Annotated in this window: 49 protein-coding genes and 2 tRNA genes; 33 read left to right on the forward strand and 18 right to left on the reverse strand. The window is 71.4% G+C overall.

What is annotated here, in order from left to right; translation table 11 throughout:
* Positions 1 to 147: 147 nt before the first annotated feature.
* Positions 148 to 681, reverse strand: a complete 534-nt coding sequence (locus ABZ671_RS26355; protein ID WP_357862933.1) for a YbhB/YbcL family Raf kinase inhibitor-like protein — start codon at positions 679 to 681, stop codon at positions 148 to 150.
* 367 nt (positions 682 to 1,048) lie between these two features.
* Positions 1,049 to 1,303, reverse strand: a complete 255-nt coding sequence (locus tag ABZ671_RS26360; RefSeq protein WP_357862935.1) for a hypothetical protein — start codon at positions 1,301 to 1,303, stop codon at positions 1,049 to 1,051.
* 422 nt (positions 1,304 to 1,725) lie between these two features.
* Here ABZ671_RS26360 and ABZ671_RS26365 point away from each other — a divergent pair, with 422 nt between their 5' ends.
* Positions 1,726 to 1,950: a winged helix-turn-helix domain-containing protein gene (locus ABZ671_RS26365; RefSeq protein ID WP_357862937.1), complete on the forward strand. Its 225-nt coding sequence runs from the start codon at positions 1,726 to 1,728 to the stop codon at positions 1,948 to 1,950.
* 144 nt (positions 1,951 to 2,094) lie between these two features.
* Here ABZ671_RS26365 and ABZ671_RS26370 read toward each other — a convergent pair.
* The 3 genes from ABZ671_RS26370 to ABZ671_RS26380 all read right to left on the reverse strand — a co-directional run bounded on the left by ABZ671_RS26370 (position 2,095) and on the right by ABZ671_RS26380 (position 3,581).
* A tRNA-OTHER gene (locus ABZ671_RS26370) sits at positions 2,095 to 2,169 on the reverse strand.
* Between the two features lie 124 nt (positions 2,170 to 2,293).
* Entirely contained in the window at positions 2,294 to 2,836 is a 543-nt protein-coding gene (locus ABZ671_RS26375) for a GNAT family N-acetyltransferase (protein WP_357862939.1), read from the reverse strand.
* A complete protein-coding gene (locus ABZ671_RS26380) occupies positions 2,799 to 3,581 on the reverse strand; it encodes a GntR family transcriptional regulator (protein ID WP_357862941.1) in 783 nt (260 codons plus the stop codon). The genes ABZ671_RS26375 and ABZ671_RS26380 overlap by 38 nt, the downstream gene beginning before the upstream one ends.
* A 416-nt stretch (positions 3,582 to 3,997) precedes the next feature.
* On the opposite strand from ABZ671_RS26380, the gene ABZ671_RS26385 reads away from it, so the two are divergent.
* The 13 genes from ABZ671_RS26385 to ABZ671_RS26445 all read left to right on the forward strand — a co-directional run bounded on the left by ABZ671_RS26385 (position 3,998) and on the right by ABZ671_RS26445 (position 13,834).
* Positions 3,998 to 4,246, forward strand: a complete 249-nt coding sequence (locus ABZ671_RS26385; RefSeq protein WP_357862943.1) for a DUF6284 family protein — start codon at positions 3,998 to 4,000, stop codon at positions 4,244 to 4,246.
* Positions 4,246 to 4,620 (forward strand): RRQRL motif-containing zinc-binding protein, encoded by a 375-nt coding sequence (locus ABZ671_RS26390; RefSeq protein ID WP_357862945.1) that lies wholly within the window; start codon positions 4,246 to 4,248, stop codon positions 4,618 to 4,620. The genes ABZ671_RS26385 and ABZ671_RS26390 overlap by 1 nt, the downstream gene beginning before the upstream one ends.
* Positions 4,620 to 4,826, forward strand: a complete 207-nt coding sequence (locus ABZ671_RS26395; RefSeq protein WP_357862948.1) for a hypothetical protein — start codon at positions 4,620 to 4,622, stop codon at positions 4,824 to 4,826. Before ABZ671_RS26390 ends, ABZ671_RS26395 begins: the two co-directional genes overlap by 1 nt.
* Positions 4,823 to 5,674 carry an ABC transporter permease gene (locus tag ABZ671_RS26400; RefSeq protein WP_357862950.1) on the forward strand — a complete coding sequence of 284 codons (852 nt, stop codon included), beginning with the start codon at positions 4,823 to 4,825 and terminating at the stop codon, positions 5,672 to 5,674. Before ABZ671_RS26395 ends, ABZ671_RS26400 begins: the two co-directional genes overlap by 4 nt.
* A gap of 92 nt (positions 5,675 to 5,766) precedes the next feature.
* Complete coding sequence (locus tag ABZ671_RS26405) at positions 5,767 to 7,977, forward strand: cell division protein FtsK (RefSeq protein WP_357862952.1); 2,211 nt, start codon at positions 5,767 to 5,769, stop codon at positions 7,975 to 7,977.
* A gap of 142 nt (positions 7,978 to 8,119) precedes the next feature.
* Entirely contained in the window at positions 8,120 to 8,368 is a 249-nt protein-coding gene (locus tag ABZ671_RS26410; protein ID WP_357862954.1) for a hypothetical protein, read from the forward strand.
* Positions 8,365 to 8,661 (forward strand): hypothetical protein, encoded by a 297-nt coding sequence (locus tag ABZ671_RS26415; protein ID WP_357862956.1) that lies wholly within the window; start codon positions 8,365 to 8,367, stop codon positions 8,659 to 8,661. Before ABZ671_RS26410 ends, ABZ671_RS26415 begins: the two co-directional genes overlap by 4 nt.
* Before the next feature lie 20 nt (positions 8,662 to 8,681).
* Positions 8,682 to 8,987: a MazG-like family protein gene (locus ABZ671_RS26420; protein ID WP_357862958.1), complete on the forward strand. Its 306-nt coding sequence runs from the start codon at positions 8,682 to 8,684 to the stop codon at positions 8,985 to 8,987.
* A gap of 185 nt (positions 8,988 to 9,172) precedes the next feature.
* Positions 9,173 to 10,099 (forward strand): bifunctional DNA primase/polymerase, encoded by a 927-nt coding sequence (locus ABZ671_RS26425; RefSeq protein ID WP_357862960.1) that lies wholly within the window; start codon positions 9,173 to 9,175, stop codon positions 10,097 to 10,099.
* The gene (locus ABZ671_RS26430; protein ID WP_357862962.1) at positions 10,096 to 11,694 is read left to right on the forward strand and encodes a YfjI family protein; all 1,599 of its coding nucleotides are present in this window, start codon (positions 10,096 to 10,098) and stop codon (positions 11,692 to 11,694) included. Before ABZ671_RS26425 ends, ABZ671_RS26430 begins: the two co-directional genes overlap by 4 nt.
* A gap of 369 nt (positions 11,695 to 12,063) precedes the next feature.
* Entirely contained in the window at positions 12,064 to 12,231 is a 168-nt protein-coding gene (locus tag ABZ671_RS26435; protein WP_357862964.1) for a hypothetical protein, read from the forward strand.
* Complete coding sequence (locus tag ABZ671_RS26440) at positions 12,228 to 12,437, forward strand: helix-turn-helix domain-containing protein (RefSeq protein ID WP_357862966.1); 210 nt, start codon at positions 12,228 to 12,230, stop codon at positions 12,435 to 12,437. The genes ABZ671_RS26435 and ABZ671_RS26440 overlap by 4 nt, the downstream gene beginning before the upstream one ends.
* Complete coding sequence (locus tag ABZ671_RS26445) at positions 12,434 to 13,834, forward strand: integrase (RefSeq protein WP_357862968.1); 1,401 nt, start codon at positions 12,434 to 12,436, stop codon at positions 13,832 to 13,834. Before ABZ671_RS26440 ends, ABZ671_RS26445 begins: the two co-directional genes overlap by 4 nt.
* Positions 13,835 to 14,013: 179 nt before the next feature.
* On the opposite strand, the gene ABZ671_RS26450 is transcribed toward ABZ671_RS26445, so the two are convergent.
* Positions 14,014 to 14,100, reverse strand: a tRNA-Ser gene (locus ABZ671_RS26450).
* Between the two features lie 161 nt (positions 14,101 to 14,261).
* Here ABZ671_RS26450 and ABZ671_RS26455 point away from each other — a divergent pair.
* Positions 14,262 to 15,236 (forward strand): NAD(P)H-quinone oxidoreductase, encoded by a 975-nt coding sequence (locus tag ABZ671_RS26455; RefSeq protein ID WP_357862970.1) that lies wholly within the window; start codon positions 14,262 to 14,264, stop codon positions 15,234 to 15,236.
* A 4-nt stretch (positions 15,237 to 15,240) separates the two neighbouring features.
* Here the strand turns inward: ABZ671_RS26455 and soxR are convergent, their stop codons facing one another.
* On the reverse strand, positions 15,241 to 15,702 hold the full coding sequence (gene soxR / locus ABZ671_RS26460) for a redox-sensitive transcriptional activator SoxR (protein ID WP_357862972.1): 462 nt from the start codon (positions 15,700 to 15,702) through the stop codon (positions 15,241 to 15,243).
* Positions 15,703 to 15,748: 46 nt separating this feature from the next.
* On the opposite strand from soxR, the gene ABZ671_RS26465 reads away from it, so the two are divergent.
* Together ABZ671_RS26465 and ABZ671_RS26470 are read left to right on the forward strand one after the other, a co-directional pair.
* Positions 15,749 to 16,441: a transketolase gene (locus ABZ671_RS26465; RefSeq protein ID WP_357862974.1), complete on the forward strand. Its 693-nt coding sequence runs from the start codon at positions 15,749 to 15,751 to the stop codon at positions 16,439 to 16,441.
* Positions 16,442 to 16,443: 2 nt separating this feature from the next.
* A complete protein-coding gene (locus tag ABZ671_RS26470; RefSeq protein WP_357862976.1) occupies positions 16,444 to 17,337 on the forward strand; it encodes a transketolase in 894 nt (297 codons plus the stop codon).
* A gap of 76 nt (positions 17,338 to 17,413) precedes the next feature.
* Here the strand turns inward: ABZ671_RS26470 and ABZ671_RS26475 are convergent, their stop codons facing one another.
* On the reverse strand, positions 17,414 to 18,112 hold the full coding sequence (locus tag ABZ671_RS26475) for a glycosyltransferase family 2 protein (protein WP_357862978.1): 699 nt from the start codon (positions 18,110 to 18,112) through the stop codon (positions 17,414 to 17,416).
* Positions 18,113 to 18,378: 266 nt separating this feature from the next.
* Here ABZ671_RS26475 and ABZ671_RS26480 point away from each other — a divergent pair, with 266 nt between their 5' ends.
* A complete protein-coding gene (locus ABZ671_RS26480) occupies positions 18,379 to 19,977 on the forward strand; it encodes a ricin-type beta-trefoil lectin domain protein (RefSeq protein ID WP_357862981.1) in 1,599 nt (532 codons plus the stop codon).
* Positions 19,978 to 20,000: 23 nt separating this feature from the next.
* Here the strand turns inward: ABZ671_RS26480 and ABZ671_RS26485 are convergent, their stop codons facing one another.
* Together ABZ671_RS26485 and ABZ671_RS26490 are read right to left on the reverse strand one after the other, a co-directional pair.
* Positions 20,001 to 20,522 (reverse strand): hypothetical protein, encoded by a 522-nt coding sequence (locus ABZ671_RS26485; protein ID WP_357863030.1) that lies wholly within the window; start codon positions 20,520 to 20,522, stop codon positions 20,001 to 20,003.
* A gap of 304 nt (positions 20,523 to 20,826) precedes the next feature.
* Positions 20,827 to 21,999, reverse strand: coding sequence for an acetyl-CoA C-acyltransferase (locus ABZ671_RS26490; protein WP_357862983.1), 1,173 nt, complete (start codon positions 21,997 to 21,999; stop codon positions 20,827 to 20,829).
* Positions 22,000 to 22,115: 116 nt separating this feature from the next.
* Between ABZ671_RS26490 and ABZ671_RS26495 the strand changes: the two genes are divergently transcribed.
* Positions 22,116 to 22,550, forward strand: a complete 435-nt coding sequence (locus ABZ671_RS26495; RefSeq protein ID WP_357862985.1) for a PH domain-containing protein — start codon at positions 22,116 to 22,118, stop codon at positions 22,548 to 22,550.
* A gap of 72 nt (positions 22,551 to 22,622) precedes the next feature.
* Here the strand turns inward: ABZ671_RS26495 and ABZ671_RS26500 are convergent, their stop codons facing one another.
* Both ABZ671_RS26500 and ABZ671_RS26505 read right to left on the reverse strand, forming a co-directional pair.
* On the reverse strand, positions 22,623 to 23,567 hold the full coding sequence (locus tag ABZ671_RS26500) for a rhomboid family intramembrane serine protease (protein ID WP_357862987.1): 945 nt from the start codon (positions 23,565 to 23,567) through the stop codon (positions 22,623 to 22,625).
* Positions 23,568 to 23,610: 43 nt separating this feature from the next.
* The gene (locus ABZ671_RS26505) at positions 23,611 to 24,141 is read right to left on the reverse strand and encodes a peptidylprolyl isomerase (RefSeq protein WP_357862989.1); all 531 of its coding nucleotides are present in this window, start codon (positions 24,139 to 24,141) and stop codon (positions 23,611 to 23,613) included.
* 84 nt (positions 24,142 to 24,225) lie between these two features.
* Here ABZ671_RS26505 and ABZ671_RS26510 point away from each other — a divergent pair, with 84 nt between their 5' ends.
* The gene (locus ABZ671_RS26510; protein ID WP_357862991.1) at positions 24,226 to 25,026 is read left to right on the forward strand and encodes a hypothetical protein; all 801 of its coding nucleotides are present in this window, start codon (positions 24,226 to 24,228) and stop codon (positions 25,024 to 25,026) included.
* 79 nt (positions 25,027 to 25,105) lie between these two features.
* On the opposite strand, the gene corA is transcribed toward ABZ671_RS26510, so the two are convergent.
* On the reverse strand, positions 25,106 to 26,254 hold the full coding sequence (gene corA / locus ABZ671_RS26515) for a magnesium/cobalt transporter CorA (RefSeq protein ID WP_357862993.1): 1,149 nt from the start codon (positions 26,252 to 26,254) through the stop codon (positions 25,106 to 25,108).
* Between the two features lie 366 nt (positions 26,255 to 26,620).
* Complete coding sequence (locus tag ABZ671_RS26520; RefSeq protein ID WP_357862995.1) at positions 26,621 to 27,715, reverse strand: PLP-dependent aminotransferase family protein; 1,095 nt, start codon at positions 27,713 to 27,715, stop codon at positions 26,621 to 26,623.
* Positions 27,716 to 28,067: 352 nt separating this feature from the next.
* Here ABZ671_RS26520 and ABZ671_RS26525 point away from each other — a divergent pair, with 352 nt between their 5' ends.
* Positions 28,068 to 29,363: a hypothetical protein gene (locus ABZ671_RS26525; protein WP_357862997.1), complete on the forward strand. Its 1,296-nt coding sequence runs from the start codon at positions 28,068 to 28,070 to the stop codon at positions 29,361 to 29,363.
* 55 nt (positions 29,364 to 29,418) lie between these two features.
* Here ABZ671_RS26525 and ABZ671_RS26530 read toward each other — a convergent pair whose 3' ends face one another.
* From ABZ671_RS26530 to ABZ671_RS26545, 4 genes are read right to left on the reverse strand one after another with little or no spacing between them, the layout of a single operon-like run.
* The gene (locus ABZ671_RS26530; RefSeq protein WP_357863032.1) at positions 29,419 to 30,357 is read right to left on the reverse strand and encodes a glycosyltransferase family 2 protein; all 939 of its coding nucleotides are present in this window, start codon (positions 30,355 to 30,357) and stop codon (positions 29,419 to 29,421) included.
* Complete coding sequence (locus ABZ671_RS26535; protein WP_357863000.1) at positions 30,330 to 31,337, reverse strand: sulfotransferase; 1,008 nt, start codon at positions 31,335 to 31,337, stop codon at positions 30,330 to 30,332. Before ABZ671_RS26535 ends, ABZ671_RS26530 begins: the two co-directional genes overlap by 28 nt.
* On the reverse strand, positions 31,334 to 31,900 hold the full coding sequence (locus ABZ671_RS26540) for a glycosyltransferase (protein ID WP_357863002.1): 567 nt from the start codon (positions 31,898 to 31,900) through the stop codon (positions 31,334 to 31,336). Before ABZ671_RS26540 ends, ABZ671_RS26535 begins: the two co-directional genes overlap by 4 nt.
* The gene (locus ABZ671_RS26545; protein WP_357863004.1) at positions 31,897 to 32,373 is read right to left on the reverse strand and encodes a UDP-N-acetylglucosamine--LPS N-acetylglucosamine transferase; all 477 of its coding nucleotides are present in this window, start codon (positions 32,371 to 32,373) and stop codon (positions 31,897 to 31,899) included. The genes ABZ671_RS26540 and ABZ671_RS26545 overlap by 4 nt, the downstream gene beginning before the upstream one ends.
* Before the next feature lie 386 nt (positions 32,374 to 32,759).
* Here ABZ671_RS26545 and ABZ671_RS26550 point away from each other — a divergent pair, with 386 nt between their 5' ends.
* From ABZ671_RS26550 to ABZ671_RS26605, 12 genes are all read left to right on the forward strand, one after another.
* On the forward strand, positions 32,760 to 34,532 hold the full coding sequence (locus ABZ671_RS26550) for a Wzz/FepE/Etk N-terminal domain-containing protein (protein WP_357863006.1): 1,773 nt from the start codon (positions 32,760 to 32,762) through the stop codon (positions 34,530 to 34,532).
* A complete protein-coding gene (locus tag ABZ671_RS26555; protein ID WP_357863009.1) occupies positions 34,529 to 35,533 on the forward strand; it encodes a DUF3048 domain-containing protein in 1,005 nt (334 codons plus the stop codon). The genes ABZ671_RS26550 and ABZ671_RS26555 overlap by 4 nt, the downstream gene beginning before the upstream one ends.
* Complete coding sequence (locus ABZ671_RS26560; RefSeq protein WP_357863011.1) at positions 35,530 to 36,996, forward strand: O-antigen ligase family protein; 1,467 nt, start codon at positions 35,530 to 35,532, stop codon at positions 36,994 to 36,996. The genes ABZ671_RS26555 and ABZ671_RS26560 overlap by 4 nt, the downstream gene beginning before the upstream one ends.
* Entirely contained in the window at positions 36,996 to 38,207 is a 1,212-nt protein-coding gene (locus tag ABZ671_RS26565) for a hypothetical protein (RefSeq protein ID WP_357863035.1), read from the forward strand. The genes ABZ671_RS26560 and ABZ671_RS26565 overlap by 1 nt, the downstream gene beginning before the upstream one ends.
* A 10-nt stretch (positions 38,208 to 38,217) precedes the next feature.
* Positions 38,218 to 39,081, forward strand: coding sequence for a sulfotransferase domain-containing protein (locus tag ABZ671_RS26570; RefSeq protein ID WP_357863013.1), 864 nt, complete (start codon positions 38,218 to 38,220; stop codon positions 39,079 to 39,081).
* Positions 39,051 to 41,597, forward strand: coding sequence for a sulfotransferase (locus tag ABZ671_RS26575; protein WP_357863015.1), 2,547 nt, complete (start codon positions 39,051 to 39,053; stop codon positions 41,595 to 41,597). The genes ABZ671_RS26570 and ABZ671_RS26575 overlap by 31 nt, the downstream gene beginning before the upstream one ends.
* 222 nt (positions 41,598 to 41,819) lie before the next feature.
* Positions 41,820 to 43,865 (forward strand): hypothetical protein, encoded by a 2,046-nt coding sequence (locus ABZ671_RS26580; RefSeq protein WP_357863017.1) that lies wholly within the window; start codon positions 41,820 to 41,822, stop codon positions 43,863 to 43,865.
* 112 nt (positions 43,866 to 43,977) lie between these two features.
* On the forward strand, positions 43,978 to 44,127 hold the full coding sequence (locus tag ABZ671_RS26585; protein ID WP_357863019.1) for a hypothetical protein: 150 nt from the start codon (positions 43,978 to 43,980) through the stop codon (positions 44,125 to 44,127).
* Positions 44,124 to 44,936 (forward strand): hypothetical protein, encoded by an 813-nt coding sequence (locus tag ABZ671_RS26590; protein ID WP_357863021.1) that lies wholly within the window; start codon positions 44,124 to 44,126, stop codon positions 44,934 to 44,936. The genes ABZ671_RS26585 and ABZ671_RS26590 overlap by 4 nt, the downstream gene beginning before the upstream one ends.
* 78 nt (positions 44,937 to 45,014) lie before the next feature.
* The gene (locus ABZ671_RS26595; protein WP_357863023.1) at positions 45,015 to 45,746 is read left to right on the forward strand and encodes a phosphocholine cytidylyltransferase family protein; all 732 of its coding nucleotides are present in this window, start codon (positions 45,015 to 45,017) and stop codon (positions 45,744 to 45,746) included.
* Positions 45,734 to 46,801: an iron-containing alcohol dehydrogenase family protein gene (locus ABZ671_RS26600; RefSeq protein ID WP_357863026.1), complete on the forward strand. Its 1,068-nt coding sequence runs from the start codon at positions 45,734 to 45,736 to the stop codon at positions 46,799 to 46,801. The genes ABZ671_RS26595 and ABZ671_RS26600 overlap by 13 nt, the downstream gene beginning before the upstream one ends.
* The gene (locus ABZ671_RS26605; protein WP_357863028.1) at positions 46,776 to 47,501 is read left to right on the forward strand and encodes a CDP-alcohol phosphatidyltransferase family protein; all 726 of its coding nucleotides are present in this window, start codon (positions 46,776 to 46,778) and stop codon (positions 47,499 to 47,501) included. Before ABZ671_RS26600 ends, ABZ671_RS26605 begins: the two co-directional genes overlap by 26 nt.
* Positions 47,502 to 47,693 lie beyond the last annotated feature (192 nt).

Consider the following 47,693-nt stretch of genomic DNA (forward strand, 5'->3'; position numbering starts at 1 on the left):
ATCAGGACTCAAGATCCAGGAGGGACGAGTGCTCACCCACCGGCGGCTACCACCGGACGAGTCTGCCTGAGGCCGACCCGCAACACTCATTAGGAAGGGCCCCCTGTTAACGCCTCCGGTAGAGCAGGGGCCCCCTATTAACACTGATCAACCGGAGATCTGGTACGTCGGGCGGATGACCGCCCGGGCCAGGGTGTGGAACGCCAGGTTGAAGCCGACGTAGGCCGGGCTGGCGCCGGGGCCGACGCCGAGGCGGTCCACGTCCAGCGCGTGCACCGCGAAGAGATAGCGGTGCGGGCGGTCGCCGGGCGGCGGGGCAGCCCCGCCGTAGCCGGTGTCGCCGTAGTCGTTGCGGATGCTGAAGGCGCCGCCGAGGTCGCTTTCCCGCACCCCGGCGGGCAGGTCGGTCACCAGGGCTGGCACGTTCACCAGCACCCAGTGCCAGAAGCCGCTGCCGGTCGGGGCATCCGGGTCGAAGCAGGTCACCACGAAGCCCCTGGTCTCGTCCGGGAAACCGGACCAGGACAGCTGCGGGGAGACGTTCCCGCCGCCGGCGCTGCCGTGCGCGTACCGGGCGTCCATCGGCTCGCCGTCAAACACGTCGTCGCTGGTCAGCGTGAACGACGGCACCGTCGGCAGCAGCTCGTACGGGTCCGGGGCGATCGGTCGTTCCAGGGTCATCGAGACGGTTCCTTCCGAGTACGCGAATTCCTGCGCCCTTCATACCCCTTCAACGGTCGGGATCGCACCGAAAGCGCCCCGTGTCCGAACGCGCCCGCCCTGGACCGGCCGCTGGTGGCTGGTCCAGGGAGCCTCTTGAGACGCGTGCTAGGTCGTTGGCCAACAAGGCCGGCCAGCCCGACCAGTAGCCGCAGACGCTCCAAGCACCGGGGAACGGCTTCGTTGTGTGTCAGCAGGAGGGCCTGCCGCGTCGCCGCCGATGCAGTAGTGGGTGGTGACGGTGATGCCCGGGACGCAGCCCATGCAGCGGCTGATCTGTCCGGGTGGAACCGGCCACGGCTCGGGCGTTGGCGCCTCGGTGGAACGCTCAGCTCTCGCCATCACGGATCCCCTTTCCGTCGGCCGGCTGGTCCGGCCGGTCGGCCGTGCGGGGTGGCCCGAGGTCGGTGGGTGGTCCGAGGTGGTAGAGGCCGTGGGCCACCAAGTTGCCGCGCGCCGACGCCCACGCCCAGCAGCGGCGTACCCGGCAGATCGGGCACGGCTGCCCCGGACCCGGCGGCCGGTGGGTGATGAGGGTGCGCCACCAGTTGCGAACCGTAGCGGGGGCAACGGCCGCGCTCACCGGAGCACCTTGGCGAAGATCACGGCCAGAGCGATGACGGCGGCGCAGGCGAGCACCGTGTAGTGAAGCCGGCGGTCTGGTGGGGCTTGTGGGCAGTGCGGCACCGGCACACGGTCCCCGTCGACCAGTCGACCGGTGCCGTGACGCAGGCTGACGGGCTCGGTTGGACCGATTTTCGCGCTCGACCATGCGCTTGCTCCTCTGACCGGGGAGTACGGGGTGGGTGCCGAGGTGCCCGGGCGTCACGGGGGACCGTCCAGGCACCTCGGCCGGCGCGGGTAACGCCCGCCGCCAAGCAGGGCTACCCACTAAGCCAACGTAAAGCACTATGTACTCTCAGTCAACGCATGGCACACCATGTGCTTGATGTGCCTTACGGGACGTGATCTCATGGGTGCGCCGCCAAGCAGGGAGCGCCCGCCATGCCTATCGAGCCGATCTACACCCGCATCGTCGCCGACATCAAGGGCCTCATCGCCTCCGGCGAGCTGAAGCCCGGGGACAAGCTGCCGTCGGTCGCCGAGCTGCGCGCCCAGTACGACGCAAGCAACACCGCCATTCGCAATGCCATGCTGGTGCTGCGCAGCGAGGGCCTGGTCCAGGGGCACCAGGGCAAGGGCGTCTACGTCCGCCAACCGACGACCTGACCGCCCGGCGTTCCACTGACGGGTTCGCTTGGGCAGCGCGGGCGGCCGGCGGGATGCTGTGACCGGTTAACTGGCTCGCCATCCATAGACACGCCCCTGACCGGCGTTTGCGCTGGTCATGGGCGATTCTGCTGCTCAACAGAGCGGAGGGTGTGGGATTCGAACCCACGAAGACATCGCTGCCTTACCGGTTTTCAAGACCATCCGCCGTAAGCCCTCGACCAGCACAAACACAGTGCCGGCCCTCAAGGTTGCCGCCCATTTGCCGCCGCAAGCTTCAGCGCGACCCCCTACCGCCGGTCATGATCGGCGAAGTAGCCCGACCGGCGAGGGGTGCACCTCCCTAGCGGCCGATGAGACGCTGAAAGAGCGCGCCCGATCCTCTGTGCGCTAGCTCAACGACGCGAACGGGAGTAAACCCCTGCCGCTCGTAGTAGTGGCGCAGGGCTTCATTGGTTCGCCAGGCGTCAAGCCTTAGCCATCGGCAGCCCTTTGATGCGGCGACCCTGGCCGCCCAATCCAAGAGCGCGCCGCCAATGTTCCTGCCAGCACGGGAGCGGTCTACGATCATTCGATGCACATATAGCGCAGTTTCGGGCCGGTCATCCGGCTGCCAGAATTCCGGGTCGGCGTAGTCATCAACCGTAACCGTGCCCACTAGCATGCCGTCATCCTCTGCTACATAGCATGCGCCTTGTTCTATAGAACGCATGAACCTGGGGCGCATCGTGTCTCGACTGTTGTTCGCCCACTGATCGCTACCCTGATCCAAGAGCCATCGCTGGGTAGCTGCGTATAGGTCCAACAACCCGTGCACGTCGTTCGCGGTGGCATGCCGAATTCGTAGCTCATTCATGGTCTTTCGCCGGCATTCCGTCCCGCTCATAAACAATGACGTGCCGGTCGCCCGGCAAGATGTTCACCACGACGCGGACGGGCGTGCCGTCGGGACAGAGGCCGGTGCAAACGTGACAGGCAACTGGGGTGCCGGGAGCGAGTTCAAGTCGTCGCACCTCATCGGGGCTGGGCATCCGAACGTAGATCTCATCCAGCGCCCGCACTTGCGCATAGCCATGTTCAGCTAGAACTTGATTCGCGCCCCTGGCTATGTCGACGGGACGCATGATCTCCGTGTCCTGAACCAAGCGCAGTGGGAAGTAACTGTCATTGGTGTTGAATGGCTCACCGTCGAGGTGGCGCACCCGACGGCGAACCACCGCCAATTCTCCTTCTTGAAGCTTCAAACGCTGCATTACATCAGGTGGCGGGGCCACAATCGCTACGTCAATCGACTGCCAAGGCTCTCGGCCATCAGCCGAATGATCCGCCATGAAGCGGTCCATTTCCGGGGTCTTCGGCTGCGGTCGAAACTCTGTCTGCGGGCGATAGAAGAGCGGCTTGCGGTGCCTGACAAAGTATCCGCGCGGCGCGCGCGGGACGATCAAGCCTTCGTTTACCAGTGCTGTTAGCGCCTGCCGAACCGTCGCACGAGCCACCCCGTACTGGGCCGTCAGGTCGGCCTCCGTGGGTAGCTGAGCATCGGCGACCAAGGTGCCATCCGCGATCTTGGACCTTAGATCCTGGGCGATCTGAGCCCACACAGACACCCTGCCCTGCCTCGCTGCGGCCATGCCGCCTCCCTCTGCCCTCGCATCTGTCTAGACAGTTTAGTCAGAGTGCTTGACACCCGCATCCGGCGTCTGCCAACCTTCGTGTCAGCATCATTGTCTAGTCAGTACAGACGGGCTGGACAAAGCCGGTGGTTGCCGGGGAAGGCAGCGCTCTGCGCTGCGCGCCTACGGACCTCCGCGCGGTCGTTCATTGAGAACTACACAGCAGAAGCGCCGCGTAGATCCGTCTGCGGCATCCCCGCCATGAGCCACACGGTGGCCGACCCCGGTAGATCCCGGGCGAGCGGGGCGAGCGGGCCGGATCTGGCGCGCGGCATGGACTTCTGCCTCTCAACTCTGCTCGCCCCGGAGTGCGACCGGCCTGGTCGCACCCCGGGGGCTTTCCCCGACTTCATCGACTCTCCCGGAGGTTTCCCGTGAGGAAGCACCTCGCCCCCGTGGCCGCCGCGCCGACCGCCGCCGACCTGGCCGCGATCGAGACCGAGTGGCCGCTGATCGCCGCTGAGCTGGACGTGTTGGACGCGGAGATCAGCCTGATCTACGCCGAGGACCACGGCGGCCCGTCGCCGCTGGACTGGCGGCGGCTGCGCCGGGCCGAGGCCCGCGTTACCCGCGCCGCCGCCGACCTGGCTACCCGCACCACCGACACGCGCCGCGCGGCCTGATGTCCCGCGTCCGCGCCGCCTTTCACGATCCGGACGGGGCGCGGTACGGCATCCCGACCTACTGGTGGCGAGGTGCCCCGCCCGGCTACGCCACCCGCCGCCAACTGACCGCCGCCGGCCTACGCCCCGGCGGACAGCCGATCGCCGCTCAGGTCCTCTGGCGCGGCGTGGGCGGCACCCGCGCCGCCTACCTGTACCGGGTCGATCTGGCCCGGCCGAAGCGCACCGCCACCCCCGCGCAACTGCGCGCGGTCCGGGCCGCGCTGCTGGCTCGCCGTACCTGCCCGACCTGCGGCCGGGTACGGCCGTACTACATCCCGCGCTCGCTCGGCGAGTGCACCGAATGCGCCTACCCGCAGGAGGTGGCCGCCTGATGCGCCGCTACCCGATCCCCCGCCCCGCCGATGACCCGCGCTTCACGTTCGGCCTGGCGCTGGATGTGGCCCGGGTGCTCGCCGAGCACGGCTACCCGCCGATGACCGAACCGTACGACGGGTGCGGCCCTGACCTGCTCGCGCTGCAAGACGCCCTGTTCCGCCTGATCTACGTCCCCACCGACACCCCGGAGGTTCCGTCGTGACCGCCCCGACGATCAACGGCACCCGCTACCCGCAGCCCATCGAGGACCTGTTGCCCGCCGCCCGCGCCCTGGACCTGCCCGACGGGCAGACGTTCCCGTCGCGCAACCGGCTCATGCGGGAGTTCCGCATCGGCGCGCCGAAGGCTGACGACCTGCTCGCCCGGCTCAAGGCCGACCACGCCAAGCAGATCGAGGCCGAACAGCTCCGAACCCACCGCCTCGCCCGAGGCGCGATCCTCCCCGCCGACCCGGACACCGACACCACCGACCCGGACGCCACGGACCCGGACCCGCTGCCGGCCGTACCCGAGTCCGCGCCGCCGGCCGCCGAGCCGGTGGAGATCACCCCGCCCGAGCAGGCCGAGCAGGTCACGGCGGCCGGTCACCCGGACACGCCCACCCCGCCCGCGCCGAGCAAGCCGTCCCGTTCGGCGGTGGCGTGGCCGGTGGTGCTGCTGGCGCTGCCCGCGTTCGTGGCGATCTGGTCCGGGTGGGTCGGACTCGGCGGACTCACCGGGTTCGGCATCGTGCACCCGCTGCCCGGCATCGCGGACGGCTTCGCCATCAACTCGGCGATCACCCTGCCGATCGGCGTGGAGACCTACGGCGCTTACGCGCTCTACGTGTGGCTGTCCGGCAGGTTGCCCGGCCCGGCCCGCCGGTTCGCCAAGTGGTCCGCCCTCGGCTCCCTCGCGGTCGGCGCGCTCGGCCAGGTCGCCTACCACCTCCTGGAAGCGGCCGGCGTCACCGCCGCCCCGTGGTGGATCACCACCGCCGTCGCCTGCCTCCCGGTGGCGGTGCTCGGCATGGGCGCCGCACTCGCCCACCTCGTCCGCACGCACGACTAGCGCCGCCCGGCGGCACAGCTCACGGCCTCGCAAACCACCGCTGTGCCGCCGGTCCCCTGACCGATCCGTAGACCGTTGGAGGAACCCCCATCATGACGTCCCCCCGAGATGACGACCGCTTCGACTGGCACGCCGCCGAGCACGACCTGACCGACACCACCGGCCCCGACGCTGAGGTGGTCGACCTGGACGACGCCCGCGCCCGGCGGATGCCCCGGCCGCGTCCGCCCGCCGAGGACACCAGCGACCCGGACGACGACGGCACCGAGGACGCCGAGACCGTTGACGACGGCCCCGCCCGGGTCGGCGGCCCGGTCGACGCCGCCGACGACATCCCGGCCGAGGTGCTGGCCCGCCAGCGTGAGCGCCGGCCGATCCTGGCCGACTGGGCACGCTCCGGCCGCGCGCTGCGGGCCGCCGTCAAGCATCAGACCAAGGACGCCGGCTACGTGACCGCCTACCACGGCGTCCGGCTGCCGAAGTACCTGGTCAAGGCCCTCGCGTGGGCGCCCATCGGCGCGGTACGCGGGATCGGCCAAGCGCTGCGGTGGGCCGCCGCCGAGGAAGGGAACTGGCACCTGCGGCAGGCCGCCGCCTCCCGAGGCGACGCCGACACCTGGCTCAAGCTCGACGCCCGCCGGCAGCGCCAGTCCGTGTGGCGGTGGTGGGTCCTCGCGGCCGGCACCGGAACCGGGGTGATCGTCCTCGCCGCCGGCCCGGCATGGTGGTCGGCGCTCACGGCCGGGGTGGTGGTGCCGTGGCTGGCGACCCGAGGCCGCCCGGCGGACAAGCCGCTCACGGACCGGGTGACCGAGGGCCACCGGTACCGCAAGCTCACCGCCGACCTCGTGCGCCGCGCACTCACGTCGCTGCAAATGCCGGCCATCAACTCCGCGGTCGCCAAGGACCCCAAGGCCATCACGTTCCCGGTCGACATCCACCGCGACGGCCCCGGCCACCTCGCGGTGGTCGACCTCCCGTACGGGGTGGAGGCCGCCGAGGTGGTGGCCCGGCGCGGCAAGCTCGCGTCGGCGATGCGCCTGCCGCTGGATCAGGTGTGGCCCGAACCGGCCCCCGGCCACACGGGGAGGCTGGCGCTGTGGGTCGGGTATGAGCCGGCGTCGCAGATGAAGCAGCCCGCGTGGCCGCTGCTGTCCGACTCGGCCAAGGTGGACGTGTTCAAGGCGTTCGCGTTCGCCACCACGCCCCGGCTGGACATCGTGACGGTTGACCTGATGTTCCGGAACTGGCTGTTCGGTGGCCAGCCCGGCAGCGGGAAGACGTTCGCGCTGCGGGATCTCGTGTTGGCCGCCGCGCTCGACCCGCGCACCGAGATCCGAGGTTACGAACTCAAGGGTGTCGGTGACTTCGCGGTGTTGGAGCCGGTCATGGCCGAGTACGGCAACGGCTTCGACGACGACACCCTTGCCCGGTGTTTCGCGTTCATCGAGTGGCTGTACGAGGAGTGCCGCCGCCGCTCCAAGCGCATCGAGCACTACGCCCGGCTCGGGAAGGCCCCCGAGAACAAGGTGACCCCGGAGTTGGCGTCGCTCAAGGGGTCGGGGCTTCACCCGCTGGTGGCGTGGTTCGATGAGCTGCAAGAGCTGATGACCAGCAAGTACGGCAAGGAAGCCGGGGAAATCCTGGAGAAGGTCATCAAGCTCGGCCGCGCCCTCGGGGTGATCATCCTGATCGGCACCCAGATCCCGGACAAGGACAGCTTGCCGACCGGCATCACCCGCAACGTCAACTCCCGGTTCTGCCTCTCCGTGGCTGACCAGACGGCCAACGACATGATTCTCGGCACGTCGGCCTACAAGAACGGCTACCGGGCGACCGTGTTTCAGCCGGTCGTTGAGGCCGGGTGGGGCATCCTGCGGGGGTTCGGGCCGAAGGCGTCGGCGGTGCGGTCGTTCTACGTCGACACCACCGCCGCCGGGCGCATCGTCGCCCGCGCCGTCGCCCTACGCACCACGGCCGGCACCCTGCCCAAGCCCGAGGAGCAGACCCGCGATGTGGCGCCGGTGGCTGACGTGCTCGGCGACCTGGCCCGCGTGTGGCCGGGTGACGACAAGGCCGCGTGGAACGAGACGCTGTGCGGTCTGCTGGCCGAGCTGCGGCCCGATGTCTACGGCGGGTGGGAGGCCGCGCAGCTCACCACCGCGCTCAAGCCCCACCCGGCCGTGAAGGTCGCCGACGTCGGCCGGCGCATCGACGGCAAGCCCGTCACCCGGCGCGGCATCAAGCACGCCGATCTCCTGGCCGCGATTGCGGAGCGTGACCGGAAGCGGTCCGCCGGCTGACCCCCCGCGAGGGTGCTAGCGCTAGCGGCCCGACCTGCTAGCGCTAGCACCCCCGCTAGCACCCCATCCGAATCATGAGCTGCCCTCTAGCGGATAGCAGCTCACGGCCTCGCACACCCAAAAACGGCCCTGGGAGGCACTTGTGGACCCCCACCTCACCGCCGCTATCGCCCTCACCACCGTCCCCGCCCTGGTCACGCTCGGTTACGCCGGGCTGTGCTGGGTGATCCCGTTCAAGACCTGCCAGCGGTGCGCCGGCACCGGCCAGACCACCACCCGCATCTTGCGTCGGCCGCGTGCCTGCCGCCGCTGCGACCGGGGAACGCGACTCCGTTTCGGGCGCCGCGTCTTCAACCACTTCCACCGGCTGCGCTCCGAGGCGACCCGGTGAACCGCCGCGCCGACGGCCACACGGCGTGGTGCGGGCGGGACCACCGCTGCAACCTCGGCGAGCACCGATCCGACGCGATCGTGGTCAACATCGTCGGCCACGCCCGCGCCGTCCTGGTCCGCGTGCGGACCGCTGCCGGCCGGGAGCACGCCGAGGTACGCGTCAGGGTCGCCCTCGCCCCCGGCGAGATCGCGGCCCGCCGCCAGTTGGCCGGGCTGCTCGGCGACCTGCGGCACACCGTCACCCGCGCCGCCATCGCCGCTCGACCCCGCCCGAGGAAGGCCACCCGATGACCACCACCACAACCATCGACATGTTCGACCTCACCACCCGCGTCACCGCCCGCCTCGACGCGATTAACGGCCGCAGCCGCGAGGAAACCGCCCTGCGCATCATGAAGGTCACCGAAGAAGCCGGCGAAGTCGCCGCCGCCTGGATCGGCACCCTCGGCCAGAACCCCCGCAAGGGCATCACCCACACCACCGACGACGTGGCCAACGAACTCGCCGACGTGGTACTTGCCGCCCTGGTCGCCATCGCCACCCTCGACCGCGACCCCGCAGAAGTCGTCGCCGCATGCGTCGGCAAGGTCGCCAACCGTTTCCCGCCGACGCCATGACCGGCGGCCGGTGCGGCCACTGGATCGGTGCCGCTGGCCGGCTCTGCGGCGCGGCTGAGGGTGTGCGCCTGTTCCTGCAAGGGCCTCGCTGCCCGGCGCGCACCCCGGCCGCGATCGCTGGCCAGCCCGACCCCGAATCCACGCCGATGCCTCGCCGGCAACCCGCCCCCGACCCTGCCCGTTCGATGGAAGGGAGGCACCTCGTGCCCAACCCCGATCTGCTGGCCGCCGCGCTGTCGCATGCGGCGCGCGGCTGGCACGTGTTCCCGCTGCGTCCCGACGACAAGCGGCCCGCGTTCCCCGACCACAGCGCCGACGACTGCACCGACCGCGACCCGCGCTGTCGCAACGCTGGCCACCACCTCGGGTGGGAGGCCCGCGCCACCACCGACCCCGACCGCATCCGCCGGGCATGGACCGCCCGGCGCTACGGCATCGGCCTCGCCTGCGGCCCGTCCCGGCTCGTGGTGGTCGACCTGGACACGCCCAAGAACGCCACCACCGGCCCGACCGGGCTGGACACCCTCGCCGACCTGGCCGCCCGGAATGGTGCCGGCATCGACCCGACGTACACCGTCACCACCGGCCGGGGCGGCACCCACCTCTACTACCGCCACCCGGACGACGGGCCGCCGCTGCGCAACACCGCCGGGACCCTCGGGCCGATGGTCGACACACGCGCGCACGGCGGCTACGTGGTCGCCGCTGGCAGCACTGTCGCCGGTCGCCCGTACGTGGTCGACCTCGACACCGACCCCGCGCCGCTGCCCGGATGGCTGGCCACGCTGCTCGCCCCGGCCCCGTTGCCGCCGCAGCGGCCGGTGGGGGTCAACCTGCCCACCGACCGCACCGGGGCGTACGTGCGGGCCGCCGTCGCCCGCGAAGTCGACCGGGTGACCACCGCTGGCAAGGGCGAGCGGAACCGGTCGCTCTACATCGCCGCCGTGGCCCTCGGCCAACTCGTGGCCGGTGGCGCGCTCACCGAGGACAACGCCCAAGCCCTGCTGGAACAGGCGGGCGTTGACGCCGGGCTGCGCACCGCCGAAGCGTTCCGCACCGTCCGATCCGGGCTCGCCGCTGGCGCCCACCGTCCCCGAAAGGTGGCCGCATGAGCGCCGCCCGTCTCCACCTAGTCACCGACCCGGCCGACACCACCGCAGAGGCGGCCACGGGCGGCCCGCTGTGGGATGTTCCAGTTCCCCTGACCGGCCCGAACACCGCGCCGCCGCCGTTCCCGGTCGACGTGTTCCCGCGCTGGCTCGGCGACATGGTGACCGGCGTCGCCCGGTTCACCCAGACCGACCCCGCCATGGCCGGCACCCTCGCCGTAGCGGTGCTGTCCGCGTGTGCGGGTGGGCGCCTAGAGGTGGAACCGGTGGCCGGGTGGCGGGAGCCGGTGAACGTGTTCGCCGCCGTCATCGCCGGCCCCGGCGAGCGGAAGTCGCCCGTTCACCGGGCGATGACCGCGCCGCTGTTCGCTGCTCAGTCGACGCTCGCCGAGGCGGCCCGGCCGAGGATCGCCGAGGCCGCCGCGCTGCGGGACATCGCCGACCGGCAAGCCGAGCAGGCCAAAGCGGCAGCGGCGAAGGCCAGCGACCCGCACAAGCGCGATGACGCGTCGGCCGAGGCGGTGGCCGCCGCCATCGCCGCCGAGGCGATCACCGTGCCGACCCTGCCGAAACTCATCGTGGACGACGCCACCCCCGAAGCGCTCATCGGCCTCATGGCCGCAAACGGCGGACGAATGGCGATCATCAGCGATGAGGGCGGGATCTTCGACACCCTCGCCGGCCGCTACTCCGGCGCCCCGAACCTCGACCCCTACCTCAAGGGCCACGCGGGACAGCCGATGAGCAACGAACGGCAGACCCGCGAGGGCGCCTCGGTCGACAAGCCCGCGCTGACCGTGTGCGTGATGGCCCAACCGACCGTGCTGCGCAAATTCGGCGGAAACGCCGACCTCGCCGGCCGTGGCCTACCGGCCCGGTTCCTGTTCGCGCTCCCGCGCTCCCTCGCGGGATACCGGGCGGTGGACACGCCCCCGGTGCCCGAGCAGGTCACCACCGGCTACCGGCACCGCGTGCACGACCTGGCCGCCACCCTCGCCGAGTGGGAAGACCCGGCCGTGGTCACCCTCACCGAGGACGCCGGGCGGGTGCGGCGGGCCGCCGCCGAGCAGGTGGAAACCGAGCTACGGCCCGGCGGCACCCTCTACGACATGCGCGAGTGGGGCAACAAGCTGTCCGGGGCAACGCTGCGGCTGGCCGGATTGCTGCACGTTGCCCACCACCCGGCCGACGCGTGGCGCCGCCCGATCGACGCCGACCGGATGGCCGACGCCGTGAGGCTCGCCGAGTTCTTCGCCGCGCACTACCGGGCCGCCCTCACCGCCATCGGCACGGACACCGCGATGGAGAACGCCCGGTACGTGCTCGGGGTGCTTACCAGCAAGGGCATGAGCACCTTCACCCGGCGGGAGCTGCACCGCCGCGTCTCCCGGCGGCTGCCGAAGTCGGATGAGGTGTCGGCGGTGCTCGCTGAGCTGGCCGCCCTCGGGTGGGTCCGCAACGGGCCGGACGGCCGGTACGAGCTGCACCCCCGCGCCGTGGCGGAGGACCCCGGAAGCGTTGACACGCTGACACTCGCCCCCGATGGCGACGTTTCCGCAGCTCAGGACACGTCCGAGGCTGTCAACGTCCCCCGTTGACAGCCGTTGACAGGCGTTGACAATCCGCCGCCGGCCCGCCCGGTGTCAACGGGTGTCAACGCCTGTCAACGCCCCCCGTTGACACCCTCGCACCGGCTCCCACCTGCGGAAACGCTCACCCGCCGGCCGATTGTCAACGTGTCAACGCCTCCCAACCCCTCCCGGCAGCGCCCGCCGCGCCGAGCGGGCTCAACCGGCATCCCGAAACGGCCCACTGAGAGCCCCTGAGAGCAACCGGCCCTACGCCTTACACCAGAGAGCATCGGATCTTGGCTCTACGGCGCTCTCAGCGGGCCGCCCTACGCCCTTCTGCCGCACCCCCACACCAACCCTCCACACGCGACCCGTGCCGACCGGAAGGCCCTCACCGTGCGAATCAGGCTGCACGGCACACCCGCTGAAACAGCCGCAGCGCTCGACGCTCTCGCCCAAGTGCTGCACATCCGCTCCGTCTCCCGGCCCTACCCCGACCGCCGATCCCCGATGTTCCAGCGCATCTACCTCGACGCCGCCCCGAGGAAGGACGCCCGCCGATGACCACCCGGCCGCAGCGCACCACCCCCACCGGCAACCTGCTCACCCTCGCCGAAGTCCTGGACGAACTCCGCGTGCCCCGGTCGACCTTCTTCCGCTGGAAGGCCACCGGCCGCGCCCCCCGAACCATCAAGTACCCCAACGGCAGCCTGTACGTCCGCCGCCGCGACCTGGACAACTGGCTCAACGACCACGAAGAGGCAGCATGAGCACCTACGACGTACGAATCTGGACCATCCGCGAATACCAGGGACGCGACCGGAAGACCGGCAAAGATCGCAAGACCTACCGCGTCCGGTGGGAGGTAGCCGGCCGCGAATTCGGCAAGACCTTCCAGACCCGGGCAATGGCGGAGAGCTTCCGATCGCGCCTTGTCGTGGCGCAGCGCGAGGGAATCGCGTTCGACAAGCCGAGTGGCCTGCCCGAACCGATGGCGCGAGAGCTGAACAGCCGGACATGGTACGAACTCGCCGTGGCGTTCGTGGACATGAAATGGACACGGGCCGCCGCCACCCAGCGAAAGAGCATCGCCGACGCACTTACGACCGTCACCCCGGCATTTCTCGGCGGCTCTCGCGGTGCACCTTCCGAGGAAGACATTCGGCGGGCACTGTACGCGTGGGCGTTCAACAAGTCGCAACGCGAGACCGAACCGCCGGCCGACCTCGCGCCCGTCGTCAAATGGCTCCAGGCCAACACGCTGCCACTGACCGAGGTAGCGAACGCCGCCACAATTCGGAAAGCGCTCGATTTGCTGGCGACCCGCCTCGACGGCGGCCCGGCCGCTGCCAACACAGTTGCACGCAAGCGGGCCGTTCTGTACGGCGCACTCAAGTACGCGGTAGAGCTGCGATACCTCGACGCGCACCCGATGGATTTCGTCCAGTGGCGCGCCCCGAAGAACGAAGAGAAGATTGATCGAAAGGTCGTACCGAATCCGCAGCAAGCACGTTCGCTGTTGGCCGCAGTACGCGACCAAGACCCCGCACTAGAGGGTTTCTTCGCGTGCATGTACTTCGCGGCGCTGCGCCCGTCGGAGGTGATGCACCTGAGGGACGATGAATGCGAGCTACCCGAAGAGGGCTGGGGATGGCTCCACCTCAGCGGCTCGACCCAGCACGTCGGCGAGGAATGGAGCGACAGCGGGGAAATGCGCGAGGATCGGGAGTTGAAGCACCGCGCGAAGAAATCAACGCGCGATGTGCCGGCCTGCCCCGAACTCGTACGCATCCTGCGGCACCATAGGCAGGAGTATGGCAAGCCGGGCGGCCGAATGTTCAACGCACCAGGGGCGCGGCCTGGCCCGGTGTCGAAAAGCACCTACCTGAGAGCGTGGCGACAGGCACGCGGCAAGGCGCTTACTCCGGTTCAACAGCGGTCCGTACTGGCCCGCGTGCCGTACCACCTGCGGCACGCCGCCGTGTCGCTCTGGCTCAATGCTGGCGTGCCGGCAACCCAGGTCGCCGAGTGGGCCGGACACAGCGTGCACGTGCTGCTCAAGGTCTACGCCTCGTGCATCGACGGGCAGGACGAAGCAGCTCGTAAGCGCATCGAGGGAGCACTAGGCACGCCTGAGCCGGACGAAGCCCCCGAGGCGGACGGGTGACGGAAGCCGCCAGGCGGGAAGCGTCACGAGGCTGGCGGCAAACTTTGCCGCCCATTTGCCGCAACCAGTGAGCCCCGGCGGCCCGGAGCGAGACGAAGTGAGACCGACTCACCACCGACAGATGCGCCCCCTGACCAGCGTTCGCGCTGGTCAGGGGGCGTTTTTGCTGCCCATCGGGGCGGAGGGTGTGGGATTCGAACCCACGAAGACATCGCTGCCTTACCGGTTTTCAAGACCAGCGCCATCGGCCACTAGGCGAACCCTCCCGGACACGTCCCCCGCAGGGGTGCGCGACCGTGCCTAGTCTGCCATGGCCCACGCAGCAGGTCAGCCTCCGTCCCATTCCTCCACTGTGGCGTGTACGCCAGAACCGGCGACGAACGCGATCATGACCCGCGCGGGCGGGCGGATCGGGTAAGACTGGGCCATGCACGCGATCACGATTGTGAAACCCGGCGGACCCGAGGCCCTCGTCTGGTCGGAGGTGCCCGACCCGGAGCCCGGCCCCGGCGAGGTGATCGTCGAGGTGTCGGCCAGCGCGGTCAACCGGGCCGACCTGCTGCAACGGCAGGGGCACTATCCGCCGCCGCCGGGCGCGCCGGCGTACCCGGGGTTGGAATGCTCCGGGGTGGTCGCCGAGCTCGGCCCCGACGTAACCGGCTGGCAGATCGGCGACGAGGTCTGCGCGCTGCTGGCCGGCGGCGGGTACGCCGAGCGGGTGGCCGTGCCGGCCGGGCAGTTGCTGCCGGTGCCGCGCGGCGTCGACCTGATCGACGCGGCCGCGCTGCCAGAGGTGGCCTGCACGGTCTGGTCGAACGTGGTCAAGCTCGCCCGGCTGGCCGAGGGTGAGACGTTGCTGGTGCACGGCGGGGGCAGCGGGATCGGCACCTTCGCCATCCAGCTCGGCGTGGCGCTCGGCGCGACGGTGGTGGTGACGGCCCGGGCGGCGAAACACGAGCGGCTGCGTGAGCTGGGCGCCGCGCACACGATCGACTACCAGGAGCAGGATTTTGTCGAGGAGGTACGCCGGATCACCGACGGCCGGGGCGCGGACGTAATCCTGGACATCATGGGTGCCGCGTACCTGCCCCGGAACGTGGCCGCGCTGGCCACCGGTGGCCGGCTGGTGGTGATCGGCATGCAGGGTGGCCGCAGGGGGGAGCTGGACCTGGGCGCGCTGTTGGCGAAGCGCGGCTCGATCCACGCCACGGCGCTGCGCTCCCGCCCGGTGGACGAGAAGGCGGAGATCGTCCGGGGCGTACGGGAGCAGGTGTGGCCGCTGGTCGAATCCGGGAAGGTTCGGCCCGTCGTGCACGCCCGGGCGAAGCTGGCCGACGCCGCCGACGCGCACCGGCTGCTGGAGACGAGCGACCACCTGGGCAAGGTGCTGCTGGTCCGGTGACCGGTCAGGCCAGCGCCGGGTCGGCGTCGGGGCGGGGCAGGACGAGTCGGGCGCCAGGACCCTCGGCGGAGAGCGAGTCTCCAGGGTTGTAGAGGGTGCAGCGCTGCAACGACAGGCAGCCGCAGCCGATGCAGCCGTCCAGATCGTCGCGGAGCTTGCCGAGCAACCGGATCTTCTCGTCCAGTCGGTCCCGCCAGGCGCGGGAGAGCGCCGCCCAGTCCTCCGGGGTGGGCGTACGCGAGGACGGCAGGGAGTCCAGCGCCTCCCGGATCTCGTCGAGGGAGACGCCGACCTGCTGGGAGATCCGGACGAACGCCACCCGGCGCAGCTCCGTGCGGGCGTACCGGCGCTGGTTGCCGCCGGTACGCTCGGCGCGGATCAGCCCGAGCCGCTCGTAGTAGCGCAGCGCGGAGGGAGCCACGCCGCTGCGGTCGGCGAGCTGCCCGATGGTCAGTGCCTCGTGCATCACACAACCTTGAGTTGAAGTGCCCTTCAACTCCGAGGCTAGCCGCATGACGACGACGACCGCCACTGACCCCGCCACGCTGCGGGCGCTGCTCGACCGGGTACGCGCCGGGCGTGAGTTCGGTGCCAACGTGTACTCAACGCTGGACGTGCTTCAGGTGCTCTACGACCGGGTGCTCCGGGTAACTCCGCAGACCGTGGACGACCCGGACCGGGACCGTTTCCTGCTTTCCAAGGGGCACGCGGTCGCCGGCTACTACGCGCTGCTGGCCGCGAAGGGATTCGTACCCGAGGAGTGGCTGGACGACCAGGGCGGCCCGGACAGCCGCCTCGGCGACCATCCGGACCGGCTACTGGTGCCCGGGGTCGAGATCGGCTCCGGGTCGCTCGGCCACGGGCTCGGCCTGGGCGTGGGCACCGCGCTCGGGCTACGGGCCCAGGGCCGGTTCAACCCCCGGGTGTACGTGCTGCTGGGCGACGCCGAATTGGACGAGGGCTCCAACCACGAGGCCATCGCGTACGCCGGGGCGACCGGGCTGGCCAATCTGACCGCGATCGTGCTGGACAACCGGTCCGCGAGCCACGGGTGGCCGGGCGGCGCGGCCAGCCGGTTCACCGTCAACGGGTGGACCGCCGCGACCGTGGACGGCCGGGACCACGTCGCCCTGCACACCGCCCTCACCGGGCACGACAACCACCGGCCGCACGTCGTCGTCGCGGTCGTCACCGACCAGGAGTGACCATGCGAGACGCCTTCGTGACCACGGCCAGTGAACTGCTGGACGACCCCCGGACCACCATCGTGCTGGCCGACATCTCCGCCGCCGCGTTCGCCCCGGCCGTCGAGCGCCACCCGGACCGAGTGCTCAACGTCGGCATCCGGGAGCAGCTCATGGTGGGGGTGGCGGGCGGGCTCGCGCTGACCGGGCAGCGCCCGATCGTGCACAGCTACGCGCCGTTCCTCGTCGAGCGGGCGTACGAGCAGATCAAGCTGGACCTCGACCACCAGGGGGTCGGGGCGGTGCTGGTCGGCATCGGCGCGTCGTACGACCGGGCGGCGGCGGGGCGTACCCACCTGAGCCCGGCGGACGTCGCCCTGATCGACACGCTGAACGACTGGACGGTGCACGTGCCGGGCCACCGGGACGAGGTGCCCGGGCTGCTGAGGAACGTGGTGTGCGGGCAGGATTCGGCGTACGTCAGGCTCTCGGTGCAGAGCAACGGGCAGGCGTACCCGGACGCGGGTGACCTGCGGGTGCTCCGGGATGCCGGGCCGGGCGCGCCGCTGCTGGTGGCGGTCGGGCCGCTGCTGGACCACGCGCTCGCAGCGGTCGCCGATCTGCCGGTCACCGTGGCGTACACCCATCGGCCGCGACCGTTCGACACCGCCGGGCTACGCGCCCTCGCGGGCACCGAGGTGATCCTGGTCGAGCCGTACCTGGCGGGCACCTCGGCCCGGGTGGTCGGCGCGGCGCTGGCCGACCGGCCACACCGGCTGCTCGCCCTCGGCGTGGGCCGGTCGGAGCTGCGCCGCTACGGCACGCCCGAGGACCACGACCGCTGGCACGGCCTGGACGCGGCCGGCCTACGCCGCTCGATCGACGCGTTCCTCTTCCCGGCCCTGGCCACCACCTGAGCCGAAGGCGGGCGCGGAAGTGGCGGCATCCTCCGGGGGGATGCCGCCACGGTCGTGATCGGGGCCGGGTACGGCGTCAGCTCGCGGCCGCCCGGCGCCGAACGCGCTCGCGGGCGAGGATCCAGACTGCCTCGACACCGTCCCGCCAGGTGATCTTCTTGCCCTCTTCGCGCCCTCGGGCGCGGTAGCTGATCGGCACCTCGTAGGGACGGATGCGCTTACGGAGCAGCTTGCCGGTGACCTCGGCCTCCATGCCGAAGCCACGGGACCGGACCTGGAGCGAGCGGTAGAGCTCCAGCGGCATCAGCTTGAAGCAGGTCTCCAGGTCGCCGATGTACGAGTTGTACAGCACGTTGGCCGCCATCGTGACGCCCTTGTTGCCGATCACGTACCAGAAGCTGTAGGCGCTGTGGCTACCGAAGGTGCGGTTGCCGTAGACCACCGTCGCCCGCCCGTCGAGCACCGGCTCGAGCAGCCGCGGAATGTCCTGCGGGTCGTACTCGAGGTCGGCGTCGAGGACGACCATGTACTCGCCCTCGGCGTTGTCCACCGCGGTCTTGATCGCCGCGCCCTTGCCGGCGTTGCGCTGGTGGGTAATCACCCGTAGCCGCGCGTCGTCCATCCGGCCGAGGACCTCTGCGGTGCCGTCGCGGCTGCCGTCGTCCACGACGACGAGCTCGATCTCGCACGGATAGTCCACCGCCAGTGCCTGCTTGAGGGCGTCCGCGATGCGTTCTTCCTCGTTGTAGACCGGCATGAGGATCGAGAGCTTCACGGAATCTCCACGGTGGCTACGGTCAGTCATCCTTAGCGTAACGCGGCATGTTGACCCAGGTCACAAAGACATGCCCCAAAGGCGTGACGGGATACCTCTGCCGATCGCCCGGCTTTCGGCCACGCCGAGCGCGTCCGATGTGTCGGAAGAGTCCCCTTCCGCATCGGGCCACAAGGCTTACGAGACGTATTCACATAAGCCCCTCCGCGAGGTTACCTTCTGGTAGGTAAATCGATCTTCGACGATTTATCTGAAGGAGTGCGTCGATGCTTGGCACCCCCACCAGACCCGGATGGGCGACCCGACGGCGGGCCCTGGCCGTCGTGTCCGCCGCCGCCCTCGCCCTACCGATGCTGGTCGGACCGGCCGCCCCTGCGACCGCCGCCGACCGGCCCGCCGTTCAGCCGCTGTCCGCCGCCCTCGAAGCCATCCGTGCCGCCGAGGCCACCGCCCTCTACGGCTCTCCCGCCATCCGGCCGTTGGAGCAACGGCGGAGCGCCCTGATCACGATGGGTGACAGTGAGATCTCCGGCGAGGGGGTCGGCAACTACGTGCCCGGAACCCACCAGAACGGCAACTGGTGCGACCGCTCGTACGACCAGGCGGTCTTCCGTACCGGCATCCCGGCCGACGAGAAATACAACCTGGCCTGCTCGGGCGCCACCCCGTGGAACCTGATCGCCGGCGGCCCGACCCAGCACAACGAGCTCAACCAGGGCGACTACCTGGCGATCAAAGCACGCAACACGCACGTCAAGCTGATCTGGGTGGTCGGCGGCGCCAACGGCGACGGCACCATCCAGTTCGGACCTGTCGCCACCGACTGCGCGATCCGCCGGGTCTTCTTCCAGGGAGCGTGCTGGCCGACGTACACCGACCAGTGGACGATCCGCACCGACGGCAGCCGCAGAGCTGTCGAGGACGCGCTGAACTCGATCCGGCAGACCATGACCGCCGCCGGCTACCTGCGCTCCGACTATGAGCTCGTGCTCATGTCGTACCCGAGCCCGGGCAGCCCGGACGTGGAGGACAACCCGAATTTCCCCGGCTGGTACTCCGGCGGCTGTCTGCTCTACCTCGCCGACGCGGCGTTCGCCCGGAACAAGGCCGTGCCGCTCTTCGAGACTGCGCTGCGCGCGGCGGCCACCAACACCGGCACCCGCTACCTGGACGCGAGCCGGCTCTTCCACGGCCACGAGGTGTGCACCGACAACACCTCGGTCCGCGGTCTCTACATCGAGATCGGCATCTGGGACGAGAACGCCGCCCGGCAGTCGTTCCACCCCAACAACCGCGGCCACGGCATGTTCGCCCAGTGCATCACGCAGTTCTGGAACTCGGGGCAGGCCCAGGCCACCTGCGTCGACCCGGCCAGCATCGGGCAGGGCGTGCTGGTTAACGGCCTGCTGGAGTTCAAGCAGTTGCGCAATAGCGCCACCGGCACCTGCGTGGACGGCAAGGGGTACGACTCGCGCAACAACACGGTCCAGCAGTCGTACGGCTGCCACGGCGGACGGAATCAGGGCTTCTGGTACGACCCGGCGCGGCAGACACTGCACTCCGAGCTCTCCCACGACCGCTGCCTGGACGTGACGGGCGGCTCGTTGACCGCCAACACGACGGTGAACATCTACGACTGCCAGGGCGGGCCCAACCAGAAGTTCGTGTTCGTCGGCAACCAGCTGAAGCCGGCTGGCGCGACCAACCTCTGCGTCGGCTTCGACAGTCCGTTGCTGGGCACCCCGCGGCTGCGGCTGGCCGCCTGCTCCACCAGCACCCGCCAGCAGTGGTCCTTCGAGTCCCGCTCGTACGCCAACCCGGTCGGCTACGGCCACGGCGACTTCATCGGGTCCCGGGTCTACTGAACTGAGCTGTTAACAGGGGCCCCCTATACAACGCCAGGCGTTAAGAGGGGGCCCCTCCTTTCACGGCGGGCGGTGAGCGGCGGTTCGCCGATGGTGGCGACCAGCCGCTCCGCAGGCGTCCGGAGCCGGGTCCGAAAGGCGTGGTTGAGCAGGGTGTCAACCTGCCACACCTGCTTGGGGTGGTGAGTACGGATGAGAAACCGCTCGCGGACCCCGTCGATCGCGGTGGCCGCCAGCTCGACACTCTGCGACCGGGGGTCGGGGCTCCAGGTGACGTCGCTCAGCTCGCGCAGCTCGGCATTGAGGTGCAGGCGCAGCCGGTGCAGCACCCGACTCTGCCGGGTGACCACCAGCCGGCGGTGGGTGAGCAGCAGCAGATACTCGCCGCCGCTCTGGTGGTCCGGGCGGCTGCAGCGGGTGACCAGGATCGGCGCGTCGCCGGAGCCGACGCACCGGCGGAAGATCGGCATGTGTCGACTGACGGTCTGGGTCGCCAGGCCGGTCTCGGCGGCGGCCGGAAGGAACGTTCGCGAGAACATGTCCATGCAAGATGCAACGAGCAAGTGAACGAGGGTGATATGGCTCACTCCCGACTTTGGAAACTTTCACCCTCGCTTGATGTGGGGGCGTTGTGGGAGCGGGGAAGGACGCCACCGTACCTACAAACTTGATGACGTAAACGATTCAATGCCCGGGCGTGCGGGCCGCGATGGGCCGCAGCCCAGGACACGCCAACTCTGGCGGTCGTCAGGCAAGCGGGGCTGCTGTCGCGGCGGGCCTGAGTCGTCTACGTCATCAAGTTTGTAGCGCCACAAAGAGACAGGGTGCCCTCGGCCACCCTGTCCCGGCTCACAGCAGCTCGATGATGGTGGCGTTGGCCATGCCGCCGCCCTCACACATGGTCTGCAGGCCATAGCGGATCCCGTTGTCCCGCATGTGCTGCAGCATGCTGGTCATGATCCGGGCACCGGACGCGCCGAGCGGGTGGCCCAGGGCGATCGCCCCGCCGCGCGGGTTGAGTCGCTCCGGGTCCGCCTCGGTCTCCGCCAGCCAGGCCAGCGGTACCGGCGCGAACGCCTCGTTCACCTCGTACACGCCGATCTCCTCGATGCCCAACCCCGCGCGGCGCAGCGCCTTCGCGGTGGCCGGGATGGGTGCCGTCAGCATGGTGACCGGGTCGTCCGCGGCGACCACGGCGGTGTGCACCCGGGCCAGCGGGCGCAGCCCGTGCCGGCTGGCCCACTCGCTGGTGGTGACGGCGAGCGCCGCGGCCCCGTCGGAGATCTGGGACGCGGACCCGGCGGTGACCACGCCGTCGGCCTTGAACGGGGTGGCCAGCTCGCCGAGCTTGGCCAGCGTGGTGTCCCGCCGGATGCCCTCGTCGGCGGTGAACTTGCCGCCGTCGGTCAGCGGCACCGGGGCCAGCTCGGGATCGAACGCGCCGGCGTCCTGCGCGGCGGCGGCCCTCTCATGGCTGGCCAGCGCGAACTCGTCGAGCTGAGCTCGGGAGAAGCGCCACCGCTGGGCGATCAACTCCGCGCCGACGCCCTGGTTGAACGGGAGAGGGCTGTCCTCGGCGACGCCCTCGACGCCCCGGTAGCGCGCCAGGATCGCCGCGCTGAACGGCATCCCGCCGGCCACGCTGGTGCCCATCGGCACCCGGGTCATCGACTCCACTCCGCCGGCGATCACCAGGTCGGCCTGGCCGGCGAGGACGGTGGCGGCGGCGAAGTGCAGCGCCTGCTGGCTCGACCCGCACTGCCGGTCGAGGGTGGTGCCTGGCACCGATTCGGGCCAGCCGGCGGCGAGGACGGCGTTGCGCGCGACGTTCCAGGACTGCTCGCCGACCTGGGACACGCAGCCCCAGACCACGTCGTCGACCTGGGCGGGGTCGATCCCGGTCCGCTCGGCGAGGGCACGCAACACGTGCGCCGAGAGATCGACCGGATGCACGGCGGCCAGGCTGCCCTTACGCCGCCCGACCGGGGTTCGTACCGCACCGACGATGACCGCGTCACTCATGACTACTCCCCGGTAACTTAGACCTGCCCCGATCCTACGTGCTGCCCTGGCCGCCCGTCCTCCCCCGACCTCCGGCCGTCCCGCCGCCGGCTCGACCCGGCTGGCATGCTGGGGCGGTGAATCCACAGTCGCTTCCGGCCCGGCGGTGGCGGGTGCCGGCCGTCCTGCCGGTGGCCAAACTGGTCGGGGCGGTCGTCCTGGTCGGCCTGGCCCTGCTCTTCGCCGACGGCGACCGGGTTCAGCTCGGGCTCGCCGGGCTGGCCGCCGCCGGCCTCGCCGGCTGGGCCCTGCGCGACCTGGTTGCGCCGGTCCGACTAACGATGGATGCCGAGGGGATCGCGGTGCGCGCGGGCTTCGCCGGTTGGCGGCGGCTGCCCTGGCCGGCCGTGGAGGTGATCCGGCTGGAACGGCGTACCCGGCGAGGGCTGACCGCCGAGACGCTGGAGATCGACGCGGGCGAGTCGCTGCACCTGTTCGGCCGGTACGACCTGGACGCGCCGCTGGACGAGGTCGCCGAGGCGCTGCGCGAAGCCCGAACCGCCGCCGGCTGACGCCGTCGACCCGACCGGCGGCAGCGACCGGCCGGCCTCGGCACCCGACCGGCAGCGTCGGTGCCCGCCGGCTCAGCCCGTCAGCATCGCGGTGCGGACCAGGACCAACCCGAGCAGCGCCACCAGCAGGATCGCCCCGCCCGCCGCCTGGACCAGGTTGCGGCGCAGCCGCGGGGCGTACGCCAGGACCAGGGCCATCAGCGCGCCGGTGAACAGGCCGCCCAGGTGGCCGGCGACGGAGATGTGCGGCACGGTGAACGTGAAAATCAGGTTGATCACCAGGATCGGCACGATGGCCGAGGTGTCCCGACCGAGCCGGCGCATGATCACGAAGATCGCGGCGAAGAGGCCGAAGATGGCGGTCGACGCACCGGCCGAGGTCTGGTTGGCCGGGCTGAACAGGTAGACGGCGACGTTGCCGCCCAGCCCGGCGATCAGATAGAGCGCCAGGAACCGCAGCGGGCCGAGCACCGCCTCCAGCGTCCGGCCGAGCACCCAGAGCCCCCACATGTTGAGCAGCAGGTGCAGCAGGCCGTAATGCAGGAACATCGCGGTGACCAGCCGGTACCACTGCCCGTCGGCGACCCCACCGATGGTGTCGTCGGGTAGGCGGGCCAGGCCGAGCACGGACCCCCAGTCGGTCAGCGGGGTGGAGCCACCGAGCAGCCCGCCGAGGCCGCCGCCGCCGACGGCCGCACCCACGCTCCGAGCCGAGGCGAGGGAGAGGAGCATCACCAGCACGTTCAGCGCGATCAGGGCCTTCGTGACGTAGCCCTCACGGCCGGCGGCACCGCCGCCGAAGGCGGTACGCGCCGGCCGCACGCTACGGCGACCCTCGTCGACGCACTCCGGGCACTGGTGGCCGACCGAGGCATCCCGCATGCACTGCGGACAGATCGGCCGTTCACAACGCGTGCACCGGACGTACGTCTCCCGGTCGGGGTGGCGGTAGCAGACCGGAGTGGTCGGCACCGGCCCGCCGGTGGCGTCGTTGGCCTGCCCGGAGCGCTCAGTCATGCGAGCAAAGGTACCCGCCGAATGCTTCGCTCGCTCCGCTCGCTCACGCCGGCTTGCGCTCGATCTCGACGCGCTCGATGACCACGTCCTGCAGCGGCCGGTCACTCGGGCCGGTCGGGGTGTTCGCGATCGAGTCGACCACCTTCGCGGACTGCTCGTCGGCCACCTGTCCGAAGATGGTGTGCCGGTTGTTCAGGTGCGGGGTCGGCGCAACCGTGATGAAGAACTGCGAACCGTTGGTGCCGGGTCCGGCGTTCGCCATGGCCAGCAGGTACGGCCGGTCGAAGCGCAGCTCCGGGTGGAACTCGTCGGCGAACTTGTAGCCCGGCCCACCGCGACCGGTGCCGGTCGGGTCGCCCATCTGGATCATGAAGCCGCTGATCACACGGTGCGAGACGGTGCCGTCGTAGTACGGCCCGCTGCCCGGCTGGCCGGTACGCGGGTCGGTGTATTCCCGAGTGCCCTCGGCCAGGTCGACGAAGTTGCGGACGGTCTTGGGTGCGTGGTTCGGAAAGAGCTCCAGCCGGATCGGGCCGGCGTTGGTGTGCAAGGTGGCGTAGACAGCCTCGGCCACGGGTACTCCTCACTTGTCGGTCAGTTCCATGCGGATCCTCCCATGTGCCCGATCTGGCCATGCGAAGGCATCCGAAGGTGGAGGATGACGAAGGAACAACTCCCAGGAGGTGGGACCGTGTTTGGAATCGGGCGGCGTAGGACTCAGGGGCAGCTCGCGAAGGCCGAACTGAACCAGGGCATCGGTCACCTGAGGCAGGCCGCGACGCACGCGGCGAAGGGTGCCGGCACCCGGGTCGGCCCGGGGCTCCAGGCAGCCCGGGGTGCCGTCGCGCCCGCCGCGATCATGGTCCGGGACCGGGCGTCGAGCGGCCTCGCCTCGACGGTCGCGGCGCTCGCGCCGTTGGTCCTGGCCATGCGCGAGGCCCAGGCCGAGGCAGCGGGCAAGGCGGTGACCGGCCGCAAGACCGCCGCCGCGAAGCGGGCCGCGGTGAGCCGCAAGGTGAAGGCCAAGAACGCCAAGGCCACCAGGAGGAAGCAGAAGAACAGGTCGGCGGGGCGAATGATCGGGCTGCTGGCCGCCGGCACCATCGCCGGGCTGGCCGGCGCGATGGCCATGCGCCGTCGCCGCGAACAGCAGGAGTGGGCCGAGTACGACCCGACCGGCGGGCTGGAGCCGATGCGCGAGGACGTCGACACCATCGTCGTGGAGACGCCCGACCCGAGCGCGAAGGTGACTCAGGCGACCGAGGCCGGCAGCTCGGCGACGGCCGGGGGCGGCAGCGCCGCCACCGCCACGTCCGGCAGTCAGCCGGTGATCCAGCCGACCGACCAGGTGCCCTCGGTGGCCGAGGGGGCCCGGGACGTCTCCGGCCGACCGGCCACCAACATCGCGAAGGCGCTGAACAACGGGAAGAACACCGCCAAGGCCGGCGGTCGTCACTGACCCCCATCCGGGACGGAAAGCGCCGGCGCGCGGGTACGCCCGCGGCCGGCGCTCCCGGTTGCGCCTCGAAGCCCGGCGGCTACAACCAACCGTTACGGCGGAACATGCCGTAGAGGCCCAGCGAGATGGCGAGCATGACCGTCAGCACGACCGGATAGCCGTAGGGCCATTCCACCTCCGGCATGTTGTCGAAGTTCATGCCGTAGATGCCCGCGATCGCCGTCCACACCGCGCCGATCGCCGCCCACGCGGCGATCTTGCGCATGTCGTTGTTCTGGTCGACGGTGACCTGGGCCAGCCGCGCCTGCAGTATCGAGTTGAGCAGGTCGTCGTACGAGGCGACCTGCTCGACCGTCCGGCTCAGGTGGTCCTGCACATCCCGGAAGTAGCGCCGGATCTCCTCCGGCACCTCCCGGTTGGCCTGCGAGGTGAGGGTGAGCAGCGGCCGCTGCAGCGGCGTCACCGCCCGCTTGAACTCCACCAGCTCCCGCTTCATCTGATAGATCCGCTGGATCCGGCCGCTGCCCTGCCGGTCGAAGACGTCGGCCTCCAGCACGTCGAGGTCGGTCTCCAGCTGGTCGGCGACGTCCAGGTAGAGATCCACCGCCCGGTCGGTGATCGCATAGGCGACCGCCCACGGACCGTGCGCCAGCAGCTCCCGCTTCGCCTCGAGGTCGGCCCGCACCGGCGCGAGTCGGGAGGCGTCCCCGTGCCGGACGCTGATCAGGAAGTTCGGCCCGATGAAGAGCATCACCTGACCGGTCTCCACCACCTCGGAGTACTCGGTCAGCTCGGTGTGCTCGCAGTAGCGGGCGGTACGCAGCACCAGGAACGCCACCTCACCGAAGCGCTCCAGCTTGGGGCGCTGCTGGGCCTTGACCGCGTCCTCCACGGCCAGCTCGTGCAGGCCGAAGGTGGCGGCGATCTCGGTCATCTCGTCCAGCCCCGGCTCGTGCAGACCGAGCCAGACGAAGGCGTTGCGCTGCTCGCCGGCCGCCGCCAGGGCGTCGGCGTAGTGCCAGTCGCCGGGCTGGCGCGCGCCGTCGACATAGAGGCCGCAGTCGACGACCCCGCTGCGGCCGGCGCCGGTCGGCTCGGGCGTACGCGGGGAGCCGTCGGCGTTGAGGATGCGGGACATGGCCCGTACCGGTGCCGCCCAGGCCCGTGGCCTGACCGCCCGGCTGCCGTTCTGTCCGGCGGTGCGACCGCCTGCCACCCGGTCCGTCATCTCGCCCCCTCCCCACGATGCTGCGGCTAGCAGGTTACGCCGATCGGGGCGACGCGCAGCACGAGCGGGCGTACGCGCGGCTGGGCGGCTGCGACGGACGTCACACGGGCGGGCGGTGGGTGGGTGGTGCCGGGCGGGCCGGCCGCGTCAGGGGGGTGAGGGGCGACACGGCCCACCCGGCACCCATTGGGGGCGGGAGTTGTGCTAAGCGCGCCAGCGGCCCCGGCGGGGGCGGCGGGGCTCCCCGGACGGCGGACCTGTCACGACGGGAGATGAACGGCGCTCGCAGCATTGTGGGCCGCCGGCCGGCTCAGCGGGAGTGCTGAACCGGCCGGCATCGCCTTATTGTCGGAAACCCGACAGAGATTACCCGCGGACTGCGGCCATCGCCTCAGCCAGTCGCCGGACACCCTCGTCGATCCGGTCCGCGGTCACCGCGGAGAACGCCAGCCGGAGCGCGTGCCGACCGCCCTCCAACAGGAAGTCGCTGCCCTTGACCACCGCGACGCCGCGCTCGGCGGCGGCCGGGGCGAGCCGGTCCACCTCGATGTCCTCCGGCAGCTCGACCCAGAGGAAGTAGCCGCCGTCCGGCTCCACGAACCGAGCCTCGGGAATGTGCCGGCGCAGCGACTCGGCGAGCACCCCGGCCCGTTCGCCGAGGGCGGTACGCACCGTGTTGATGGACCGCTCGATGTCACCGGAGACGCAGAACTGGTGCACGATCGCCTCGGAGACCATGCCGGGCGAGATGTAGAGGTTGGTGGCCTTCTTGGCGATCGCGGCGATCAGCTCGGCGGGGCCGACCAGGTAGCCGACCCGGACCCCCGGGCAGACCGTCTTGGTGAAGCTGGAGGCGTGCACCACCACGCCCCGGGTGTCCATTGACAGCATCGACGGCAGCGGCTCGCCCCGGAACCGGATGTCCGCGTACGGGTCGTCCTCGAAGATGGTGAAGTCGTACTCGGCGGCCAGGTCGAGCAGCTCCCGGCGCTTCTCCAGGGACAGGGTCACGCCAGCCGGGTTCTGGTAGTTCGGGATGACGTGGGCCAGCCGCGGCCGGACCCCCGACTCCAGCAGCTTGCGCAGCTCGGCGGTGTCCAGACCGTCCGGCTGGACCGTCACCCCGTGGATCTCGCCCCCCATCTGCTGAAGGTTGAGCAGGGTCCGGTCGTACGTCGGCCGCTCGACCACCACCGCGTCACCCCGGCGGACCAGGTGGTCGAAGAGAAAGGCGTCGGCCTGCAGGGACCCGTTGGTGATCAGCACCTGGTCGGCTTCGACGCCGTGCTTCTCCGCGATCCACTTGCGCAGGGGTGGGTAACCGACGGAGGTGCCGTACGCCGTGATCCCGGCGGGATCGGCGTCGAAGGCGCGGACGGCGGCGGCCTTGAGCCCCTCGACATCAACGATGTCCAGCGAGGGAGCGCCACGGGCGAAGGAGATCAGCTGCTCGGCGGTCATGCGCACGAGCCTAGGGCCTGGTACGGCCGGTCCGACCGACATACCCGCGAAGTTCAACAGGCGGACCGTCGATCCGTCCGAGGGGACCGCGAAGATCCGAAACGAGCTCGCCCCGGCCGTGCTCAAGGACGTCGGGGACCGCAGGTCGCACGAGCTGATGACGACCGCGCTGACCCGCTGGCGGCCGCGGTCCGATCCGGGGTCGAGATGCCCGCTTCGGCCGTCACCGGCAGCACCCGCCAGGCGTTCGGCTGAGTGTAACGGTACGCACGGCCCGAGTGGCCGGGGTTACCGTCGGGCGGTACGCACGTCCGACCTGCGCCCCGCGACGGGCCATCAGCCAGGGAGGGCCATGCCGGCCGAACGAGACCAGCAGCACGCTTCCGGGCCACCGGCCGGCCTCTGGCCGGGTCCGGACATCCCGCGCCAGCAGAGCGCCCCGGGGCTGCCGTGGCCGGAGGCCGCGGGTCCGGTTCCACCGATCGAGGCCCAATCCACGCTGCCCTGGCCCGAGACCGGTGCCGCCGACGAGCCCGGACCGGTCCCGCCCGCCGACGGCCCCGACCTGCCGCCACCCCCGGTCGTGCCACCCCCGACCGCGCCGGCCTCCGCGCCAGCGGGCGAATCCCGCCGGAAGTGGCGGTTGGCCATCGCGGCGGCGGTCGTCCTGGCGGTGGCGAGCGGCGGGGTCGCCGTGGCGACGCTGCGCCCCGAGCGGCCGCAGGCCGCCCAGCCCCCGGTGCAGAGCGGACCGACCGGCGCGCCCGGCCCGAGTGCCGCCGGTTCGGGCGCTGCCGGTCCGCCCAAACCGCCGTCGGCCTCCGTCGGGTCGGCCCAGGGCTTCACAGGTGCCCGGCTGGCCCTGCCCGGCGCGTCCATCGGCGTGCAGAGCGGGGAGACCTTCGGCCAGGCGTTGGCCCGTTCCGACCGCACCTTCGGCCGGCTACGGATGGCCCGGATCTACCTCCCCGGACTGCCGCCGGTCTGGAAGGGCAGCCGGGCGAGCCTCGTCAACCGGCCCGTGGTGGTCTCCTTCAAGGCCTCCCCTCGGGAGATCAACTCCGGCCAGCACGACGCCCGGCTGACCTCCTGGTTCGCCTCGATCCCGCGTGAGCACAACGTCTACTGGTCCTACTATCACGAGCCGGAGGACGAGGTCGCGCGCGGCGCCTTCACGGCGGAGGAGTACCGGGCGGCCTGGCGTCGGATCGCCGGCCTGGCCGACCGGGCGGGCAACCCCAAGCTCATCAACACGCTCATCCTGATGTGCTGGACTCTCGACCCGAAATCCGGGCGGAGCTTCGACTCCTTCTACCCGGGCGGCGACGTGGTCGAGGCGCTCGGCTGGGACTGTTACAACTGGGGCGTCAAGTGGAAGCGGTACGCGACCCCGCAGGAGATCTACGGTCGCGTGATCAGCAAGTCCCGCGAGCTGAGCAAACCGTGGGGCGTGGCGGAGACCGGCAGCGACCTGGTGCCCGGCGACACCGGCACCGGCCGGGCGGCGTGGATCCGCGCGATGACCAGCTATCTCAGCAGGCAGCGGCCGGAGTTCGTGGCGTACTACAACCAGGTGGTCGGCCAGGGTGACTTCCGGCTGCTGGACCAGCCCAGCATCCAGGCATGGCGGTCGTTCTGCCTGGCCTGACCGGGAACGTGCGGCACGGGTGACATGACCGATCGGTCGCCCGTGGCGTACCGGCTCAGATGCCCCGGCCGCGCTTGTGCAGCGTACGCAGCACCCGGTCGGCGTGCACGGCCCGGCTCGCCACCGCCAGGGCCAGGTAGGCGCGCGGCTCGCGGGGGTTACGGGCCAGGGTGCGCCGGGCCCACCGGACCGCGTCCCGCCGGTTGCCCATGGCGGCCTGCGCGAAGGCGATCTGGCCGGCGACCCGGGCCTCACCGTGCGGCACGGTGGCGAACTCGGGGTATCGGCGCAGCAGCCACTTCAACGCGGTCGAGATGGTCTCCCAGCGCTGCGCGAAGTATGACCGCTCGTGCCACCGCACCAGCACGTACGGCCTGCCCACGTTGACCAGCGGGGCGTACCGGGCGGCCCGGAGCAGAAACTCGTAGTCCTCCGCGTAGCTGCCCGGGATCTGCTCGTCAACCAGCCCGATCCCGTCGAGCAGCGTGGCCCGGCGGATCAGGAACGTGGACGGGTGCAGCTCGGTCAGGCGGTCGCGGAGCAGCGCCTCCAGCGACACCCGGGTCCGGTCCAGCGAGCGGTCCACCGTCCGCTCGTGGTAGCTGACCCGGATGCCGCAGCTGATCAGCGCGCCGTCCGGGTGGACGTCGAGCGCGCCGAGCTGAGCGGCGAGCTTGCCGGGCAGCCACTCGTCGTCGTCGTCGCAGAACGCGACCAGCTCGCCGGTGGCCGCCTCGATGCCGGTGTTGCGCGCCCCGGCCAGCCCCGGCGTACGGGTGTTGGTGATGACCCGGACCCGGCGATCGCCCCGGTCCAACTCGAGCGACCGGTCCGGCTCGGACTGGTCGTAGACCACGATGGCCTCGATCAGGCCCGGGTGCGCCTGGCTGAGGATCGCGTCAAGCGCGACCCGCAGCAGCTCCGGGCGGTCTCGGGTCGCGACGACCACCGAAATGCTCGGAGTGCTCAAGAGGACCCCTGCACGGAGTCGGATCCCCGCTGACCGAGGTAGCCGTAGCGGAGCCGGAAGGGCAGCGTGGCCAGGCTGACCACGGCACGGCTGCGGCGCGGCAGGCGGGTACGCCAGGCCTCGTCCCGGTGCACGGTCAGGGGGCCGTCGTTGAACCGGAGTGGGTTGCCGGCGATGCTGTGCACTCGGGCGGGCCATGCCGGCGACGACACCACGGCGTCGCGCGAGGCCGAGCGCGCGTCAGCCGGATCGGTGAGGATACGCAGCGCCGCCGGGTCGTCCGGCAGCCCGGCGAACTCACGAAGCCGGCGTACGGTGCCCGTCGGGTCGGCGGTGAAATCCTCGTAGCGCAGCCGGCGCACCTGCGCGCGGGCGGCGAGCAGGTGGAACGCGGCGTTCTGCGCGGTCCACAGCTTGCTCACGGCCAACGGGGAGAAGGTGGGCATGAAGTCCTCGCCGTCGACCACTTCGGGCCGGCGCACCTGCTTGCCCCAGGAGTACGCCACTGCCCGGCTGTCCCGGACCAGGTGCAGCACCCGCAGCACGAGCCCGTCGGCCCAGCGCAGCGCGAAGGCGAGCGAGGCGTGTTTGCTGGAGTCCACCACGATCCGGGCCCCGCTGACCGCGAGAGCCGCGCGGTAGATCCGGGTGTAGTGGGAGGCGTACGCGCGGACGTCGGCGAGCTGCTCCGGCGGCAGGGAACTCTTCGCGAGCCGGGGGATGTGCCGGGTGCGATCGACGCGGCGCTTGAGCGCGAGCATCTCGATCCGGTCGACTGCGGACCAGCCGCCAAAGGCGTGCTCGCCCACCCGCTGCCAGAACAGGCACCCGGTGAAGCGTTCGCCGCAGCCGCACCGCTCGTCGGCGCCGAGCGCCCGTTCCCAGAGATGGACCACCTCACCGAGGGCGCACACGTCCGCGCTCTGCGCGAGGAGTAGTTCGAGAAGCGTGGAGCCGCTGCGGCCGAGGCCACCGACGAAGAGCACGCGCGGGGTGTCCGTCACCGCCGCCCTCCGCCGCGCTGGTGTATCCGGCGGGCCATCAGGTCGTCGATCACCTGACCCACCCGGGCCACCGCCTCGGCCCGCGGGTCGGGCCGGCCCGGGTCCGCGGTCAGGATGAAGCGGGACGGGTCGGCCAGCCCCTCGTCGAGGGTGGCGAGCAGCTCGGCCTCGGATTCGCAGAGCCGGACCATCCCGGCCGCACCGAGCCGCCGGGAGAAGAGCTGCTGGTGATTGTCGACGTGCTCGTCGTGGGTCGGGTCGCGGGGCACCACGATCGGCAGATGGCCGGCGCGCCGGGCCTCGGTGATGGTGGCCGGCCCACCGTGGCTCACCACGAGCGTGGCCTCGGCCATCGCCCGCTGCAGCTCCTCGTGGCCGACGAACGAAGCGGCCCCGGGCAGGCGGGGGGTGCGGCTGTGTCCGTACTGAAGGAAGACGTGGACGTCACCGCGGTCGGCGTGCCACCGCTCCAACCAGTCGACCAGCCGGTCGAACCGGTGCACGTCGGTGCCGACCGCGGCCAGCACGTACGGTGCCGGAGCGCAGCCGTGGGAGGGGCTCACAGCAGGTTACCCACGACGGTCGCCTCCGGGTACATGCGGCGCTGTTCCTCCCACTGCACCAACATCGCGGAGAGGAAGGGCCGGCAGAGCCGGGCGGTCAGCGTCGCGCTGTCGATCCGGTCGTAGACCTCGATGTAGACGGTCGGGATGCGGCGCAGCCGGGCCGCGACCACGAATGGCAGGGCCACCCCGGCGCCGGTGGTGACGACTGCGTCCACCCGTCGGCGGCGCATCACCTCGATCGCCAGCAGGGCGTTGCGGGTCAGGTTCTTCACGTTGCGGGTGGTGGGATGGTGCGCCCACACCACGTCCTCGCCGTCGAGCAGCGACCGGGCGTCAGGAGTGTCGAAGGTGACCCAGGCCCGGCGCCGGTTCCGGTACCAGGGTCTCAGCGCCGTCAGCTGGGCGAGGTGGCCGCCGCTGGAGCCGACCAGCAGGACCTGTCCGGAACCTTCGGTTGAGCCGTTCACCAAACGTCCTCTCCATATGCCCACGGCCGCGCCCGCATTTATGTGAGTGACCTTCAGGCACGCCCTGCCAAACAATCGGCCTGCAGCTGCACATTGATGGGAATCTCACCTCGCACAAATCCCGTCCCACCCCGCAGGGCCTGCATGGGCCCTGCCCCTGCAATCACCTGGTCAAGCAAACAGCCAGGTCGGCCACAATGCAACGGTGTCGCGAGCCGGCCCGCTCGAACCGGTCGGGCGGTTGTCGGGATTCCGTCATCGCTTGCGCTGGGCGGCTCGCCGGAACTGGAGCAGCCTTTCCACAGTCTTCGGATCGGGAACAATCCGGGTTACGGTCAGGGCACACCTAGCGTGGACTGTCCGGCCCGGTCGAAAGGGAGCACCTTCCTATGCCCTCAACCCACCTGGCCGAGCGGGATGCTGACGGGCTCGCCCTGGCGGCCTACCTGGGCTGGCTGCGCCGCCGCTGGTGGATCCTGCTCCTCGCCGCCGTGCTCGGCACGGTCGGTGGGCTGGCACTGACCAAGCTTCAGCATCCCCGCTACCTGTCGAGCACCTCGCTGCTGGTGCGACCGCCCAGCGCCGGCCCGGACAGCAACCCCAACGCGAAGGTCAATCTCGACACCGAGGCACAGGTGGTCCGTTCGCTCGTCGTGGCGGAGCGGGCCAAGGGCCTGCTGAAGACCAGCACCGAAGCCGAGTATCTGGTCCAGTCGGTGGCTGTCACCGTGCCGCCGAACAGCCAGGTCCTCCAGGTGGCGTACGAGGCGGACAGCCCGACCCAGGCCCAGGCCGGGTCGCACGCCTTCGCGCAGGCGTACCTGGACCTGCGCAAGGCCACCGCGCAGAAGGCGCTGGAAAACGAGACCACCGCGCTGAAGCAGCAGATCGCGGAGGTCAACAAGCAGCTCAGCGCAGTCGCCGGGCGGATTGCGGCGGCACCCGGCAACTCGGTCGAGCGGCAACGGGCGGAGGCCGACCGGAGCGTGCTGACCAACCAGCTCGGCTCGCTGAACAACCGGCTCAGCCCGTTGCTCTCCGCCGACACCGACCCGGGCGAGATCATTTCGGACGCCCGGCTGCCGCAGCAGCCCAGCTTCCCGAACCGCACCCTCAACCTGGCCAGCGGCATGGGGGCCGGTCTGCTGCTGGGCATCGTGCTGGCGCTGCTGCTGGACCGGCTCGACACCCGGATCCGTCGTGGCCGGGACATCACCGACCGGGCCGGCCTAGCGCTGCTGCTGGAGCTGCCGACCCGTCATCCCTCGCTGACGATGCTGCCGCCGTCCCACGAGATCTCCCGTGAGCTGGGCCGGCTACGCAACGTGCTGCTCTCCGCGGTCCCCGAGCCGCGTGAGGTCCGCCGGGGGCGCCAACTCCTACTTTGCGACGGCTCGACCGGCATGGCCGCCGGGTTCGTCGCCGCCAACCTGGCCGCGGCGTACGCCCGGACCGGCCAGCAGGTCGCGCTGGTCACCACCAAACCGGGCTCGGCGGTCACCACCATCACCGGGGTCGCCGAAGGGCGGCACAGTCTGGCCTCGGTGCTCCGCCGGGACGTACCGGCGCTCAAGGCACTGGCCCCGGTGCGCGGCCTTAACCAGCTTCGGGTGCTGGTTCCCGGCGACCTGGACGCCGAGGTCGAGCTGCCGGTCGGCAGCCTGCTGGAGATCCTCGACGAGCTGGCCGCGCGCTTCGACCACGTGCTGATCGAGACCGCCCAGCCGACCGTCGCGGTGGAGGCGCAGGCGCTGGGCCGGCACGTTGACGCGGTGATCGTGGTGGCCGAGACCGGGCGGACCCGCAGCGGTCAGATCAAGGTTGCGCTCCAGCAGTTCGAGCAGGTCAACGCCCCGGTGCTCGGCGCGGTGCTGGCACCGCGCCTGCCCGCGCCGCTCAGCGGAACGAGCCGTCCGGCTGCCCCGCCCAACCGGCCCAAGCCGCGGCCGAGCCCCGGCCCGTACGCCGAGTCGACAGTTGTGCTGCCCCGGACGAGGCCGTCCGGCCCGGGATCCGCCACCGATCCGGCGCGGCCGGTGCAGCCCGGCAGGCCGCTGCCGATGAACGGCAGCGGTGGCGCCTACCACCCCCGGGGTGAGTTTGCGGGCGTCGACGGCCCGGGGCGCGGCTACCCGCTCGATCCCGGCGAGGATCTGGGGTGAACCGCAGGCAGGTCCTCTGCGTCGCCCTCGCACCGGTCCTCGTGGTCGGCTTCGGCGCGGCGTGCAGCAAGCCGCGGCCCCCCGCCAGCAGCGTCCAGGTGGTCGACCCCGGCACGTCCGGGCCGGCCACCGGGAGCCCGACCCCGGCCCTGCCGGCGGCACCGCTGACCGGGCTGCCGGTGAGCGCCCCGGCGGTGGCCGCCCGGCAGGCCGTCGCCGTGCCACTGCGGGTCAGTCGGTCGACGACCCCGGCCGGCCTGGACGCCGCCGATCTGGTCTACGCCGAGTTCGCCGAGTCCGACACGCTGCACCTCACGGCGGTGTTTCAGTCCCGGGACGCCGCCAAGGTCGGCCCGGTCACCGAGGTTCGGCCGGTCGACATCCGGTCGGTCGCCGTGCTGCGCCCCTTCGTCGGCTACGCCGGCGGGCCCACCGGTTTCCTCACCCAGTTCGCGCAGTCCGGCCTGGCCGGCATCACCTCCGCCGAGCGCGGCGCCAAGGTCTTCAAAGCCGATCACACCTCCACCGCCGCGCTGTGGAACGTCGCGCCGAAGGGCGGTCAGCCGCCCACACCGGCGCTCGACCACGCCACCGACGACGACCCACTGGCCGCCCACGATCTCGTGCCGGCCCATGAGCTGACCGTCGACGTCCGCGGCGGCCCGCCGATGATCTGGCGGTACGACCAGCAGAAGTCGCACTGGGTCAGCAAGGTGGGCACCGTGACGGTGACCGCCGCGTCGGTGTTCGTGCTGACCATGGAATACCGGACCCTGCAGGTCCGGCATCCGTCGCCGCGGTCGCTTCCGGCGGCGAAGGTGTTCGGCGTGGGCGCGGTCGTCGCGGTCTCCGGGCCGTCCAGCGCGAAGGGCCGGTGGCGCAAGCCCGGCCTCGATCTGGCCTGCACCATCGCCGACAGCGGCGGCGACATCATGCAACCGCGCCCCGGCAACGCCTGGGTGATCTACGCGCCGACCACCGCCAAGGTCACCGTGAGATGAGCACCGTCGCCCCGCACCATCCCGCCCCGGTCGGGGGTGACGCTTCCGAGCCCGAGGCGGCACAGGTCGCGGTGCGGTCGAAGGGCCGGTCGCTGCGGCTCCCGGTGGCGTGGCCGCTGATCACGCTCTTCGTGCTCTACCCGCTGTGGTGGGTGCTCGGGGTGTCCAGCTTCGTTTTCGTCATCTTCGCGGTGCCGATGCTGATACAGCTGCGCAACCGGGGCCCGATCCGGGTGCCGCCCGGCTTCGGGATCTGGCTGGTGCTGCTGCTCTGGGTGCTGCTCTCCGTCCTGATGCTCGGCCTCACCGCGCCGAACACGCTCCCGCCTCACGGCGACGGCCGGTATCTCGGCTGGGCCGTCCGGCTGGCGAACTACGTCGCCATGACCGTGGTCATGCTCTATGTGTTCAACCTGAGCGAGCGGGAGCTGTCCCGGCGGCGGGTGGTCCGGCTCTTCGGGTTCATGGGAGTCGTCGTGGTGATCGGCGGCTGGCTCGGCTCGCTCTTCCCCACGTTCAGCTTCGTCGCGCCGCTGCGGTCCGTCCTGCCGCACGCGATCGCCAGCCAGCCCTACGTCGCCTCGCTGATGAACGTCAAGTTCGCACAGGTCCAGCAGGTGATCGCCGGCGAGCCCAGCTCGCTGCGTCCGTCGGCACCCTTCACCTACACGAACTCCTGGGGCGAGAACACGGCGATTTTGTTGATCTGGCTGATCGTCGGCTGGGTGGTGCTGGGCCGGCCGCTACGCCGGGTGCTCGGTGTCGCGATCGTCCTGGCCGCGGTCCTGCCGATCGTCTACTCGCTCAACCGGGGGCTCTGGATCGGCCTTGGCATCTCCGCGGTGTACCTGGCGATCCGGCTCGCGCTGCGCGGCCGGATGGTGGTGCTCGGCGGGCTCGCCCTGGCGGTCTGCCTGATCGGCGTGTTGATCGTTGCCACGCCACTCGGGCGAACGTTCGACGAGCGACTGCGGAACGGGCACAGCGACGGCGTCCGGGCGACCCTGTCCCAGGGCGCGATCACCGCCGCCAACCACTCGCCGGTGCTCGGGTACGGCGGCAACCGGGCGCTGATCGGCAGCAGCCGGTCGATCGCCATCGGCAAGTCCGCCGACTGCCGACAGTGCGGCAACCGGGAGCTGGGCAGCAACGGCCAACTCTGGGCGCTGCTGGTCGGGCAGGGCTACGTGGGTGCGCTCTGCTACAACGGCTTCTTCCTCTACTGCCTCTGGCGCTATCGGCGCGACCACAGTGCGCTCGGGATCGCGGGCAGCCTGGTTTTGATCCTCATGCTCTTCTTCCAGTTCACCTACGGCGCGCTGGAAGCCACCCTCGCCTACGGCCTCATCTCGGTCGCCCTGCTCGCCCGCAACGACCGGCTGCGCCAGGCCGCCGTGCGGGCCCGCGCCAAGGGCACCGTGTCCGGGCTGCGGGCCAGATTCGAAGCAGCCGGCGAGTGCTGATGGTGTTTCGCGTACCGCCTGACGGCGACGGCCGCTCCGCGTACCTGGGCGAGCTGGCCGGGCTGGTCTGGCCCGTGCCGGCCGAGCCGACCCTGCGCAGGGGTGGGCGGGGCTGGGTGGTGGTGCCCTCGGCGGCCCGGCCGCGGCTGCTGGTGCCCACCGGCTCGGGTCGGGCCGCGGCGAGCGCCGTCCGGCACGCCACAGAGGCGGTCGGTCGTCGGGCGAGGCTGGTCCGGCAGGGGCTCGCCGCCACGTTCCGGCTCGGGCTGGGGTCGCTGGTGTTCCGCGACCGGCTGGTGGTGACGGGTGCCGGGCTCGACGCCTACCTGGCCAAGGTGCTGGGCACCCCGGCCCTGGTCAGCATGCACATCGGGCCGGCCCGGGCGAACCGCAAACCGGTGTTGCAACTGCTCGCCCCGGACGGGCGGGTGCTCGGTTACGCCAAGCTCGGCGTCGACCCGCTGACCCGCGCCCTGGTCGACGCGGAGGCCGCGGCGCTGCACCGGCTGGCTGGCCTGCCGCTCGGGCCGATCATCGTGGCCGGGGTACGCCATCACGGCGACTGGCACGGGCACGCGCTGCTGGTGCAGGAGGCGCTGCCGGTGCGGCTGCCCCGGGCCACCCCCGCCGCCGCCGAGGCGGGCGAGCGCGCGGCCATGGTGGCGGTCGCCGGCTGCCTCGGCGTACGCCGAAGGTCGTGGGCCGGTAGCGACCACGCGGCCCGGCTGGCCGACGCGGTGGACGCGCTCGGCACCCGGCCGGCGGCCGGACGGCTGCACGCGGTGCTGAAGACCGTCGCGGACGCCGACCCGACGGTGGCCTTCGGCGCCTGGCACGGCGACTGGAACGGCGGCAACAGCGCCGTGCTCGCCGACGGCCGGGTGCTGGTCTGGGACTGGGAACGGTTCGAGGCGGACGTACCGGCCGGCTACGACGCGTTGCACCGGGCGGTGCAGACCGCCATCGGCCCCGGTGGGTTGGCACCGACGGCGGCCGCCCGGGCGCTGATCGCCGACGCGGGCCGGGCCCTTCAGCCGTTCGACCAGCACGGCCGGGACGCCGAGCTGGTCGCCGTGCTCTACCTGGTGGAGCTGGCGGCGCGCTATCTGCGGGACCGGCAGGCGGAGGCGGGTGCACGGCTGGGGCACGTCGACACCTGGCTGCTGCCCGCGGTGGAGGAGCACCTGGCCCGTCGGGCCTCTCGAGTGTGAGGAGTAGGACGTGTCGCTGGCCAGGGAGCACGCGCTCCGCGCGGTGAAGTCGGTGAGCCGGACGGTCGGGCGGTTGACCGTCGGATCCCGGCTGGTGCCCGGGTTCCTGATCGTGGGCGCGCAGCGCTGCGGCACCACCTCGCTGTTCAAGACGCTCTCCCAGCACCCGGGTGTGCTGCCGCCGGCCTTTCACAAGGGCGTGCACTACTTCGACACGGACTATCACCGGGGCATGAGCTGGTACCTCGGGCACTTCCCGGGCAGCGGGAAGGCGGAGTCGATCCGGCGGCGGCTCGGCGTACGCGGCACCACCGGCGAGTCGAGCCCCTACTACCTGTTTCATCCCCTCGCCGGGCAGCGGATCGCCAGGGACCTGCCCTCGGTCAAGCTGCTGGTGCTGCTGCGCGACCCGGTGGAGCGGGCCTATTCGGCGCACTCGCACGAGCTGGCCCGGGGCTACGAGACCGAGTCGTCGTTCGAGCGGGCGCTGGAGCTGGAGGAGGAGCGGATCGCCGGCGAGGCGGAGCGGGTGGTCGCCGACCCGACGTACGCCAGCCACCACCTGCAGCACCACGCGTACCTGGCCCGGGGGCAGTACATCGAGCAGTTGGAGCGGCTGGCGGCGCTGGTCGGCCGGGACCGGTTGCATGTCATCGACAGCGACGACTTCTTCGCCGACCCGCGCCCGGCCTTCGACGCGGTCTGCGACTTCCTCGGCCTGCCCCGCTGGGCGGGCATCTCCTTCGGCAAGCACAACGCGCGCTTCCGGTCGCCGATGTCGGCCGAGCTGCGGGGCCTGTTGGAGGGCCACTACGCCCCGTACGACGAGCGGCTGGCCGACTGGTGGGGACGCGTGCCGTCGTGGCGGCGGTGATCCGGGGGGACGGCGGCGCCACCGCGCCGCCGACCACACCGACGACGACGCCGACCACGCCGGTCGGCGACGCCGGCGCGGGCACCGGCCTGGGCGGCGCGGCCCGGCAAAGCTTCGCGAACCTGGTCGGGGTCGGCCTCGCGGCGGTCGGCGGTTTCGGGTTGAACGTCGTCATCACCCGCGGCTGGCCGGTCCGCGAGGCCGGCATGTTCTTCGCCGCAACCAGCGCGTTCATGATCGCCGCGTCGGCGGCGCGGCTCGGCACCGACGTCGGCACCGTCTACTTCGTCAGCCGGCAGCGCACCCTCGACCAGCGGGAACGGATCCGCGGCACGATCCTGGCCGGGTTGGTGCCGGTGCTGGCCGTCGGTGCGCTGCTCGGCCTGGCCGGCTGGCTGGCCGCCCCCGCGCTCGCCGGGGCGACGATGCCCGAGGCCGGCCCGGGTGGGGTGACCGCGCTACGCGTCCTGCTGGCCTTCGTTCCGCTGGCCGCGCTCAACGACTACGCCCTGGCCGCCTGCCGGGGCTTCGGCCAGATGCGGCCGCTGCTCACCGTGGAACGGCTCGGCCGCACGCTGGTGCAGTTCGTGGCGGTGGCGGTGGCCGCCTGGCTGGGCCTCTCCGCCACCACCGCGCTGCCGCTGGCCTGGGCGGTGCCGTACCTGCTGGCCGCCGTGGTGGCGATGCTCTGGCTGGGCCGGCTGGTCCACCGCGCCGGACGGCACGTCAGCCGGCCGGTGCCGGCGGGCGAGCTGGCCGGGCCGTTCTGGCGGTTCACCACGCCGCGCGCGCTGAGCGGCCTGGCCGCGATCGTCGTACAGCGGCTGGACATCGTGCTGCTCAGCGCCCTGCGTGGGCCGGCGGACGCGGCCGTCTACACGGCGGCGACCCGCTTTCTCGCGCTCGGCCAGCTCTCCAGCGTCGCCCTGTCCAGCTCGGTTCAGCACCGGCTGGCCGCCGCCTTCGCCCGGCACGACCGGGCCGAGGCGCAGCAGCTCTACCAGGCGGCCACCAGCTGGCTGGTGCTGCTCTCCTGGCCGGCCTACCTGGTCTTCGCCGCGTTCGCCGGACCGATGCTGGCGCTCTTCGGCAACGGCTACGGCACGGGCCGCCGGGTGGTTCTGCTGCTCGCGCTGACCATGCTGGTGGCGACCGGCTGCGGCATGGTGGACATGGTGTTGAACATGGCCGGGCGCACCGCCTGGACCTTCTACAACGCGATGGTCGGCACGGTGCTCAACGTGATCGCCAACGTCGCGCTCATCCCGAGGTACGGCATCGTCGGCGCCGCCCTGGCCTGGGCCGTGTCCATCATGGTCACGAACCTGGTGCCGCTGGGCCAGCTCTGGCGGTGGATGCGGCTGCACCCGTTCGGGCGCGGCACCCGGGCCGCGATGGCCCTGGCCGTGGCCTGCTTCGGCCTGCCGCTCGGGGCGGCCGACCTGCTCGACGCCCCGGTGGCGGTGCGCGCCCTGCTGGCGGTGGCCGGCACGGTGGCGTACCTGGCCGGCGCCTTGCGCTGGCGGGCCGCCCTGCACCTCGGCGCGAAGCCGATGACCAGCAGTCCGCCCCTCGCCCCGCGCACCGGCCTGTCCACGGTGCAGGCCGCGAAGCTCGCCGCCGTCGGTCTCCTCGCCGACCGGAAGGAACGCCGGGAGCTGGCACGGCCGGTGACGGCCGCCAACCGCAGGCTCGGCCTCCGGGTGGCGCGGCCGATCTTCATCCTGGGCGCGCCCCGCTCCGGCACCACGTTTCTGGGCAGCTGCGTGGGGGCGCTGCCGAGCGTCTCGTACCATTTCGAACCCCGGCTGACCAAGGCGGTGGCCCGCTGCGTGTACGAGGGCAGCTGGACTACGCAGCGGGCGGCCCGCTACTTCCGCGGTTACTACGGCGCGCTGCTCGCCGCGTCCGTTCACGGCGGGCTGCGGTTCGCTGAGAAGGACCCGGAGAACTGCTTCATCGTGCCGTTCCTGGCCGAGGTCTTCCCGGACGCGGTCTTTCTGCACGTCTATCGGGACGGCCGGGACGTGGCGGTGTCGCACGCCGAGCAGCCGTGGCTGAATGCGGCCTCGACCGGCAGCGGTAAGAGTGGTCGGGGTGGTACGCCGTGGGGCACCGCGCCGCGATTCTGGGTGGAGCCGGAGCGGCGCGAGGAGTTCACCCGGGTTTCCGACCTGGGCCGCTCGGCCTGGATGTGGCACCGTTTCACCGGCAGCGCCCTGGCCCAGCTCGCCGAGCTGCCCACCGAGCGGGTTCGCCACCTGCGCTACGAGAACATCGTCAGCCGGCCGACGGAGACGGCCGAGCTGGTCGCCGACTTCCTCGAGGTCGGCGACCCGGCCGGCCGGCAGGCGCTGCACGACCGCTTCGCCAAGGCCCGCCCGGACTCCGTCGGCAGGTGGCGGAAGCGCCTGGCCGAACAGGACCTCATTGACGTGCTGGCCCAGGCCGAGCCGCTGCTCAGCCGACTCGGCTACCCAACGCCGCCTCCGGGCGGGCGGCCGGTGGCGAGCTGACTATCGATCGGCGCTTGTCTCTTTTTGCGGCCAAGGCAATAGCTTCGTCGGATTGACGATCCTTGCTGGACGGCTGGCATCCGCGTACGGGAGGGTGGTGCTGCACTTCTGCGGTCGACCGGCATGCGCCCCGCTCCGCGTCGCAGTCCGGCCCGGACCGCAGCGCCTCCGACCTTTTCTCCGGAGTTGCCTGTGGCTTTCTCGATCCTGAGGCACCGATCGGTGTCCGCACTCGGCGCCGCCGCTGTCGGCATCGCCCTCCTCTGCACTCCCACCCCCGGGCTCGCCGCCGCCGCGCCGGGCCACGCCACGATGGTCGGCGGGGTGCCGTCCGACAAGACGCCGAACATCAACGACGGCAGCGTGGTGGCCATCTACGACGCGGGCACCAAGGTCATCGTGGGTGGCTCGTTCACCCGGGCGCAGGACCGTGGCACGAAGTCCAGGGAGGTCACCCGAAAGTACCTGCTGGCCTTCGACAAGGCCACCGGCAAGATCGACAACTCGTTCGTTCCAGCGCTGGACGGGGGAGTGACGGCGGTCATCGCCGGGCCGGCTCCGGGCACGGTCTTTGTCGCCGGCCAGTTCAACACCGTCAACGGTCAGCGCGGCTTCCGAAAGCTGGCCCTGCTCAACATCGCCAGTGGCACCCCGGTCGCCGGGTTCAAGGCCCCCGCGTTCAACGGCATGATCAAGGACATCGCCCGGGTCGGCGGCCGGCTCCTGGTCGGCGGCATCTTCAGCACCGCCGGCTCCGCCACCCGAAACGGCCTGGCCACGCTGAACGCCACCACCGGCGCCCTGGACAACTACCTGACCGTCTCGCTCACCGGGCACCACAACTGGACCCCCACCAACGGCGGCGCCTCGGCCGGGGTCGGCGCCGCCAAGCTGGCCGTCTCGCCGGACGGCAAGCGCCTGGTCGTCATCGGCAACTTCAAGAAGGCCGACAATGTCACGCACGACCAGGTCGTCCGGATCGACCTGGGCCCCAGCTCGGCCACGATCGCCAACTGGAACACCGACCGCTACTCGGCGGCCTGCAAGTACATCGCGTTCGACTCGTACGTGCGGGACGTGGCATTCGCCCCGAACGGCACGTACTTCGTGGTGGTGACCACCGGCGCGTCGTACCCGGGAACGCTCTGTGACGCGACGGCCCGCTGGGACACCTCGGCCACCGGGGCCGGCCAGCAGCCCACCTGGGTCGCCTACAGCGGCGGCGACACGTTCCTGTCGGTCGGCATCAGCGAACAGGCCGTCTACGTCGGCGGTCACTTCCGCTGGCTCGACAACCCGATGGGCCGCGACCAGGCGGCGCCGGGTGCGGTCCCCCGGGCCAGCATCGCGGCCCTCGATCCGGCGAGCGGCCTGCCGCTGTCCTGGAACCCGGGCCGGCACCCGCGCGGCTACGGCGTGACCAAGATGCTGACGACCCCGCAGGGGCTTTGGCTGGGCAGCGACCAGGAGTGGCTCGGCAACCGGGAATACAAACGGGCCCGGCTCGCCTTCTTTCCGCTCAACGGCGGCCAAGCCCCGCACTCGACCGCCACCAAGGGGCTGCCGGGCAACGTCTACCAGGCCGGTCGCCCAGCACAGACCAAGATCTTCTACCGGGTGCGCGCCGCGCTTCCGCCAGCGAACTCGGTGAACAACGTGACCAGGCGGTCGTACGACGGGGCGAGAGCGGTGGGCGCGGCGACCAGCGTCCCGAACAACGACAACACCCTGTGGTCGACGGCCAAGGGCGCTTTCTGGGTCGGCGGTGACCTGTTCTACGGCATGAACGGCCAGTTCTACCGCCGCTCGTTCAACGGCACCACCTTCGGCACCCCGGCCAAAATGGACCCTTACCACGACCCCAAGTGGGACAAGATCGCGACGGGTTCCGGCCCCAAGGGCTCAACGTACGCCGGCATGACGTCGAACTTCTACGCGGAGCTGCCGAACGTGACCGCCATGTTCTACACCGGCGGCCGCCTCTACTACGCGCTCTCGGGCCAGAGCAGCCTGTTCTGGCGCTGGTTCACGCCGGACACCGGCACGATCGGGGCGGAGCGGACAACGGTCAAGGGCACCACCGCCTTCGCCGACACAGCTGGCCTGTTCCTGAGCGGCAACAAGCTCTACGTCGTGTCCCGGAGCACCGGCAACCTCTCCTCGATGGCGTGGTCGAACGGGGCGCCGACCGGCGCCGCCACCGTGCGCAGCGGCCCGGGGATCGACAAGGTGGACTGGCGGGCCCCCGCCGTCTTCGTCGGGCCGTGACCTGAGGCACGTACGACGAGGGCCCGGCCGGTGACGGCCGGGCCCTCGTCCTTTCGGGCCCGGTTCAGATCGGGCGTCGCCACGGGCGGCCCCGGCTCGCTACTGTCGTCGCGTGCCCACCGAGCCCCTCCGCTGCGCCGGCGCGCTGATCGTCGACGACGGCGGCCGCCTCTTCTTCCAGCGTCGGTCCCCCGAGCGGCCCCTCTTCCCGAGCTGCTCCGACGTGGTCGCCTTCGCGGCCCTGCCTTCGATCGGTCGGTGAGCGCTTCGACCGTGCCGGGTCGCGGCGCGGCGTCCGACGTGCCGAGCCGGCATGCCGACGGCGTCGAACTGCCGCCGCACCGGTTCGCCGGGCTGGTCGCCCCGGCGGTCGACCGGGCCTTCATCGCCGGCATGCTCGCCGCCCGGGACGGCGGCGCCGAGCTGAGTTCACGGTACGGCGGCACGGCGGCCACCGGCTTCCTGGTGGAACTCCGGACCCGACTCGCCACGCCGGGCGGCACGGTGAGCGGGCCGGGCTTCGACGCGGTGACCCGCTACCGGGACTCGGTCGCCTGCCAGCGCGCCCTGGACAAGCAAGTCGCGTACGGGATGCTCCAGCGACTGCCCGACGGCGGTTGCTGCGCCACCGACCGCGGGCTCGCCTTCCTGGCGGAGCTCTGGCAGCTGCACGCCACGGTGACCGGGGAACTCTGGGTCGGGCACGACGACCGAGTGGGCCGGCTGGTGACGGCGCTCGGCCGGGTGCTGGCGTACGCCCTGCTGCTGGCCGAATCGGACGAACCCGGCGCATTCGCCGCGATGGCCCCGCCGCACGAGCCGGAGGGCAGCCCGGCCGGGGTGGTGCTGCTCAACCGGCTGGGCGTGCTGCGTTACCACCGGGCGGACGCGCACGCGGCGGCGTGGGCCGTCGCGGGGCACACCGCGACCAGCATCGCCACGCTGCCGCCCGGGCCGGAACGGCTGGCGATCGAACAGGAGACCGATCGCCGGGCCGCCGGCCCGTACGCAGTGCTGACCGCCGAGGAACGGCTGGCGATGCTGGCGGACCTCGCCGCCCTGCCCGGCTGACAGAGGTTGACGGCGGCCGGTCGGCCGGTCGGCGCTATCCTCCACCGGGTGGAGCCGAGTCGAACGAAGGATGCCCGCATGATCGGGATGGTGCTCGCCGCCGGTGCCGGACGGCGGCTGCGTCCGTACACCGACACCCTGCCCAAGGCGCTGGTGCCCGTGGACGGAGAGACCACCATCCTCGACATCGCGCTGCGCAACCTCGCCGAGGTCGGCCTGACCGAGGTCGTCATCGTGGTCGGCTACGCCGCCGAGGCGGTCCGGGAACGGCAGGCGGCGCTGGAGCGGAAGTACGGCGTCACGATCACGTTGGTGCACAACGACCGGGCCGAGGAGTGGAACAACGCGTACTCGCTCTGGCTGGCCCGGGAATACTTCGCCCGGGGGGTGCTGCTGGTCAACGGCGACACCGTGCACCCGGTGAGCGTGGAAAAGACCCTGCTGGCCGAGCGCGGCCCGGGCATCCTGCTGGCCATCGACAACATCAAGCCGCTGGCCGACGAGGAGATGAAGACCACCTTCGACGCCGCCGGCCAGCTCACCCGAATCACCAAGCTGATGGACCCGGGCGAGGCGTACGGAGAGTACATCGGCGCGACCCTGATCGAGCCGCAGGTGGCCGACGCGCTCGCCGACGCCCTGGAGGCGACCTGGCGGCGCGACCCGAACCTCTACTACGAGGACGGCTACCAGGAGTTCGCCGACCGGGGCGGCGAGGTGCGGGCGGCGCCGATCGGCGACGTCTCCTGGGTCGAGGTCGACAACCACGCCGACCTGGCCCGGGCGCGGGAGATCGCGTGCCGCTACTAGCCCGTACGGTCAACACCCCGCTGGCGATCGAGGTCCGCCGGGGCGCGGTGGCCGACCTTGGTCCGCTCCTCGCCGACCGGCGGATCTCCGCCGGGGGCGACGTGGCGGTGGTGGTCGGCCCTGGCCAGGGCGAGAAGATCGTCGAGCTGTGCCGGCCGTCGCTCGGCGCCGCCGACGTGTTCACCGTCGCGGGTGGCACCATCGACGCGGCGAACGAGCTCGGTGACCAGCTCCGGTCCCGCTCCTACGACGCGGTGGTGGGCATCGGTGGCGGCAAGACCATCGACACCACCAAGTACGCCGCGACCCGATACGGCATCCCGATGGTGACCGTCGCGACCAGCCTCGCCAATGACGGCATCGCGTCGCCGACCGCCTCACTCGATCACGAGGGCGGCAAGGGCTCCTACGGGGTGCACATTCCGATCGCGGTGATCGTCGATCTGGATTTCGTGGAGAGCGGCCCGGACCGGCAGACCCAGGCCGGCATCGGCGACGCGGTGAGCAACGTGAACGCCTGCGCCGACTGGGAGCTGGCCCACAAGGTCCGCGGCGAGCCGATCGACGGCCTCGCCGTGACGCTGGCCCGGACCGGCGCCGAGGCACTGATCAACCACCCCGGCAAGATCGGGGACGACGCTTTCCTCACCACGCTGGCCGAGGCGCTGATCCTCGGCGGGATCGCGAGTTCGGTGCACGGGTCGACCCGCCCCGTCAGCGGCGGCGACCACGAGATCTCGCACGCCATCGACAAGCTCTACCCCGGCACCGGTTCGCACGGGGAGCAGGCCGGGCTCGGGGCGCTCTTCTGCACCTTCCTCCGTGGGGACCTGGAGCGGTTCGGGCAGCTCGCCCGCTGCCTGCACCGGCACGGCCTCGCCACCACCCCGTCCGACCTCGGGCTGACCGACGGCCAGTTCGTCGAGGCGGTGCAGTTCGCGCCGGCCACCCGGCCGGACCGTTACACCATCCTCGAACACCTCGCGATGTCGCCTACCGAGACGCGAGAGCGGCTGGCAGACTACGCCGATGCACTCCGCGACCACCTTGGCTGAGCCGTCCCGCCCCACCGTCGCCGACTTCCACCGGGTCAACCGGGGCGGCGGGCTCTTCAGCGAGGCGATCAGCCAGTGGATCGGGGCGGTCTTCGCGCTGGTCGCCCAGCGGCTCGGGCTGCGCCCCACCGCGCTGACCCTCACCAACCTGGTGCTCGGCCTGGCCGCCTCGGTCACCGTGGTCGCGCTCGCCGGCCCGGTGGCCGCCGGTACCGTCCCGGCCTGGGTCGTCGGGCTGGTCGCCCTGGTCGGCTGGCAGATCTCGTACGCCCTGGACTGCGCGGACGGGCAGCTCGCCCGGGTCACCGGGCAGGGCAGCGCGGCCGGCGCCCGGGTCGACATCCTCTGCGACGTGGCCGCCCAGATCGCCCTGGTCACCGCCCTCGGGGCGACCGCCGTGGCGCAACGCCCGTCAACGCCGGCCTGGCTGGTCGCGGTCTTCGCCGGCACCTGGATGGTCAACCTGGTGACCTCGGTGATGCAGTCCGGCCCGAACGCGGCCAGCATGGTCACCTCGTCCTCGCTCCCCGTACGCCTGGTGAAGCTGGTCCGGGATTACGGCGCAGTGATCTTCGTGGCCGCCCTGGTCCTGGCCGTGGCCCCCGCCCTGACGTTCTGGCTGATCATCGCCTTCACCCTCGTCAACGGCGCCTTCCTACTCGCCAGCATCACCTTCTCCGCCCACGCCTCCCTCCCCTAACCCACCCCGCCCCCGCCCCCGCCCCCCTCCGCGCGTCGATCATGGAGTTGTGGCGGTGAACGAAAGGCGCGAACCGGGCAAACCGGGAGCCTCGACTGTCACCACCCCAGCCAAGGGCGCCGGGGCGGTGGCGGTGGTCGTGGCCGACGACTCGGGCAACGTCACCGTCGCGAACGGCTTCACCTACTCGTA

The organism is Micromonospora sp. NPDC006766, from assembly GCF_040636055.1.
GTDB lineage: Bacteria > Actinomycetota > Actinomycetes > Mycobacteriales > Micromonosporaceae > Micromonospora.

What these genes read in the sequence shown, in the direction of transcription:
- ABZ671_RS26420 (WP_357862958.1), top strand. Translation starts at nt 8,682, where the DNA reads ATGTTCGACCTCACCACCCGCGTCACCGCCCGCCTCGACGCGATTAAC.
- ABZ671_RS26500 (WP_357862987.1), bottom strand. Translation starts at nt 23,567, where the DNA reads ATGACTGAGCGCTCCGGGCAGGCCAACGACGCCACCGGCGGGCCGGTG.
- soxR (WP_357862972.1), bottom strand. Translation starts at nt 15,702, where the DNA reads ATGCACGAGGCACTGACCATCGGGCAGCTCGCCGACCGCAGCGGCGTG.
- ABZ671_RS26395 (WP_357862948.1), top strand. Translation starts at nt 4,620, where the DNA reads ATGCGCCGCTACCCGATCCCCCGCCCCGCCGATGACCCGCGCTTCACG.
- ABZ671_RS26455 (WP_357862970.1), top strand. Translation starts at nt 14,262, where the DNA reads ATGCACGCGATCACGATTGTGAAACCCGGCGGACCCGAGGCCCTCGTC.
- ABZ671_RS26425 (WP_357862960.1), top strand. Translation starts at nt 9,173, where the DNA reads ATGGAAGGGAGGCACCTCGTGCCCAACCCCGATCTGCTGGCCGCCGCG.
- ABZ671_RS26375 (WP_357862939.1), bottom strand. Translation starts at nt 2,836, where the DNA reads ATGAGCGGGACGGAATGCCGGCGAAAGACCATGAATGAGCTACGAATT.
- ABZ671_RS26605 (WP_357863028.1), top strand. Translation starts at nt 46,776, where the DNA reads ATGCACTCCGCGACCACCTTGGCTGAGCCGTCCCGCCCCACCGTCGCC.
- ABZ671_RS26525 (WP_357862997.1), top strand. Translation starts at nt 28,068, where the DNA reads ATGCCGGCCGAACGAGACCAGCAGCACGCTTCCGGGCCACCGGCCGGC.
- ABZ671_RS26470 (WP_357862976.1), top strand. Translation starts at nt 16,444, where the DNA reads ATGCGAGACGCCTTCGTGACCACGGCCAGTGAACTGCTGGACGACCCC.
- ABZ671_RS26440 (WP_357862966.1), top strand. Translation starts at nt 12,228, where the DNA reads ATGACCACCCGGCCGCAGCGCACCACCCCCACCGGCAACCTGCTCACC.
- ABZ671_RS26390 (WP_357862945.1), top strand. Translation starts at nt 4,246, where the DNA reads ATGTCCCGCGTCCGCGCCGCCTTTCACGATCCGGACGGGGCGCGGTAC.
- ABZ671_RS26595 (WP_357863023.1), top strand. Translation starts at nt 45,015, where the DNA reads ATGATCGGGATGGTGCTCGCCGCCGGTGCCGGACGGCGGCTGCGTCCG.
- corA (WP_357862993.1), bottom strand. Translation starts at nt 26,254, where the DNA reads ATGACGGACCGGGTGGCAGGCGGTCGCACCGCCGGACAGAACGGCAGC.
- ABZ671_RS26355 (WP_357862933.1), bottom strand. Translation starts at nt 681, where the DNA reads ATGACCCTGGAACGACCGATCGCCCCGGACCCGTACGAGCTGCTGCCG.
- ABZ671_RS26380 (WP_357862941.1), bottom strand. Translation starts at nt 3,581, where the DNA reads ATGGCCGCAGCGAGGCAGGGCAGGGTGTCTGTGTGGGCTCAGATCGCC.
- ABZ671_RS26405 (WP_357862952.1), top strand. Translation starts at nt 5,767, where the DNA reads ATGACGTCCCCCCGAGATGACGACCGCTTCGACTGGCACGCCGCCGAG.
- ABZ671_RS26490 (WP_357862983.1), bottom strand. Translation starts at nt 21,999, where the DNA reads ATGAGTGACGCGGTCATCGTCGGTGCGGTACGAACCCCGGTCGGGCGG.
- ABZ671_RS26480 (WP_357862981.1), top strand. Translation starts at nt 18,379, where the DNA reads ATGCTTGGCACCCCCACCAGACCCGGATGGGCGACCCGACGGCGGGCC.
- ABZ671_RS26485 (WP_357863030.1), bottom strand. Translation starts at nt 20,522, where the DNA reads ATGGACATGTTCTCGCGAACGTTCCTTCCGGCCGCCGCCGAGACCGGC.
- ABZ671_RS26510 (WP_357862991.1), top strand. Translation starts at nt 24,226, where the DNA reads ATGACGAAGGAACAACTCCCAGGAGGTGGGACCGTGTTTGGAATCGGG.
- ABZ671_RS26560 (WP_357863011.1), top strand. Translation starts at nt 35,530, where the DNA reads ATGAGCACCGTCGCCCCGCACCATCCCGCCCCGGTCGGGGGTGACGCT.
- ABZ671_RS26430 (WP_357862962.1), top strand. Translation starts at nt 10,096, where the DNA reads ATGAGCGCCGCCCGTCTCCACCTAGTCACCGACCCGGCCGACACCACC.
- ABZ671_RS26365 (WP_357862937.1), top strand. Translation starts at nt 1,726, where the DNA reads ATGCCTATCGAGCCGATCTACACCCGCATCGTCGCCGACATCAAGGGC.
- ABZ671_RS26465 (WP_357862974.1), top strand. Translation starts at nt 15,749, where the DNA reads ATGACGACGACGACCGCCACTGACCCCGCCACGCTGCGGGCGCTGCTC.
- ABZ671_RS26550 (WP_357863006.1), top strand. Translation starts at nt 32,760, where the DNA reads ATGCCCTCAACCCACCTGGCCGAGCGGGATGCTGACGGGCTCGCCCTG.
- ABZ671_RS26565 (WP_357863035.1), top strand. Translation starts at nt 36,996, where the DNA reads ATGGTGTTTCGCGTACCGCCTGACGGCGACGGCCGCTCCGCGTACCTG.
- ABZ671_RS26445 (WP_357862968.1), top strand. Translation starts at nt 12,434, where the DNA reads ATGAGCACCTACGACGTACGAATCTGGACCATCCGCGAATACCAGGGA.
- ABZ671_RS26520 (WP_357862995.1), bottom strand. Translation starts at nt 27,715, where the DNA reads ATGACCGCCGAGCAGCTGATCTCCTTCGCCCGTGGCGCTCCCTCGCTG.